Here is a 50,224-nt window from a genome sequence, read left to right as displayed (position 1 = left end):
TGCCCCCGATGGATGGATGACACCGGGTCGGCCGTTTCAACGCCGCCACGGCCACGCTGGGGGGCAGGAACGATCATTTCTGTTCGGCTCCGATCTCGCTTGGACGGGTAGCGACAGATGACGGGTCGGCCGGCTGCGGCCGGGCGTCGGGATTCCCGCCCCAGATCTGCTCCTGGCGTTTCTCGGGTCGCAGCCAGGGGCGGCAGACGGGGCAGCCGATGGGCTGGTCGTCGTCGAGGGTGTGGCCTCGGAGCCATCCGCCGGGGGCGCAGTCGATGCCGGGCACGTGCGGCTGGGGCGGCTCGGGGTCGCCGGTGCGGTCGAGGCGCGGTTCTTCGCGGGTCACGACGTCCACCGCCTCGGCGTTCCGGAGCCCGCGCACACGTTCCCCGCGGGGCCGATCAGCGTGCCGTCGGCTCGCCGCGCGTACTTGCGGTGCCGCTTGAGTTTCATCAGGCCGGGGCCGACGAGGGGGATGTCCCGGCCGCACTGGGGGCAGTTGGTGAGCATGGTCGGCCTCCTCGACGGTGGCGGTGATGGCTTCGGGCAGGAATTCGAGGACGGGTTCGGTGTGGTCGCGTTTCCACTCGGCGAGCTGCTTGTCGATGAGGCCGCACAGCAGCGACGTGGCGTCGATGGGGATGGGTTCGCCACCGAGGACGAAGAACCCGGGTGGGAAGTGCGTGAGCTCGGCGAGCGCGAGGAGTTGTTCCCAGGTCGGGTAGAGCTGGCCGGCCTCCCACATGTCCACCGCAGGCTCGGTGACGCCACAGGCTTCGTCGACTTCGGGCCCGTACAGGTCGCGGAGGTCGAGGGCGGCGGTGATGCGCCACGGGGACACGCAGCCGGAGCGCCAGGCCCGGTAGGTCTCCCGCTGGGCGGCTTCGTCGGCTGCCTGGCGCTGATGCTGGCGCTGCCCGATGTTGGCGGCTTCCTGGGCGGTGAGGGGCACGCCTGCTTTGCCCCAGCGGCGGCGGGTCATGACGCTCTCCGGCTGCGCTGGTGTCCCGGCAGGCGCCGGTGGAGCACGTGGGCGGCGATACGGGTGGCTTGGTCGAGCACGGTGTCGCCGGGGAGGCCGTTGGAGACCGTGGTGTCGTGCCAGTTCTCGTGTGGGTCCCATTCGGCGGCGAGGGTTCCGGCGATTTCGGATGCGATGTCGCAGGCCGGGCAGTCGCGCTCGTGGACGGGTTCGGTGCGGCTGTCGGTATCGAGGATCGCGTCGACGAGGTTGTCGAGTGTGCGCTGTTCGGCGGGGGTCATGACGCGGTCCGTCGGTTGCGGAGCTTGTCTCCCCATCCGGCGCGGCGGAGGGTGACGGCGACGCTGTCGAGGACGGCGGTCACGTTGCGGGTCCACTGGTCGTCGCTGGTCACGGAGTTGATCAGGGCTTCGGCCTGGTCGTAGTCGTCGTTGATGCGGGCGACGATGAGCCGCCCGGCCCAGGCGACGGCGGGCGCAACGTCGTCGACGCTGGCGATGTCGCCGCTGTCGGCCTGCTCGAACGCGAGGCCGACGGGCTTCCCGCCGGTGGCGGGGCCAGCGTGCCTGAGCATGGTGTCGATCCAGGCGATGAGCACGTCGGGAATGACGTCGGGGCCGTGGTGGTCGACGAGGGCCTGGAGGGCGCAGGTGGTGGTGTCGGGCTGGTCGAGGATGGCGGCGGTGAGGGTGGCGCCGGCCAGAGGTGCCCATTCGGGGCGGGTGGTGGTCACGATGCCTCCTTGGCGGTGGGGGTGGCGCGGCGGCAGAAGACACACGAGGGTCGGCCGTCGTCCCGATTCACCAACTTGAATCCGTGTTCGCATTTGCCGTCGCGCGCGCTGGTGGTGGTTACGTCGGGAGTCGTTTGGTGTGGTCCTCTTTGGTGGTTGGTATTGAGTAGTGGTGGTGGCTCATCCTGGGTGAGCCCAGTTCGGTCGAAAATGAGCCCAGTTCGCTCGGAAATTGCCGTATTTGAGCCCAGTTCGGTGGGCGGGTCGGTGCTATCTGGGCTCATCTGAGTGAGCCCGGTTTCCGAGTTATCCACAGGGGTGTCGGTCGATTCTGAGCTCACCAGAGTGAGCCGTGTTTCGTTCGAACTGGGCTCATCTAAGTGAGCCTTGTTCGGGCGTCGTTTCCCGTCCGGATCGAGCAATTCCGCGCGCTCCAGAAGATCCTCCGGAACCACCAACCGGTACTCCGAAGCCCTCCCACGGCCCCCGTGGGAAACCTCCTCGATCAACCCGAGTTCGTCCCGCAGAACGCTCATGGCCCGCTTGAGCGTCGCCTTCGACTTCCCCACCATCGCCGTGAGCACGTCGCCCCCAGGGCGAATCCGACTCCCGTCGCCGTCCGCGAACGTGGCCAGCAGCAAGGCCAGGAATTTCACGCGCTCGGGCATGACGATCCGGCGCACGATCCGTTCCCATTCGAAGCGGCCGGCGGGCTGGGAGGACATCAGGCAGCGGCCTCTTTCCTTGCGTGGTGCGGCGCGAGTCCGAGGCGTGCCCGGATGCGCGCGGCCGTGTAGGTGGTCATGGAGGTGTGTGCGGCGATCTCTGTGTCGGTCCAGCCGTGGAGCCAGAGGTCGTAGACGAGGTGTTCGCGTGTGTTGGTGTCGAGGGCTTCGGCGGGGAGTTCGCCGCGCCAGCAGGCGTTGTAGAGCGCGTGTTGGGTGATGGGCCGGCCGCCGGGTGGTGGGGTTGCGTGCAGGTGGATCGCCACGGTCACCTCCTCTCGTGTGGTGTGGAAGTCCGGGCCGCCGCGGTGATCGGGACACTCGCGGCGGCCCGGCTGGTCAGGGGGTGGTGTCGGTCTCTTCGCGGCCGCCCCAGGAGAGGTGCCGTCGTTCGACGGTCAGCTCCTGGCTGTTGTCGAGCAGCACGATGTGGACGTGCTCGCCGCAGACTTCGCGGACGATTCCCGACTTCCACTCGTCTTCGGTGTAGTTCCATTCGACGTGCTGTCCGACGTAGGGGAACTGGCCGGTGAGGACAGCGAGCATGGCGCGGGCGCGCCTGCGTTCTTTCTCGGCGCGGAAGCCTTTCGGCGGCCAGGGGATGCCGGTGATGTAGCCGTCGGATGCCGCCCACGATGCCGCCGCGACGCGCTCGACGGTCTCGTCGTCGGTGGAGATCTCGATGCTGGTCATGTGCGTCTCCTGTGGTCAGTGGCTGGATGGTGTCGCTGTGCCCGCACGGGCGTGGCCTGCGGTGGCGGTGGTGCCGGGCGTGGTGCGGTGGGTCGCGGCGGGTTCGTCGCTGGTGATGGCGAGCCGGAGGTTGAGGGCGCGCAGGTAGCGGAGGAAGGTGCCGAGGGATGGGTTGCCGTGTCCTTTTTCGATGCGGGAGATGTGTGGGTTTTGGCAGCCGATGCGGTTGGCGATTTCGGCTTGGGTGATGCCGTTGTTGGTGCGGATGGCGCGGAGTGTGGCCATGACGGCTTTGACGTGTTCGGGTACGCGTTCGGGGGCGGTCACTGGCTGCCTCCGAGGAGTCCGCGGCGCCGTGCCTTCTTCGGCTGGGTGAGTCCGGCGCGTCGTAGGGCGCTGGTGAGGCCGCCGTAGGTGAGTCCGAGGCGTTCGGCGATTTCGGCGCGCGACAGGCCGCGGGTGGAGAGCTTTTGGTAGTTCTCGATGGTGTCGAGGTCGCGCCGGTAGGTGCGGGGGTAGCGCTCGTCGAGGGTGCCTTTGTTGCGGTGGTAGGCGTGGCAGGTGCGGCAGAGTCCGCGGGCGAGTGCGCGTACGCCGGAGTCGCTTGGCGGGCGGCCGCAGTCGGCGCATCTCTCGCCCTGGGTGTCGTTGTTGTTCTGGGCGGCTTGGTATTCGGGGTCGCGTGCCCGGAGGTCGGCGATGAGGGTGGGTGAGAGCGCGAGCCGGGCGGTCATGCGTGGCCGCCTTTCGCTCGCGTTTCGAGCACCTCGCAGGCGGCGTAGTACGCCTCGTTGCTGTGGTCGAGGGAGTCGGCGATCTGCCGGGCCCGGTAGGACACGGCGTCGAAGTCGGCTTCGGTGATTTCTTCTTCGAAGTCTTCGCGGGTGATGCGGCTTTGCTCGATGGCGTCGAAGATGGCGTTACGCGCGATACGGCCCGCGATGGTGTCGATGGCGGCCTTGAGCTTCTCGCGGTCGGTCATGACTCGCTCCCGACCGGCTCGGGCAGCTGCACGTCGACCACGGGGCGACCGTCGATCGTCTCCGGTGTCGCCGTCTCAGCGGGGGCTGTCGGCGTGGCCGGTACGGGCATCTCGGGCCGTTTTCCGGTGTCGTAGAACCGGATGCCCCAGACGATCGCGTGGCAGGCCCAGAGGTACCACCAGTGGTAGTCCTTGAGGTCCCATTCCCAGGTGTCGTGGAACTGGAAGTCGGGGGTCTTGCGGTAGTCGTAGCGGTCGTTCTCGTTGAGGTAGAACGAGAAATCGTCCACGAGCCGACGTGCCCAGCCTTCGTCGTCGTAGCCGATCTCCTCGGATTCGAGGATCTGCTCGCGGACGGCGTCTTCCAGGCCGGGCAGAGAGTCTTTGGCGTCCGCGATGTAGTCCGTGACGTAACTCTTGAAGATCTCTTCGTCGTATCGCTGTAGCCGTTCCCGGCCGTCGGTGACCTTCTCGGCCCAGTAGCTGGCGTTGATGTGGCCGGGTCGTCCTCGGAAGAACTCGAACATGTCGGTGAGGCGGGCGAAGGTGAAGCCTTCGCCGTCGCCCCGGAAGATGAGCACGCCGGGCACGGTGATCAGTTCGAACCACCCGCACCCGTTTTGCGGCTTCTGGAATCGGATGTGCCGGTAGAGCCCGTCGTCGTGGAGCACGGTCATTTCGTGGTTGGTGGTCTCTCTGGCGAACCGCTGGGCGATGTCGTTTTCGCTGGTCATCGGTAGTCCTTCGATGCGTGGGCGCGGTTGATGCCGCGCTGGGTGAGCCGGTTGGCGGCGCGGTTGAGCAGGCGGGCGAGGTCACGCAGGAGCGCGGCGGCGAGGACGGTCACGCGGCACGCTCCTTCGCCTTGTGGCGGTAGATCGCGCGCTCGTAGGCAGCGAGCGTCATGCCCATGCGCGTTGCGATCTGGGCATGCGTGAGGCATTCCCCGGCGAGACGTCGTGTGTCTTCGAAGACCTCGACAGCGGGCCGGCTGACGCGTTCGTAGTCGATCAGCTCATCGCGTCGTTTGGCTCGTACGTAGCAGGTGGTGCAGAGTCCGCGGCCCGAGTGACGAACCTTGGCTGCGCGGTCTTTATTCGACGCCATCGGCCCAGCCCCGCAGCAACGGCAGTAGGTCGGATTCAGGCGGACCTTCGTCGTAGTCACCGGCCCTCACCGCCCCGCTCCTCCAGGAGCACGGCGTATTCGTCGCCCATCCAGCCCTCAACCCGCTCGGGCCGGTCGTCGACGAGCCAGCCCCAGACGGCGCGGAGGGAACGCAGGAGGCGGCTCATGCGTCGGCCTCCCAGCACGCCCATTCCCACTCGTCGTTGTCGCGCACGGTCCAGGTCACTGACGAGCGGCGCGCGATGTATCGGGCCCAGTAGGCGACGGTTCGGCGCATGCGCAGGACGCGCGCACTGACGGTGTCCCGGACGTCGACGTACACGACCCGGGCGGTGCGGACCGGGATCACGAGGGCGCGGACGAGGTGCTTCATGCCCGCACCTCCTGGGGTTGCGGGTCGCGCCGGAGCACGTCCCAGCGGGCGACGTCCTGGTCGTGGAGCGACATGGTGGGCCAGTGGGAGCGGTGGCCGGCGGGGACGTAGACCACGACCCAGGGGCGGGTGTGGCCGCCGTAGAACCGTGTGTCCCGCACGGCGACGACGTCGTCGGGTGAGATGCGGATGTCGGTCACCGCGCACCTCCCAGGGCGCGCATCGCGCGGTCCCAGTCGATGCGCTCCGAGCCGAGTGGCACGAGGTCCTTGGTGGCGTCGAGGAACCTCCCCAGGTCTGGCGCGTGGAAGCGCAGGACGATGGCCCCGTTCGGGCTCCTGAGCGTGACGTCGATCGCGGCGTCGAGCGGAACGAACGCCACGTCACCGCCGGTCCGCGTGGTCTCGACCAGGCCCTGGGCGAGCAGTTCACGGGAGCAGGCCCACTCGTTGCCGTCGGGGAACTGCCACATCACCGCGTAGGGGTCGCTCGGGTCGTAGACCAGGGTGACCGGCTGCGATCCCCATGACCGGCCGTGCTGCCGGGCGGCGTACAGGCCGTGTTCGACGCGGTCCATCACACCCCGCCTTTCGGGGCGAAGGTGATCAGCCCGGTGGTGGCGATGGCGGCGCCGATTCCGGCGAGGACACGCAGCCCGACGGGGAGGTGTGGTCCCCAGTCCGCGGCGACCATTCCGGCGACCGTGCCCGCGATCACGACGACGGTGACCGCGGCGAGGTGGATCAGGCCGCCGTAGACGCGGTCACCGCGGACGTACCGCTGGGCGTCGGTGATCCGGGTGGCCATCAGACCGTCACCTCCTCGGTGACGGGCCGGAGCGGCCATTCCCGGGGGCAGTGCACGGCGTCGGCGGCTTCCTGGCCCTCGTAGCGGAGCTTGACGCCACGCAGGTAGGTCTCCAGTTCGGCGGCCTGCTCGGCGTACCAATCGATCTGGCGGGCGTGGAGTTCCGGCAGTCGCATGGCGCCGATCTCGGGGTGTCGTGTGGCGAGCACCCACGCGAGCCGGGCGGTGGCGAGGGCGTCGGCGGCGGCGCCGTGGGCGTCGATGGTGGAGAGGTCGATGCCGTAGATGCCGCACGCGGTGCCGAGCTGGTGGCCGCCTTTCATCTTGCGGGGCTGGACTTTGCGGTCGATGACCAGCGGGTCGACCACGGCGGCCGGGTTGAGCGGATAGCCGACGTGGCGCCGGAGTTCGCGGTCGAGCAGCGTGAGGTCGTACGGGGCGTTGTAGATGACCACGGGCTGCATCGCGCCCCATGCGACGTCCAGGGCTTGCGCGATCCCGTAGGCCACGTCAGCGGCCGGTTCACCGCGTTCCCGGGCGTATTCGGTGGTGATGCCGTGGATCTCGGTGGCCTCGGCCGGGATGTCGATACCGGGGTCAGCGAGCCACTCGCGCATGTCCTTCCTGCCGGTGGCCGGATCGACGGTGACCACGGCCGCAGAGACGATCCTGTCGGACTCCACATTGGTGCCAGTTGATTCAATATCAAAACTGACAAATGGTCTTTCGTGCCACTTCACGACTCCACCTCCAGTAGGCCGCGTCGAAAGGCGATTGCCACCGCGTGGGCAGCGGTTGCAGCGTTCAGTCGCCGGAACATTCGGTAGGCGCGCGTCCTGACAGCGCTTTCGGAGATGCCCAGCTCACGCCCGATCTCCACACAGGTCCGGCCGCCTGCGAGATAGCGCAGGATTTCCATCTGCTGCGGCGTCAGCAGCTCACGTGGTGGCCTTCGTGACGCCGCGTGGGCCTGCTTGCAGGTACGGCAGGCGCGCACGCCTCGCTTGTCCGTCTGGGTGTTTTCGGCCGTGAACTCGTGACCGCGACGGCAGTGCGTCGCGCGCCTCGCGTTGCGTGCCCGAAGTCCGGAATATGCGCTTTCGCGCCGGTTCTTCGCCTGCTCGCTAGCGGTGGCCCACCGGCAGTTCCCCGGCTCGTAGTGGCCGTCGTTGTCGACGCGGTCGATCGAGTGCCCTTCGGGCCGCTCACCCATGTCGGCTACGAAGTTCCAGAAGTCGGCACGCCACCGTTCGCACACCGTGATGCCGCGACCGCCGTAGCTGGTCCAGCGCTTGTGAGTCGGCCGCGAGCAGCGGCCGATCATGTCCATGTAGGTGTCGTAGAGCGGGTGCTTGGTCTTGCCTCCGCGCCAGTTCGAGTTCCGCGCGCCGAGCCGGATCGGGCGGCCGAGCTTGTCTTCCGCGATATGGGGCAGGGTCACGACACACCGCCCTCGTCCACGCTGGCCAGCGCGAAGTCCAGGGCCTTCTGCGGGTCGGCGTCCTTGAGGCAGCCGTCCAAGGTGTCGATGACGCGCCCGATCTCGTCCCGGTTCAGGTGCTTCGTCGTGGAGATCTCGCGGCGGGCCAGGGTGCCGACGATCTGGTGTTTCTCGCCGTCGCCGATGTCGAGCTTGGTCAGCACCGTGTGCAGCTTCGTGAGCTGCGCCTGGGTAGCGGGCTTGTAGACGGGGCCCGGCTCGGCCGCGGCCGGCTCGGGGGCCGGTTCCACGGTGCCGGACTCAGGGGCGAGCAGGGCCTCGACCATGTCGGCGAGCGGGCCCTGATCGGCGAGGTCTTCGAGCGCGCGGATCAGTTCCGAAGCCTCGGCCTCGGTGAGCTCTTTCGGCGAGGTGATCTCACGCTCGACCAACTGCGCCGTGATCCGCAGTTGCTTGTCGGCGTCGACCCCCTTGAAGAGCGCGCCGAGCGTCCGCCACTGCTCGGCGGTGATCGCGCTCTCGGCGGGGGCGAGCAGGGTCGCGGCGGTTTCGCGGCGCGGCTTGGCCGGGGGCGGGTTGTCGGCCTGGCCCATCTCGTCGTCGGTGTAGACGTCGGCGAGGTCCTGCGGGAACGCCATGCGCCACGCGGCGGCTTCGGCGCATTTGGCGATCTGCCCGGCGGGACGCTGCGTCCACATCGCGTTCAGGGAGCCGTCGCGCTTGGTCTGCTTGTATTCGTCGAAGTTCGCGATCGCCGTGAACGGTTGCCCGTCGCGGCGGATCGTGACGCGGGCGGCGAGCGGCAGACCCCACGCGGCGGACCACACGGGCACCCACGTCCCGTTGTCGCGGCACCATTCGGGGGCTTCCACGGAGATCGTCTCGCCGGTGCGGGCGGCGGCGCGGCGACCGATCAGCCGGTACCCGTCGATGCCGGTCTGAATGGTCTGCTTGGTGACCTTGACCCAGTTACCTGCCGCGTCCCTTTCGGAGGCCTGACGGCCGATCATGTAGATCTGGCGGGCGAACGGGTCGAGGCCGGTGCGCTTGACGACGTGGAAGAACACGGCCAGGTCGCCCTGTGAGGCGTTCTCGACGCCGATGTGGGTCAGGGCTTGCTGCTGCGCCTCGGTGAACTGGTGCTGCTCGTCGCCGATGGTGAGGGCCGTCTGCGCGGGCGGGGTGTAGGTGACCATCTCGGTCATGGGTCAGAACTCCATTTCGTCGAGGGTGTCGGCGCGGTACCAGGCCGGCGACTGGATGGGGTGGATGCCGTCGCCGTAGCCGGGCCAGCGGCCGGTGGCCTCGCAGTTGGCGTAGAGGTTGATCGCGTAGCGGACGCGGTCGTAGGCGACAGCCAGGAAGTCCGAGTCGAGTTCGACCACGGACACCAGGTGCGGCGGCTCTTTTTCCACGAGCACATGGATGAAGCGAGGCGCGGCGCGGCCGGTGAGGATCGCGGTCCCGGTCTGGTAGTGGGCGCCCTGTTCCGGGTAGCCGTACTCGACGGCGTGCCGGGCGAACCGTTGCGGGTCGGCGCTGCGCGCCGACTTCAAGTCGACGGCGACGCCCGCCCTCTCGTGCCAGTAGTCGAGGCGGCCGCGGCACCGGATGCCGGCGAGCGGGTCGTCCCACAGGATCGACACCTCGGGTTGTGCGCCGGTCAGTAGCGGTCCGGCGTCGGGGTGGCTGAGCACGGCGTCGGCCATCGCCGCGACCTCGGCGTATTCCTCGGCCTTGAGCACGGTCTTGCCTTCGGCACGCGCCTCGGCGATGAATGCCTTGGCCGCCTTGGTGGAGGTGGCCCCGTTCGCGGCGAGCAGGTCTTCGGGGATCACGGCGACGGGCAGGCCGACGCCGAGGACGCGGGCGTGCACGGCGTGCCCGAAGTCGAACGTCTTCTTGGGCGGCGCGGGGTGGTCGGCGTGCCACCGGTACACGGCGGGCGCCTGCAACATCCGCTTGATGCCGGTGGAGGACAGGCCGGGCAGTGCGTGGTAGACCTCGTCCGGGATGCCGTCGTAGACGCCGGGTTCGGTGATCTGGAGGCGTTCAGCGGTCGCGGTCATCGTCGCCCCCGTCCTGCTTGGCCTCCCGCGCGATGCGTTCGGCGATCCGGTCGGCGGCGTCTTCGCAGGCGTGCACGTCGCCGTGTGTCTCGATCCACCTGGCGTCGCCGATGGTCACCGCGGGCCTCCCGTCGCCTCGATGCGGGCGCGTGCTTCGGCGTCGGCACGTGCGGCGGCCTGGTCGACCCCGCGGAAGAACTCCTCGCTGTCGCGGGCGGCGTTCTCGCCGATGACGTCGATGAGCGTGCGGTTGCCGACCGGCTGGAGCGGGCGCCTCACTGGTCACCGCCCGTCTTGCCGCCGTCCTGGCGCTGCTCGTTGAGGTTGGCGATGTCGCGGTCGATCTCGGCCCGGGTGCGCTCCTCGGGTCCGGCGATGGCGTCGGCGAGGCGGTCGATGAGGCTCACCGGGCACCGCCTTTCGGCGTCAACCACGCCTCGGCCTCGGTGAGGAACCCGGCTGACGTGTCGCCCTGGTGGTGGTAGCGCTCACCGTCGAACGTGGGCTTGCACCAGCAGTCGAAGGACAGGACGTGCTTGCGAGGGGCCGTGGCCTTCGCCCGGTGCTCTTCCAGTAGCGCCGGAAGGCACCGGCAGTCATCGGTGTTGTCGTGGTGGAAACCGATGCACCGGTCGTCGAAGCATCCGCAGGCGTCGCCGTACCACTTGCCGTCCGGGCAGCCGTTCAGCCGCGCCCATTCGGCCTGGCTGATCCCGGCCGCCTGCAAGGTTTCGCGGGCTTGCGCGTTGAGCTTCACGCGGTCACCGCCTGGGGTTCGCGCACGAACTCGGCGAGCTGGTCGAGGGTGAGGATGGTCCAGGCGTTGCCGCGCTCGTCGACTCGCTGGTACAGCGGGCGCAGGGCGCCGTCGTCGACGCTCCACACGGTCACGGTCAGCTCGTCGATGTCGCCGGTGGCCTTGACCTGGATGCGGCGGTCGTCCGGTTCCTGACTCTGGGGGCGGATGCGGATCGTGGGCTCAGCCAGGGTCTTCGCCCACGCCAGGACCGGGGCCGCGCCGTAGGTGTTGCCGCTGACCTGGAGGCGGACGGCGCCGTCGTGGGCCTCGTACGGGCCGGTCAGGTTGGTCTGCGGGAGGTCCGGGAAGAAGCTGAGGTGGTCGGCCAGGACGCGGAAGAGAATGGCCTGGGTACGCGCCGGGGTTTCGGTGGTGGTCACTGCTTGCTCGCTTCCCCGCCCTGGGGCGTGGTGGTCTGGGTGGCCTTGGTGTCGAACTGTTCCCAGGTGCGGCCGTGCTTGCCGCCGGTTTCGTGCCACAGCTCGGTGAGGAGGCACTTGAGTTCGATCACGGCGCCTGTGGCCATGCCGAGTGCGAGCCGGTCCCCATCGGGTCCGGCGGCCTCGTGCTTGGCCTCTTCCTGGCGTGCCTTGTCCAGGCGGGCCAACAGGTGCCGCTCGAAGTCGGCGAGGGTGTAGGTCACAGCGCGACCGCCTGACGTCGGGCGATCTCGACGACGATGTCGGTGTCGCTGGTCTCGTCCTGGTGGTGCACCCATGCGAGCGCGGCGTGGAAGCACTCGGGAGTGATGCAGCACTCGGTGTGGGCGTTGTCGCCGGTGATGCGCACGGAGGTCGGCTGGATGAGCCGGTGCGCGGGGGCTTCGGTCTCGCACCACTCGCAGTCCTGCGGGGAGTGGTCGGTGATCTCCCGTTCGTCCAGGCCCCGCCCGCCGAGGATCTCGAACACGGTCGCCGCGTCCCCGCAGCGCAGCAGCGGCGCGGTGCGCTCGGACGCGCGAGGCTTGGGCAGGCGGATGATGCGGGTGGTTTCGGCGGCGTGCTCGCTGTCGACGCGGGCGCGGAGCATGGCGACGGTGACGCGGTCGGGGCCGACACGGTGGGCGTGTCTCGGGACGTCCGGGCGGGGCCGGAGCAGGCGGGCGAGGTTCACGCCTTGCCTCCCCTGCTGCGGGTGGCGGCGCACTGGCGTTCGAGGGTGGCGCGGTCGTTCTCGGCCTGCTGGTGGGCGAGCCGTTGCGGCGGGATGCGGTCGACGTGGCCGAAGCCGTGCCGCTCGTCGAGGCACACACGCACTCTTTTCGAGGTGGTGGGCTTGTCGGTATTGTTGGTTCTCACCGGTGACTCCTTGCATGTGTTTTCCGGTGGTTGAGACCCGTCTCGTCTGTCCCGTCGAGGCGGGTTTCCCCTTGTCAGGGGAAGATCAGGAGGCGGCGGGAAGCTTGGCCAGCCGCTTGCGGATCAGCTCGATCCCCCGCGCAGTGATCCGCAGCGTGTAGTGGCTGCACGTGCCCCACGTGTGCTCGATGACCGTTTCCTTCGCGACGAAGTGGTGCGCGAACTCCGCGTAGAAGTCGTAGGAGACGGCGCCACACGGGGCGTGCTTCGGAAAGATCAGGTGCTCGTCAAGGAGGAACCGGCGCAGCTCCCCCTCGCGCATCCCCAGCAGCTTCGCGGCCTCACGCACCAAGCGGCTGCTGCCGTCCGCGATGAGGAAGGTCTCGGCGAGGTCGGCCTTCGGCTCCAGCTCGGCGACCTTCGCTTCGGCGGTTTCCAGCTGGCGGGCCTGCTTCGCGGCGAGCTCCAGCGCTTCGGCGAAGGTGTGCGGGATCTGGAACACGGATGCGGCCTCGTAGCCGTCCTGCACCGCGTCCCGCACGGCCCGGGCGATCGGCGAGTCACGCAGCAGCAGACCGACCCGGACCACTGCGCGACGGTTGAACACGGCGAGCCGGGGCGCGCGGGCACCGACCTGACTGACTTCCTTCAAGGAAGCCAGTTCTTTGCCCTCGATCACGCGGTAGCCGTTGGCGTTCATCTCGTCGCGGTTGTCGAACACGAGCGACGAGATCGCTGTCGTCCCAACCTCGTAGTAGTTCGCGACCATCTCGGTCGTCACGTGCACGCCGTCCGGCAGGAGCCGGAGCGCCTTGACCTTGTCGAGCACGTCGACGCGGTCGCCGTAGCGGTCCCGCTCGGCGCGCGGCATCGGCTCCAGGTCGGTGGCCGAGGTCAGTTCGGACATGTCATCCCTTCGGATCGGGGCGTTTTTCGTGGTGTTGCAGTAGTGCTCCACCGCCGTGCTCACGCCGCCTTGGTCCCCGCTCGGCGTGCCCTGGCGGCCCGGAAACCGGGGGCGAGGAGCGCGGCGATGCGCGCGAGGACTTCGGGCGGAGGCGGCGGTAGTTGGGCCAGTTCGGCCGCTCGACGGCGGGCGGCGGCGCGGATCTGTTCCCGCTGCTGCGGGGTCACGCCGCGTCCTTCAAGAGACGAGTCACGGGGACGCGCAGCACCTTCGCCATCGCCTTGAGTGCTGCTGGGCGGGGCTGATGCTTGCCGTTTTCGTAGCGCGAGACCTGCGACGGGGCGATGCCGTGTCCGGCCTCCTTGCATTCCTCGCTGAACGCCTTGAGCGACAAGCCGGCGCTCTCGCGGAGTGCGCGAAGGCTCTTGCTGTCGACGCGGTAGCTCGGTCGTCCATGGGCCATGCGGTCACAGTAATCCCGATCGGTTGCTGTCGCAACAGATTGCAACCGATCACTAGGTCTCAGACAGGTAACGACCTGCGATTACGTAGTTACTTCCTCACGCATGACTAGTGCTCTGTTGTGATCTGTTCTAATCTGCTGCCATGGACCGTCGGGAGGGCCCTGTGATGACGCATGAGGACGTACGGGCTCAACTCACCGAGGCGATGGAACGGCGACGAGTCGAACTCGGCCTGACCTGGCGACAGATAGCCGCGAAGTCGGGTCTGTCCATCGAGGCGCTGCGTTCCGTACGCAAGGAGCGCCGTGAGATCACGCCACCGACCCGGCGGGCGCTAGAGATCGGACTTGAGTGGCCGCGCGGCCACGTCACGGCCATCCTCGAAAGCAAGCTTGCATCCGACGAAGCCGAGCCGGAGCTCCGCGACGACGTCGAACGTCAGCTCTGGGCGATCAAGGAACTGGGCCGGGATAAGCGACTGGACTGGATCAGGCTGTACCGGCAACAGCTGGCGCAGGAAGACGCAGGGTAGAGCAAGACCCTTAAGTGGTTAGTTATCACTACGCCAAGAGCCTTATTCTTTGCCGCTAGGTAACGAATCGGACCAATTGGGCTAACACGCTCCCCCACAAAGCTGAGTATCACAATGTGACGCTCATCGTGTTTGCACTGTCGGTAATCGTTTTCGCGTTGCTCGTCTACGCCGTTCGAGCACACCGCCAAGCCCGCCGCGAGCGCTGTCGCATCGCCGGCCAGCTCGACGAACTCCTCCAAGCCGTGCGCGGCCACGAGCACGCCCAAGATCTCGTCATGTCCGTCATCAATGGCGAGCCGCGCGTGCAGCGGCGCCTCAGATCTGTTCCCTGCGAAATAGACAAATCATTGATTATCAAAGCTCGCAGCGTCGGCTTCGTCGCTATTGCGGCCCTATGCATCACCAGCATTCCCGCCGCACTGTTCACCAGCGACCGCGGAAACATCGCACTCCCTGCACCACAAACCCCGCCACCCGCCCCGGCCCAGACCATCACCACCTCGCTGACCGACAGCGCCGAGCCATTACTCACCACCACACCCGCCACACGCCAGGCCCCGCAACCCACCGCCTACACCACTCCGACAACCTCGGCGCCGACCACCCCGCCACCACCGCCACCGGCCGACACCTCAACAGCGGCCACGACACCCAGCATCACCCCGCCGTCGACATCGCTGACCTCCACAACCATCCCCACGTCAATCGTGCCCAGCCTGACCAGTGTCAAGCGTCCACGTCTGCGTGATCCGAACTGATCTACCCGAGGCCATAACCCGGCTTCGGTTCGATCAGAATCGAGTCCGGATCGAAGTACAGTCCGCCCTTCTTTCGGCCAGGCCGTGCACCGATCAGCGTCACCGCGACCGCCATGTCGAGGATCGCCCGCCGAGAACCCAGGGGCAGACCACCCCAGGCCTCCTCGATATCGGGCGCGTCCATCAAGACCGCCAGCGGTGTCGCCGTCAACCGGGCCCGCAGTCGCTCCTCGGTCTCCTCGAGTTCGGCGCTCCACTGGGCGCTGGTCGTGGAGAAGGTACGTAAGTCGATCTCGCGTTTGCCGAGCGCGGTGCGCAGCTGCTCCAGCTCGATCCGGATGGACTGCACCTTCGCCTGGAGCTCCGCGGTGGTCTCGTCATCGGGCCTTTCCGGCTGCCAGCCCTTCGCGCGCAAGGCGTCCAGGTAGGTGACGAACGTGATCTCGACGTACTCGTCGACCGGCTCGGCCGTGCGGTGCAGGTGCTTTTCGGTTCGGCACCGATAGGCGGATGCCGGCCTCTGGCCGCCGGTGGTGCCGACGCGCACGGTTGTTCCGTCGTCGCAGATGCCGCACAGGTACAGGCCACTGCCCAGCCACACCCGCGAGCGGGTACCGGGGTAGGTGTTGCGGGCCGGGTCGAGCAGGATGATCCGGACCGCGCGCCATTCGTGCTCGGACACGATGGCCGGCCATTGGGCGGGGCCGACGATCTCGCCCTTGTGCTCGATGAGCCCAGCGTTGCGGGCGCGGGTGAGTACGGACCGGATAGCCGGGCGGGCCCAGGTTCCGCCTTTGCTGGTGGGCACGCCGCGGTCGATCCAATCCCGCATGATCGTGCCGAGCGACTCCCCTTCGAGGACGCGGCGGGTGGCGTCGCGGATCTCTTTCGCCTCGGCCTCGCGGATGGTCATCCCGTCGCGCTCGTAGCCGAAGGGGCGCGACGAGCCGCGGTACACGCCTCGTGCCGCCGCGTCGGCTTTCGCGAGCCGCATGCGTTCCTGGCCGTGCTCGATCTCGTGCTCGTTCACCGCGGCGACGACGCGCGCCATCATGCGGCCGGAGGCGGTGGAGAGGTCGATGTCGCCGGAGGTGACAGTGCGGATCTCGATCTTGTGTTCGTTCGCGATGTCGATGAGTTGCGCGAGATCGCGGGACCGGCGGTAGAGCCGGTCGGTGTGCCAGGCGACGATGGCGTCGGCCTGGTCGGTGCGGATCATCTCGATGAGGCGTTCGTAGGCGGGGCGTTTCTTTCCGCTGGCTGCGGAAATGTCGTTGTCGACGAGGATTTCGGCGACGTCCCAGCCGTTGCGTTCGACGAGTTCGCGGCATTCGCCCTCTTGGCGCTGGACGCCCGCGGCGCGGCCGGTGGGGTCGGAGGAGATGCGGCAGTAGATGAGGGCGCGCGTCATGCCCCCGAGTATAGGTTTAAACCGCCTCTACTTGACTTTTGACCATTCGCTTTGCAGAGCCGTGACCGGATGCACGGCGTGCGCGCGACGGATGGTCGCGGCGGAGGCTTCCGAAATCCCGAGACGGCGCACCTTGCCCTCGGCCACCAGTTCGGCGAGCGTGCCCCAGGTCTCCTCGACGCGTTCGGGGTCGACCCGATGCTGGTAGTACAGATCGATGTGGTCGACATCGAGGCGGCGCAACGACTCCTCGCAGCACTGCCTGACGTAGGCCGCGTCCCCGCGGACCGACGTGCCGCTCCCGTCGTGGACGATCCCGAACTTGGTGGCCAGTACCGCCTTTTCGCGGCGGGACGGGTCCTTCAGGGCCCGGCCGACGAGCTCTTCGTTGGCGCCCCTGCCGTAGACGTTCGCGGTGTCGATCAGGGTCACGCCCAGTTCGAGCGCCCGGTGAATGGTGGCGACGGATTCCCCGTCGTCGTCATGGACGCCGTAGGCGTGACTCATGCCCATGCAGCCGAGCCCCTGGGCGCCGACTTCGAGGTCACCGATCTTCCGGTTGGCGATCACGCGGAGATTTCCTCCCTCGTCGCGCCGGTGACGAACCGGCACACGGTCTCGTACTTGTCGATCTTGTAGTCCAGAACGTCCAAACAGGACTGGAGTTCGGCGATCCGTTCGCGTACCGAGCGCCGCTGCTCGACCAGGATCGCCATCCGCCGGGGTGCCGCGGCGTCGCCCTGCCACCGGAGCTGGGCGTATTCGCGCATCATCTTGATGGGCATGCCGGTGGTGCGCAGCTTCGTCAGGAACCCCAGCCACTCCAGGTCCTCGTCCGAGTACGCCCGGCGGCCGGCCGCGTCGCGCGCCGGCGGCTCCAAGAGCTTCATGCGCTCGTAGTAACGGAGAGTGTCGATGGACAGGCCACTCCGCCGTGCGGCTTCCGCTATCGAGTAGCTCATGGAGCGACACTACGACCTGGAGTGCACTCCAGGTCAAACCTCACCGTCACCGTTGTTCAGATCGCGCCGTACTGACGATCTCCCGCGTCACCGAGGCCGGGCACGATGAAACCCGAGTCGTTGAGCCGCTCGTCGACGCTCGCCGTGACCACCCGTACGGGCAGGCCGGAGTCCTCGAGGCGGTTGATTCCCTCCGGGGCGGCGAGCGCGCAGATCGCGGTGACGTCGGTGGCGCCCCGGTCGGTGAGCAGGCCGATCGTGTAGGCCATCGAGCCGCCGGTGGCGAGCATCGGGTCGAGGACGAACACCGGACGGTCGGCCAGGTTCTCCGGAAGCGACTCCATGTACGGGGTGGGTTTGAGGGTGTCCTCGTCGCGGGCGAGGCCGACGAATCCCATCTGCGCCGCCGGGATCAGCTTGTGGGCCTGGTCGGCCATGCCGAGGCCGGCGCGCAGGACCGGGACCAGCAGGGGCGGGCTCGCCAGGCGGTAGGCGTTCGCGCGCGCGACCGGAGTGTGGATGCGCTCCGAGACCACCGGCGCGTCCCGGGTGGCTTCGTAGATCAGCATGACGGTCAGCTCGTGCAGCGCGGCGCGGAAGGCGGCGCTGTCCGTGCGGGCGTCACGCATGGTCGACAGCCTGTCCTTGGCCAGCGGGTGATCGACGACCAGCACGTCCATGAGGCGTCACGTTACCAATCCAGCCAAAAAGTAGGCGGAGACGGTTCGTAACCGAAACGCTTGCGGGAACCGTTTCCGCCGTGGCTGTGGTCGGATTGGTAACGATCGACAAAGTAACAGCCGGGCGTTCGTTTTCTCAGTCGTCGCGGCCGATGGTCGTTTTCGCACCGGTCCCACCGCTCCGGCGATACCCTCACAGAGTGACCGACCAGTCCCCACCGCCTGAGCCGCCGCCGATGCGGGCTTCCCATGCCGACCGGGAACGCGTCGCGCAGATCCTGCACACCGCGTTGTCCGAGGGCCGGATTACCGTGCAGGAACTGGAAGAGCGGCTGGACACCGTCTATCAGGCGAAGACCCTCGCCGAGCTGGAACCGCCGGTCGCCGACCTGCCGAAGGTGCCGACGGGAACGCTGGAGCCCGTGACGTCACGTGATCCGGTGCTGGACCGGAGGATCGGCGGCACTCCCGGATCGGCGGCCTCGGTCGCGGTCATGTCGGGCGCGAGCCGTAAGGGTGCCTGGGTGGTGCCGGGGCAGCACACCAGCTTCGCGTTCTGGGGCGGCATCGAGATCGACCTGCGGGACGCCCGGTTCGCCGAACGGACTTCGACCATCACCGCGGTGGCCATCATGGGTGGCATCGAGATCGTGGTGCCTCCCGACGTCACCGTCGAGGTCGGCGGTTTCGGCTTCATGGGCGCCTTCGAAACCGAGGATCGCGAGAATCCCACCGGCACTCCGCCGCCCGGTGCCCCCGTGGTCCGGATCAACGGCTTCGCCTTCTGGGGCGCGGTCACGGTGATCCGGAAGCCGCGCAAGCAGCTCACGTGAGGCGCTTCACCTCGACATTCCTCAACTAGACTCGCCGGTATGACGACACTCGTGGCCGACGCGACCCGCGACGAGGCGAGTCTGCGGCGGTTCCTGCGTGGCCTGCCCGGTGTCGACCAGGTGGGCCTCGAAGCCAGGGCCGCGTCGCTGGCCACGCGGAGCATCAAGAAGGCGGCCAAACTCTGGGCGATCGACACCGCGATTTCGATGGTCGACCTGACCACGCTGGAGGGCGCCGACACCCACGGCAAGGTGGCCGCCCTGGCCGCCAAGGCGAGGCGGCCCGACCCGGAACGCCCGGACACGCCCCGGGTCGCGGCGGTCTGCGTCTACCCGGACCTGGCGGCGACCGCGGTGGAAAGCCTCAAGGGCACCGGAATCGGGGTCGCCAGCGTCGCCACGGCCTTTCCGTCCGGACGGTCGAGCCGTGCGGTGAAACTCGCCGACGTCGCGCTCGCGGTCGACTCCGGCGCGAGCGAAGTCGACATGGTGATCGACCGCGGCGCCTTCCTCGAAGGCCGCTACGGGCAGGTGTTCGAGGAGATCCAAGCGGTCAGGCAAGCCTGTGGCGAGGCCCACCTGAAGGTCATCCTGGAAACGGGTGAACTGGCCACCTACGACAACGTTCGCCGTGCGGCCTGGCTGGCGTTGCTGGCGGGCGGGGACTTCATCAAGACCTCGACCGGGAAGGTGTCGCCGGCCGCCACCCTGCCCGTGACGCACGTGATGTTGCAGGCGGTCCGGGACTGGTACAAGGTCACCGGAGAGCGGCGCGGCGTGAAACCCGCGGGCGGCATCCGGACCACCAAGGACGCGATCCGTTACCTGGTCGCGGTGCACGAGGTCGCGGGCGAAGAATGGCTCACCCCGGAGAAGTTCCGGTTCGGCGCGTCCAGCCTGCTCAACGACCTTGTGCTGCAACGCCGGACGCAGCTCGGCGGGCACTACAGCGGCCCCGACTACGTGACCGTGGACTAAAGCTGGGGGAACAAGACACATGGCCCTGTTCGACTACGCACCCGCGCCGGAATCCCGGGACATCGCCAATCTCAAACCGGCCTACCGCCCGTTCGTCGACGGTGAGTTCACCGATGGGGCGGGAGAACCGCTGAAGACGATCAATCCGGCCACCGGCGAGGTGCTCGCCGAGGTGGGCACCGCGGCACCGTCCGATGTGGACAAGGCGGTGAAGGCCGCCCGGCGTGCCTTCGAAAAGACCTGGGGCCCGATGCCGGGGAGCGAGCGGGCCAAGTACCTGTTCCGGATCGCGCGGTTGATCCAGGAACGTTCGCGCGAACTCGCGGTGCTGGAGACGCTCGACAACGGCAAGCCGATCAAGGAATCACGGGACACGGACCTGCCCGCCGTCGCCGCGCATTTCTTCTACCACGCGGGCTGGGCGGACAAGCTGGCCTACGCCGGGTACGGTCCCGATCCGAAGCCTCTGGGCGTGGCGGGCCAGATCATCCCGTGGAACTTCCCGCTTCTCATGCTCGCCTGGAAGATCGCGCCCGCGCTGGCCACGGGCAACACGGTCGTGCTCAAGCCCGCCGAAACCACCCCGTTGACCGCGCTGGTATTCGCCGACATCTGCCGGCAGGCGGGGCTGCCACCGGGAGTGGTGAACATCCTGCCCGGCGCCGGTCACGTCGGCGCCGAGATCGTCCGCCATCCCGACGTGAACAAGATCGCGTTCACCGGCTCCACCGATGTCGGCAAGCTGATCCAGCGCGAGGTCGCGGGCACGCCGAAACGGCTCACCCTGGAACTCGGCGGAAAGGCGGCGAACATCGTCTTCGACGACGCGCCGCTCGACCAGGCCGTCGAAGGCATCGTCAACGGGATCTTCTTCAACCAGGGCCACGTGTGCTGCGCCGGTTCCCGGCTGCTCGCCCAGGAATCCATTGTGGACGAACTGACCGACCGGCTGCGCGAGCGCGTCTCGACCCTGCGACTCGGCGACCCGCTGGACAAGAACACCGACATCGGTGCCATCAACTCGGCGGAGCAACTGGCCAAGATCCGCGAGCTGACCGAGGCCGGTGAGGCCGAGGGCGCGCAACGGTGGACCAGTCCGTGCCCGGTGCCCGATCGCGGTTTCTTCTTCGCGCCCACCGTGTTTTCCGGCGTGCACCAGTCGATGCGGATCGCCAGGGAGGAGATCTTCGGACCGGTGCTGTCCGTGCTCACCTTCCGCACGCCCGACGAGGCGGTCGCCAAGGCCAACAACACGCCCTACGGGCTTTCCGCCGGAATCTGGACGGAGAAGGGGTCTCGCATCCTCGCGATCGCGGGCCGTCTTCGCGCCGGAGTGGTGTGGGCGAACACGTTCAACCGCTTCGACCCGACGGCGCCTTTCGGTGGCTACCGGGAATCGGGGTTCGGCCGCGAGGGCGGCCAGGCGGGTCTGGAGGGTTATCTCGATGCGTGATCGGGTCACGGTCTCGAAGACCTACAAGCTGTTCATCGGCGGGAAGTTCCCCCGGTCGGAGTCGGGCCGGGTGTATCCGGTCCACGACGGCAAGGGCGCGTTCCTCGCCAACGCCGCGCACGCCTCGCGCAAGGACCTCCGTGACGCGGTTTCCGCTGCCCGGAAGGCTTTCGCCGGCTGGTCCGGCGCGACCGCCTACAACCGCGGCCAGGTGCTCTACCGGGTGGCGGAGATGCTGGAGGGACGCCGGGACCAGTTCGTGAGCGAGGTTTCGGCCTCGGAGAAGGTCTCCGCCCGCCAAGCAGAGTCCATTGTGGACGCTTCGGTGGACAGGTGGGTCTGGTACGCGGGGTGGACCGACAAGATCGCCAGCGTGCTCGGGGCCGCCAATCCCGTGGCCGGACCGTACTTCTCGTTCACCGTTCCCGAGCCGACCGGGGTGGCCGGCGTGCTCGCGCCCCAGCGGTCCAGCCTGCTCGGCCTGGTCAGCGTGCTGGCTCCGGTACTGGCGACCGGATGCACCGCAGTCGTGGTGAGCAGCGCCGACCGGCCCCTGCCCGCGATCACTCTTTCGGAGGTGCTGGCGACCTCGGACGTGCCGGGCGGGGTCGTGAACATCCTGACCGGGCAGGCGGCCGAACTGGGACCGTGGCTTGCGTCCCACGGCGATGTCGACGCCCTGGACACGACCGGCGTCGAAGGGGAACTGCGCACCGAACTGGTACGCGCGGCCGCCGGAACCGTCAAACGGGTGCTGTCCCCGCCCGCCGGCGAACCCGACTGGACCTCCGCGCCCGGTATCACCCGCCTCCGCCACTACCTGGAGCCCAAGACGGTCTGGCACCCCGCCGGGCTCTGACGGGTTGTGGAGGAAGGAGCGTTTACTACGGATGACCCGTGTCGATCGGCGGCCGGACGTAAAGCGTGTCCGGCCGCGTGCAGCGGCCTCCGGCGGAAAATTCTTGCTGTGGACGCTCGCCGCTGCCGCCTCCGGCCGAGCAAACGCTCCTTCCTCCAGTTCAGGGCTCCAGTTCAGCGCTTGCGCAGGTCGTCGCCGGTGACGGGGCGGCCTGGCAGCGGTGAGGTACCGCCGGCCCGCAGGCCGTCGACGATGACTCCCAGCGCCCGGTCGAGCACGGTTTCCGACCACTTCTCGTCGGAACCGAACCGGTTGGGGCGCAGCAACATCGAGCACAGGAGGGCGACATCCCCGGCGGCCACGTCGTCGCGCATCGAGCCGTCGGCCTGGGCGGCCTGGATCAGTTCGTCGAGCACGGCCATGATCCCGTCGCGGAACTCCTGGGTCTTCTCGTCGTTCCTGATGATCGCCCAGGCCAGCGGTGAGACGACCGCGAGGTGCACGCTGAGCTTCAGGTCGAGCGAGCGGGTGAGCAACCGGACGATCGCCTGCCAGGCGCTCGGTTCCTCGGCGGCCACCGCCCGGGCCTCGGCGAGGACGACCTCGAAGTTGTCACGTGCCACCGCGCGGATCAGCGCCTCGCGGTCGGGAAACCGCCGGTAGAGGGTGCCGACCCCGACACCGGCCCCGCGAGCGATGTCCTCCATCGGGACGTCGGGACCGAACTCGAGGAACATCTTCTTGGCCGCGGCGATGATCTGCTCGCGGTTGCGGCGCGCGTCGGCCCGCAGCGTCTCGGGTTCGGCCGTCATTCCCGGATTGTCTCATCCGGGAAAGACGCTGGGGTGACAATCCGGCCAGGTCATCCCGTTGCCATCCGCGTCCGGATCACCACGAGGAGTACCCGTCGGGGCAATAGTTGACCATATGACAACAGAGGACGTTGGACGGACACCTGAGATTTCGGTACCGTGGGAACTGACAAGCGGAGGTTTTCCTTCCGCATTACTCCGTTCGGATCGGGACCGAGGAGATCCGTCGTCGTGGACCTGGCCGTCACCCGTACTTGCCCGCACTCACCCCACCCCCAGCACCTTGAGTTGCGTGAGAGGGGACCGATCTCCCGCGTCACGCTGCCCAACGGAGTGACCACGTGGGTGCTCACGCGCCACGAGGACATCCGCGTCGCACTGTCCGACCCGAGGTTGAGCGCCGACCGCTCCCGTCCGGGATTTCCCATGCCGGTGGTCACCCCCAGGCGAGGCGCTCAGCCCTTCGGGAAGTTGCTCACTTCGATGGATTCGCCTGAGCACGGGTCCGCCCGCCGCGCTGTGGTCGGCGAATTCACCGTCAAGCAGATCGCCCACCTCAGGCCTCGCATCCAGCAGATCGTCGACGAGCACATCGACGCCATGCTCGCCGGAGAACGGCCCACCGACCTCGTCAAAGCGCTGTCGCTACCCGTGCCGTCCCTGGTCATCTGCGAGCTGCTCGGCGTCCCGTACGCCGACCACGAGTTCTTCCAACACCACAGCTCCATGCTCCTGCGCCACGAAATCTCCGACGACGAGCGAGGAAAGGCGCTACGGGAACTGCGATCCTACTTCGACGACCTGGTCACCGCGAAGGAAGCCGACGAGCCGGACGACCTGCTCGGCCGCCAGATCCGCAAACAACGCGAAGACGGCGAAATCGACCACGAAGGCCTCGTCAGCCTCGCCTTCCTCCTCCTGCTCGCCGGGCACGAAACCACCGCCAACATGATCTCGCTCGGCACCCTCGCACTCCTCCAAAACCCCAGCCAACTGGCCGCCATCAAGAACGACCCCACCAAAACCCCCGCAGCCGTCGAGGAACTCCTCCGCTACTACACGATCATCGACTTCGCCGTCGCGAGGATCGCGGTGGCGGAGATGGAAATCAGCGGCGTGCGGATCAACGCCGGTGAAGGCGTGGTCGCCCTGACGCATCTGGCCGACCACGATAATGCGCTCTTCGCCGATCCTCAGCGTCTCGACATCGACCGGGGAGCCCGGCACCATCTGGCGTTCGGTTTCGGGCCTCACCAGTGCCTTGGCCAGAATCTCGCCCGGGTGGAACTCCAAATCGTCTTCGACACCCTCTTCGCCCGCCTTCCCGGCCTCAGACTCGCCGAACCGGCGGACACCTTGCCGTTCAAGGACGACGCCAAGGTCTACGGCCTCTACAAACTGCCCGTCACGTGGTGAGGAGATTCGAATGACCCGTCTCTCCGCTCCCGTCCAGCCATCCCTCTCGCATCCGGAACACGTCCGATCGCATTTGAGTCCTATTTGGACAGAAGGGGGCTCGTCCTCATGAAGTTGGCCGTCACCCGCACCTGCCCGCACGCGCCTCATCCGGAAAATGTCCGGCTGAGCCAGGAGGAACCGATCCCCCGCGTCACGCTGCCCAGCGGAATGGAAGCGTGGTTGCTGACGCGACACGAACATGTCCGGGCCGCGCTGACCGATCCACGGTTGAGCTCCGACCGGACCCGTCCCGGATTTCCCTTCCTGATCAGCGGCCAGGTCCCCGTGAGCGTCTTCAAACCGTCGCTGCTCACCATGGATCCACCGGAGCACGGGCCCGCCCGCCGCGCCGTGGTCGGCGAGTTCACCGTCAGGCGCATGGCCGCACTCCGGCCCCGCATTCAGCAGATCGTCGACGAGCACATCGACGCCATGCTCGCCGGGCCACGCCCCGTCGACCTCGTCAAGGCCCTGTCGCTGCCTGTTCCTTCCCTGGTCATCTGCGAACTGCTCGGCGTCCCGTACGCCGACCACGATTTCTTCCAGGGCCACACCACCCGGCTCCTGCGCCGGGAAACCCCGACGGACGAGCGGCGGGAGAAGGTGCTGGAACTGAGGTCCTACCTGGACAAGCTGGTCACCGCGAAGGAAGCCGACGAGCCGGACGACCTGCTCGGCCGCCAGATCCGCAAACAACGCGAAGACGGCGAAATCGACCACGAAGGCCTCGTCAGCCTCGCCTTCCTCCTCCTGCTCGCCGGGCACGAAACCACCGCCAACATGATCTCGCTCGGCACCCTCGCACTCCTCCAAAACCCCAGCCAACTGGCCGCCATCAAGAACGACCCCACCAAAACCCCCGCAGCCGTCGAGGAACTCCTCCGCTACTACACGATCGCCGGCCTTTCCGTGGTCAGGGCCGCCGTGGAGGACGTCGAAATCGGCGGTGTGGTGATCAAGGCGGGCGAGGGCGTGGTCGTCCAGATCCACCATGCCGACCATGACCCCGAAGTCTTCCGCGACCCCGCCGCCCTGGACTTCGACCGGGGCGCCCGCAATCACGTCGCGTTCGGTTTCGGTGCCCACCAGTGCCTTGGCCAGAACCTCGCGCGGATGGAACTCCAGATCGTTTTCGACACCCTCTTCGCCCGCATTCCGGACCTCAGGCTCGCGGTCGAAGAAAACCAGTTGCCGTTCAAGGACGACGCGAACATCTACGGCCTCTACGAGTTGCCCGTCACCTGGTAAGGAGATCCAAAAATGACCCTTCCCATCAAGCGCGTCTGCCCGCATCTCCCCAATCCCGAGCACGTCCGGTTGCGCGACGAGGAATCCGAGCGCCTTCCGCGGGTCATCATGCCCAGCGGCGTCCCGGCATGGGCGTTGACCCGGCACGAGGACATCCGCGCCATGCTGACCGACCCGCGGTTCAGTTCGGACCGGACCGACCCCGGCTTCCCCACGACGGTCAAGAACGCGCAACAAAGCGTCGGCATCCTGAAGAAGATGATGATCTCGATGGATTCGCCGGAACACGGACCCGCCCGCCGCGCCGTGATCAGCGAATTCACCGTCAAACGGATGGCCTCCCTCAAGCCTCGCATCCAGCAGATCGTCGACGAGCACATCGACGCCATGCTCGCCGGGCCACGCCCCGTCGACCTCGTCCAGGCTCTCTCCCTCCCGGTCCCCTCCCTCGTCATCTGCGAACTCCTCGGCGTCCCCTACGCCGACCACGAATTCTTCCAGGAACGCACGAAGGTCATGGTCAACCGGGAGAGTTCGGGCGAACGGCGGCGGACGGCGATCCAAGAGCTCGCGTCCTATTTGCACGATCTCGTGACCGAGAAGGAGCGGGACGAGCCCGACGACCTACTCGGCCGCCAGATCCGCAAACAACGCGAAGACGGCGAAGTCGACCACGAAGACCTGGTGAGCCTGGCCTTCCTGCTCCTGCTCGCCGGGCATGAGACCACCGCCAACATGATCTCGCTCGGCACCTACTCGCTGCTCGAAAACCCGGAGCAGCTCGCTTCGATCAAGGCCGACCCCACCAAGACTCCCGACGCCGTCGAGGAGCTCCTGCGTTACTTCACCATTGTCGATTTCGCGCTTTCCCGGGTAGCCCGCGAGGACGCCGAAATCGCCGGTGTCAAGATCAAGGCGGGCGAGGGCGTGGTGGCGCTGAGCCACACTGCAAACCATGATCCCGAAGTGTTCGACGACCCCGACACGCTGAACCTCGAACGAGGCGCGCGGCACCATGTCGCCTTCGGCTTCGGGCCCCACCAATGTCTCGGCCAGAACCTCGCCCGGATGGAACTCCAAATCGTCTTCGACACCCTCTTCGCCCGCATTCCCGGCCTCAAGCTCGCCGAACCAGCGGACAAGTTGCCGTTCAAGGACGACGCTAACATCTACGGGCTCTACCAATTGCCGGTCACCTGGTAAGGAACCACCACCATGTCCTTCCCGATCACCCGCGCCTGTCCGCACATGCCGAATCCCGAGCACGTCCGGCTCCGCGAGCAGGGTGGAATTTCGCGCGTCATGATGCCCAACGGTGTCCACGCCTGGGCACTGACCCGGCACGAAGACGTGCGCACCATACTGTCCGACCCTCGGTTCAGTTCCGACCGCAGCCATCCTGGTTTCCCTTCCCCGCTCAAGGACGGGCAGAAAACCATAGGTGGCCTGCCGCGGATGCTCCTTTCCATGGATCCGCCGGATCACGGGCCGGCCCGCCGGGCCGTGATCGACGAATTCACCGTCAAACGCGTCGCCGGGCTCAGACCCCGTATCCAGCGGATCGTCGACGAGCACATCGACGCCATGCTCGCCGGGCCACGCCCCGTCGACCTCGTCCAAGCCCTGTCACTGCCGATCCCGTCCCTGGTGATCTGCGACCTTCTCGGTGTGCCCTACGCCGATCAGCAGTTCTTCCAGGAACGCACGAAGACGATGGTCAGCCGGGAAGCCAGTCCGGAGGAGCGCAAAAAGGCCGTCGGCGACTTCGTGTCCTATCTGGGCGAACTGGTCGCCGCCAAGGCCGCCGCGGAACCCGACGACCTGCTCGGCCGCCAGATCCGCAAACAGCGCGAAGACGGCGAAGTCGACCATGAAGGCCTGGTGAGCCTGGCGTTCCTGCTCCTGGTCGCCGGGCACGAGACCACCGCCAACATGATCTCGCTCGGCACCCTTGCCCTGCTTGAACATCCGGACCAGTTGGCCGTGCTCAAGGCTGATCCGGCCAAGACACCCGCCGCGGTCGAAGAACTCCTGCGTTACTTCACCATCATCGATTTCACGCTTTCCCGGGTAGCCCGCGAGGACGCCGAAATCGCCGGTGCCAGGATCAAGGCGGGCGAAGGCGTGGTGGTCCTGAGTCTTCTGGCCAACCACGACCCCGACGTCTTCGACGACCCGGGCACGCTGAATCTCGAACGCAGCGCGCGCAATCACATCACCTTCGGCTTCGGCGGCCATCAGTGTCTCGGCCAGAACCTCGCCAGGTTGGAGCTCCAAATCGTCTTCGACACCCTCTTCGCCCGCATTCCCGGCCTGAGGCTCGCCGAGCCGGCGGATAAGCTGCCATTCAAGGACGACGCGAACATCTACGGCCTTTACCGGCTTCCGGTCACCTGGTAAGTGGTCGTGGCCGTTAGGGTTTGACTTCGCGCGCGAACGAGGTCAAGTACAGGGAGAAGGGATTTCCATGCGGATCGTGGCGGACAAGGATCTCTGCGTCGGTGCGGGCCAGTGCGTGCTCACCGACCCTCAGGTCTTCGACCAGAGCGACGAGGACGGCACCGTGGTGGTGCTGGTGGAGCGTCCGACGGACCTCGAGAAGGCGCGGGAAGCGGTGCACATCTGCCCCAGCGGCGCCCTTTCGCTCGTCGAAGAGTGACCTGGTGGTGTGGGGGCCTGGGGGGCTTGTCCCCAGACCCCCACACCACGCTCAGAGCAGCACGGGAAGCGAGTCCAGGCCGTAGACGATGGACGTCTGACGGAATTTCAGGTCTTCGGGCGCGACGGCCAGCCGCATCTCCGGGAACCGCCGCACCAGCGCCGGATACGCGGCGCGTAGTTCCATGCGGCCGAGTTCGGCCCCCACGCACCGGTGCGCGCCCCAGCCGAACGCCAGGTGTGACGACGCGCCGCGGGCCGGATCGAAACGCTCCGGGTCCTCTCCCAGTGCCGGATCCCGGTTGGCACCGCTCAACGAGACGAAGACGACGTCCCCCGCCTCGATCTTCGCGTCACCGATTTCGACGCTCTGCCGGGCGAAGCGCGGGAACGCGACCTGCACCACGGTGAGATACCGCAGCAGTTCCTCGACGAAATCGTCGATCGCGTCGTCCCGGTCGCGGATCAGCTCGAAATGCTCGCGATCGCGCAGCAGCACGATCGCGCCGAGCGCCAGCATGCTCGCCGTCGTCTCGAAACCGCCGGTCAGCACCCCATCGGCGAGGCCGGCGAGCTCACGGTCGCCGATCTCGTCACCGTGCTCCTTGATGAGCATGCCGAGCAGGCCGTCGCCCGGCGACTCACGCTGTTTGGCGACCACCCCCAGCAGGTAGGACAGCGACTCCGACATCGCGCCGAAGGACGCGGTCACCCCGCCGAACAGATCGAACCGGGCCATACTCAGCCGCTGGAAGCCGGCCCTGTCCTCGTAGGAGACGCCGAGCAGTTCGCAGATCACCAGTGAGGGGATGGGGAGCGCGAAGTCACGCATCAGGTCGACCGGCTCGTCCGAGGCCGCCATCGCGTCCAGTCGCTCGTTGACGACCTCGTGGATACGCGGGGTGAGACGGGACAGCCTGCGCATCGTGAACTCGGGCGCCAGCAGTTTGCGCAACCGGGTGTGGTCCGGCGGGTCGGCGAACCCGAGGCCTCCCGGGTTCTCTTCGGCCGATGTCCCCGTCGTGCCCATCAGGTTCGTGTAGTCGTTGCTGAACTTGCCGGTGGCCACCAGCACCTGCTTGGCCTCTTCGTACCCGGTGACCAGCCAGGCACGCAGGCCGAAGGGCAGCTTCAACCGGCCGATCGGCTCGGTTTCCCGGCGTTGCCCCAACTCGGGGACCGGGTCCAAACCGGAACGGCGAAGCGGCATCAGCGTGGCGTCGGGAAGCAACGAAAGCAGGTCAACGCCCTTTTTCTGCTTTCTTTCAAGGTATTTACGCCCAAGCCACGAAACGACGCGCGAGCGAAGGTCGGCCATATCCGGATGTTACAGGCACGACGGAGGTGAACCGGGTCCTCGGGAGTGCCCGTTCGGTCACAGTGCTCCGCCGCGAGCTTGCGCGCCCCGCGATCGTGTCGACAGGGCACTCCTTGTAAACGTGCCTCACGCTGAGCAGTTGGGTGCCCTGCCGCCCCGGTGAGGGGGTCTGGGGGCTTGCCCCCAGCGGGGATATGGGGGACCGCGTCCCCCATAAAACACCGGAAAGGACTGGCGCGCGCTGTGGTCACCTTGACTGCCGCGGTCAGAGCTGATCGACCGCGGTGACCTGGAGCACGGCGGAGCCCGCTTCGTCCGAGGCCGCGAGATCGACTTCGGCACTGATGCCCCAGTCGTGATGCCCCGCCGGATCGTCGAAGATCTGGCGGACGCGCCAGAGTCCGGTCTCCTTCTCGATGATCAGCAAGGCCGGTCCGCGCGCGTCCGGACCGGTGCCGAGATCGGCGTGCTCGGCGAAATACTCGTCCAGCGCGGCCTCCCATTCGACCGCGTCCCAGCCGGAACCGGCGTCGAGCGCGCCCAGTTCCTCGTAGGCACGCCGCGCTGCCAGCTCGACCCGCCGGAACAGCTCGTTGCGCACCATGACCCGGAAGGCCCGCTCGTTCGCGGTGATCGGCGCGACCCGGTCGGGCAGCGGCACGGCGGGTCCGGCCTCGCCGGGATGCCGCAGCGATTCCCACTCGTCGAGCAGGCTGGAGTCGACCTGCCGCACCAGTTCGCCGAGCCACGCGATGAGGTCCTGCAACGGTTCGGTCTTCGCCTCCTCCGGCACCGTGTGCCGGAGCGCGTCGTAACAGTCCGCTAGATACCGCAGGACCAGTCCCTCCGAGCGGGCCAGGGAGTAGAAGTTGACGTACTCCACGAAGTTCATCGCGCGCTCGTACATGTCGCGCACGACCGATTTCGGGGACAGGGCGTAGTCGTCCACCCACGGATGACCCTGGCGGTACCGGGAATAGGCCGCGTCGAGCAGCTCTTCCAGCGGCTTGGGATGGGTGACCTCGTCGAGCAGCGCCATCCGCTCGTCGTACTCCATGCCCTCGGCCTTCATCGCGGCGACCGCCTCGCCGCGCGCCTTGAACTTCTGCTGCGAAAGCACCGGACGCGGATCGTCCACAGTGGATTCGATGATGGACACCACGTCGAGCGGATAGGCGGCGTCCTCGGGATCGAGCAGTTCGATCGCGGCCAGGGCGAACGGGGAAAGCGGCTGGTTCAGCGCGAAATCGAACTGGAGGTCCACGGTGAGCCGGACGATCCGGCCCTCCTCGTCCGGGGCGGGAAGCCGCTCGACGACACCCGCGGCGAGCAGGGCGCGGAAGATCGCGAACGCGCGCAGGATGTGTTTCCGCTGCGCCGGGCGGTCCTCGTGGTTGTCCTCCAGCAGATGCCGCATGTGCGCGAAAGCGTTGCCCGGCCGCGAAATGACGTTCAGCAGCATCGAATGGCTGACCTGGAAGCTCGACGTCAACGGCTCCGGCGGCGACGCGATGAGCCGCTCGAAGGTGCTCTCGGTCCAGTTGACGAATCCCTCGGGCGCCTTCTTGCGCACGATCTTGCGCTTCTTCTTCGGGTCGTCGCCGGCCTTTTCCAGTGCCTTGGCGTTCTCGACCACGTGGTCGGGCGCCTGCACCACCACGTAACCGTCGGTGTCGTATCCGGCGCGCCCGGCGCGACCCGCGATCTGGTGGAACTCACGGGCCTTGAGATGCCGCTGGCGGACACCGTCGTACTTGGTCAGCGCGGAGAACACCACCGTGCGGATCGGCACGTTGATGCCCACGCCGAGGGTGTCGGTGCCGCAGATGACCTTCAGCAGGCCGGCCTGTGCCAACTGCTCGACCAGCCTGCGGTACTTCGGCAGCATCCCGGCGTGGTGCACACCGATCCCGTGGCGAACCAGGCGGGAAAGCGTCTTGCCGAAGCCCGCCGCGAACCGGAACTCGCCGATCATCTCGGCGATCGCGTCCTTCTCGGCGCGGGTGGACACGTTGATGCTCATCAAGGCCTGCGCGCGCTCCACGGCGGCGGCCTGGGAGAAATGCACCACGTACACCGGTGCCTGCCCGCCGTTCAACAGCTCCGACATCGTTTCGTGCAACGGGGTCAGCGCGTAGCGGTAGGTCAGCGGAACGGGCCGCTGCGCCGAGGTGACGACCGCGGTGGGCCGCCCCGTGCGGCGGGTGAGGTCCTTTTCGAAGAACGTGACATCGCCGAGCGTGGCCGACATGAGCACGAACTGTGCCTTCGGCAGTTCCAGCAGCGGGACCTGCCAGGCCCAGCCGCGGTCGGGCTCGGAGTAGAAATGGAACTCGTCGGCCACCACCTGGCCCACCGGCGCGTCCGCACCGAATCGCAACGCGATGTTCGCCAGAATTTCGGCCGTGCAGCAGATGATCGGCGCGTCCGGGTTGACGTTGGAGTCGCCGGTCATCATCCCGACGTTGTCCGCGCCGAAAATCTCGATCAGCGCGAAGAACTTTTCCGACACCAGCGCCTTGATCGGCGCGGTGTAGAAACTGCGCATGCCCTGGGCCAACGCGGCGAAGTGCGCACCCACCGCGACCAGGCTTTTTCCCGAGCCGGTCGGGGTGGACAGGATCACGTTGGCGCCCGACACGACCTCGATCAGCGCCTCTTCCTGCGCCGGGTACAAGGTGAGGCCACGCTCGGCCGACCACTGGGTGAACGCCTCGAAGAGCGTGTCGGCGTCGGGATCCGCTGGTAGAAGGTCTGTGAGTGCCATTATGTCTCCATCGTGCCATCCATGTGGGGGCCGTCGCGGGCGCGCCCGCTAACCCGTAGGCTTCGCACACACAGGTGGTAATCCGGAGGGTTGTAATGGCACAGGACATCGTCCCGATTGAACTGGGACTGCCGCAGGGGGATCTGGTCACCCTCTGGGCCCCCCGCTGGCGGGAGGACGGTGAGGAGTGGGAGGCCTTCCTCGGCGACGAAGAGGACCTCTACGCCTTCCCCGACGCCGCACATCTGGCCGCCTTCATCCGGACGGCCGAGCAGCACGATCTCATCGACCACCCGGCCTGGCACGCGGTGCCCGCGCTGAACGTGCCCGAACTGATCCCGGACGACGACCATTCCTATGACCTGGTCGGCGTGCCGGAACTGGTCGCCGAGGACCCGGACACCTGGACGATCAGCGAGCTCGCCGAGATCATCGGCATCGTGCGTTCGCTGGCCGACGTGTGCGAACTCGACGACGTGCACGAGATCCTCGACGCCACCGAGGCCTTCTCCCTGCTCGATCAGGGCCGCCTGCCGTTCACCGGCCGTGAAGGCGAGCGGCTGTGGGCGGAGTTGTCCGAGGCGGTCTCCGAAAAGTGGGACTCGGTCCTCGACGTGATCGACGGGCTGGTCAAGGTTCCCGACGTGGACGCCGCGGTGCTGGAGCAGACGGCCGAGGAGCTGGCCGCCTTCCTGGAGGAGTCGGCCGAGGCGGAGGCCGGCGTCGAAGCCGGTGAGGACGACGACCTCGACGAGGACCTCGAAGCTTCGGACCAGGCCGAGGGAGCCGAAGACGAAGACGAGGCGCCGGCCGGTTTCTGGGCCGAGGTCGGCATCGACCCGATCAAGATCATCACGGTCGAGCAGGAGTACTACACGCTGCGCTGTTACCTCGACGACGAGCCGGTCTTCCTCGGCAACGAAGGCAAGATCGACGTCTTCACCTCCTCGAAGGCACTCGCCCGCAAGCTGGCCGACGCCAACGAGTTCCACGGCACCGACCTGGCGAGCGTGTCCACCTGGGAGGAGGTCCTGACCAAGGCCACCGCCGGGGAACTGGACCTCGAAGTCGACACCGAGAACACCTACGTGCTGGCGGGCCTGGCCGAGGACCTCGGCGAGGGCACGGACGCCATCGACCCGACCCAGCTCGAACTGGCCGTCGAACTGCTCACCGACGCGGCCGACTGGGCCGGTGACGACAGCGTGAACTCCGCACTGTCCTCTTCGGAGAGTCTGGGCTGGCTGGTGTCCTTCGTGCTCCGGCCGGATCCGAACCGCCTGGCGCCGAGCCCGCCGTTCGACACCGAACAGAGCGAGTGGCGCAAACTGGTCGAGACCTTCGAAAACCGCCTGCGCGTGCACTAGCGCACCCTCGACGCGGGAACCCCGGGGCACGCCTGCGCCCCGGGGTTCCCGCGTTCCCACGTGTTGTGAAGCAAGGAGCGTTTACTACGGACTATCCGTAGTAAACGCTCCTTCCTCCAGTTCAGAGGCCGCTCGCGAGGGCGTGTTGTCAGTTGGTCAAGTGGGCGTAGCCGGGCTTGATCACGTTGTTGATCAGGTCCAGCCTGCGGTCGAAGTCGAGGAACGCGGACTTCATCGCGTTGAGCGTGAACCACCGGACGTCGTCCCAGCCGTAGCCGAACTCCCGGGCGAGCGCGGCGAACTCGCTGGACACCGTGCATCCGCTCATCAACCGGTTGTCCGTGTTGACGGTGACCCTGAAGCGCAGCCGCGCCAGTAACCCGATCGGATGCTCGGCGATGGACCGCACGGCGCCGGTCTGCACATTGGACGACGGGCACATCTCCAGCGGGATGCGCCGGTCCCGGACGTAGGCGGCGAGGCGGCCGAGGTGCACCGTGCCGTCCGCATCGGACTTGATGTCGTCCACGATGCTCACCCCGTGCCCGAGCCGTTCGGCGCCACAGTGCTGAATGGCTTCCCAAATGGACGGGAGTCCGAATGCCTCTCCGGCGTGAATGGTGAAATGCGCGTTGTTCGTCCGCAAATACTCGAATGCGTCGAGATTGCGGGTGGGCGGAAATCCCGCTTCCGGGCCGGCGATGTCGAAACCGGCCACTCCGGCGTCGCGGTAGCGCACGGCCACGTCGGCGATTTCGGTCGCTCTGGCGTGCTGACGCATCGCACACAGCAACGTGCCGATCCGGATGTTCCGCCCGCGCTCCGCGACGCGGCGCGTCCCCTCGTCGAAGCCGGCCTGAACGGCTTCCACCACGGCGTCCAGCGTGAGCCCGCGCTCGACGAACAACTCCGGGGCGTAACGGACTTCGGCGTAGACGACACCGTCCGCGGCGAGGTCCTCCGCGCATTCGGCGGCGACCCGGACCAGCGCCTCTTCGGTCTGCATCACTCCGCAGGTGTGGGCGAAGGTCTCCAGGTACGACTCGAGTGATCCCGAGTCCGCCGCTTCACGGAACCACCGGCTGAGCTCCGGGACGTCGGTGGTGGGGAGATTCCGGTAGCCGATCGCGTCGGCGAGTTCCACCACGGTGTCGGGCCGGAGGCCGCCGTCGAGGTGGTCATGCAGCAGAACCTTCGGCACCTCACGGATGTTTTCCAAGGTCAACGGTGGGTTATCGGGCATGTCACCACGGTACCGGTCTGCCGTACCGCGGCGACTCGAACGCGGACCGTCGCACTACGGTACCGGCGTTACCCGAATGGCCGAGCGCAGACGCCCGTTACGGGGGCGATACCAACAGAATTTCCGCAATGGCTAAGCTTCGCCCTACGTCCCTTCCTTCCCCGCCGACGAAGGACATCGCAGTGACCACAGACAACCACGTTGGAGCTCCGTCCTTCGACCGGATGCGCAACATGCTGGTGCGCGCGGCCGAAGTGCGTGAGAGCGAGCAGCAGCAGATCTTCGACGCGCTCGACGACATCTATGCCCGTCTGGCACCCGTGGACTCACTCGGCGCGGTACGCAAGCGGCTTTCGGAGCTGCCGGACCGGACCGAGGTCAGTGTCCTCGCCGAGCGCCTCGACGAGGCCATGTCGAAGCTGGAGGCGCAGGACAACGCCCTCGCCGGCCTGGCTCGTGCGGTGGAAAGCATCGTCGACAAGCTGGCCAAGCCGTTCGCGCAACTCGACGGCAGGCTCGACGGTGTCGCGGCCCGCTTCGAAGGCGTCGCCGGGCGCATGGACGGTCTCGAGGACAAGCTGGAGAGCATCCACCGCAGGCTGGACGAGCTCAACGGTCACCTGGACAAGCAGGACAGCAAGCTCGACGCGCTGCCCGCGGCCGTGCACGGCCCGGTCAAGGAGCGCGTGGAGATGGCCGAGTCCGCGCTGCGTGAGCGGGTCGAGTCCGGGGACGCCGGGCTGAAGTCGCGGATCGAGGCGCTGGAGACCTCCACCCGGGAGCGGATCGACGCGACCGGTCAGGCGCTGCGCACCGCGCTGGAGGAGACCGGTGAGATGGTCGACTCCTCCCAGCGTCTCGACGGACTGTCCACGCGCCTCGACCAGATCAACAGCGGCCTCGAGTCCATGACCGCCCGGATCGACAAGGTCGAGAACACGGTCACCGCGCACTTCGGTGACCTGGGCGGCACCGTGAAAAGCGCTTTCTCGCGGGTCGAGGACACGCTCTCGACCCAGCCCGACACCGACTCGGTCAGCACGGTCGTGCGCAAGCACAACGAGGAGTCCGAGCGGCGGATCGGCGGTCAGCTGGACGAGGCGATGGCGACCTTCGCGGAGCTGATGCTCGGCGGTGGTCCGGCCGTCCCGCAGATCTCCGCGCCGGCTCCGGCCCAGCGCCAGCCGCGCCGCGCCCGCAACGGCCGGTCTCCGAAGCCCGCCGAGGCCAAGAAGTCCGAAGGCGCGGAAGAGTCGTCCGAGTCCTGAGTCCCGCCAGAAGTTCGGGGGATCGTCGCTAGGCTGTGCTTTCAAGGGCGCGCGATCGGATTTTCGGCACTCGCGCGCACCTCCTCGCCTCGTGCGCCAACACGGACTTGTGAGACACGCACTGGGCGATCCCCCGAACTCGCGGTCAGGACCGCTGAGGGTCGACGTGAAAGGCCGCGGCCACGTCGTCGAGGACGAGGTGCGCGGCTTGGACTCCGATGCCCGACATCCACACCTCGTCGGCCACCTCGAAGGTCCGGCCGCCACGGACCGCGGTCAAGTTGGTCCACAATGGACTGCTCTGCACCGCTTGTTTCTGGGTTTTCTCCGGCGAGGTCGCGGTCGTGACGAACAGGACATCGGCATCGGCCCGGTCGACGAGTTCGGGACTGATCTCGTTGTCGAACTTGTCCGCGTTCTGCGATGGCGGGCGGGCCATGCCCAGGTCGGCGAGGATCACGCCGGAGAAGTTCGCCTTCTGGTACAGGCGGATCTTGCCGGCCATGAACCGGGTCACCGACACGGTCGGGGCTTTTCCCCCGTTGGCCGCGATGATCTCCGCGCCGATCTTCCGGGCCCGGGCTTCGTAACCTGCCAGCGCGGCCTCGGCTTCTTTTTCCTTGCCAAGGGCTTTCGCGTGGAGGGCGAGGTTGGCCTTCCAGGGGAAACCCGTGGTCTCGGTGAGCACTGTGGGCGCGATCTTCGAGAGCCGGTCGTAGATCTTTTCGTGGCGCACCTTGTTGCTCAGGATGAGGTCGGGCCGCAACGAGGCGATCAGGTCGAGTTTGGGTTCGGCGGAGGTGCCGACCTCGACGGTGCCGCGCAGTTTTTCCTTGAGATAGCTGGGAAACGCCTCGGCGTCCGACAGGTGCGGCGGAATCGCTCCGACGGGGGTGATGCCGAGCAGGGTGACCGAGTCGAGTTCGGCGGTGTCGAGCACGACCACCCGCTCGGGCCGCTTCGGAATGGTCACGTCACCTTCGGCTGTGGCGACGGTGCGTGGATAGCCCGGATCTTCGCCGTGACCGGTCGCGGAGTGCGTACCGCCGCCGCAAGCGGTGAGTACCGTCATTCCGGCGGCGAGGAGCAACCCGCCAAGGTGATGGAGGCGTCGGGTCATCGGTTTTCCTTTTCTCGAGCGCGGATTTTTTGCGGCGTGGCGGGCAACGGAAGCACCAGCGGGCTGCCGCTGACGGGGTCGGGAACGACACGGCAATCGACCTCGAACACCGTTGTGACCAGCTCTTCGGTGAGCACCTCGGCCGGTGGGCCATCCGCGGCGATGCCACCGTCGGCGACGACGACGAGGTGGTGCGCGTAGCGCGCGGCCTGAGCGAGGTCGTGCAGTACGAGCACCACCGTGGCGTCGTCGACGGCATTGAGCTCGGTCACGAGTGCGAGCAGATCGAGTTGATGCCGCAGGTCGAGAAACGTGGTGGGCTCGTCCAGGAGGAGATGGTCGGTGCGTTGCGCGAGGGCGAGGGCGACCCACGCGCGCTGCCGCTGGCCTCCGGACAGGCGTTCCAACGGACGTGCGCGCAGGTTTTCCAGACCGGTGCGGCAAAGTGCGGCATCCACGGCCTCCTGGTCGCCGGCCGACCAGGGCGTGAGCCACCGTTGGTGCGGATGCCTGCCCCGCCGTACCAGCGCTTCCACCGAGATCCCGGCGGGAACCGGTGGGGACTGGGGCAGCAGCGCGATCCGGCGCGCGAGCCGTTTGGGCGCGATATCGGCGAGCGGAATGCCGTCGAGCCGGATTTCCCCGGCCGCGGGACGTGCGATACCGGCCAGGGCGCGCAAGAGCGTCGACTTGCCACAGGCGTTGGGGCCGACCACTGCCGTGATGCGGCCGCTCGGTATTTCGAGGTCGATGTCGGCCAGCACGGTCCGGCCGGGGTAGCCGACGGCGAGCCGCCGCGCGGTCAGGGTCATGATCGCCTCCGTTCGACGGCCGGACGTTCGGCGCGGGCGCCGCGGACCAGCACCCAGCAGAACCAGGGGGCGCCAAGAGTCGCGGTGACCACGCCGACGGGCACGGGACGAGCCATCGCCGAACCGGCGATGAGGTCCGCATACACCACCAGTGCCGCCCCGACGAGCGAGCAGAGCAGCAGCGTTCCGGCCGTGGGGGCGGTCGGCCTCGGCGGGCCGGCGAGCGCCCGCGCGAGGTGGGGCACGCCCAACGCGACGAACGTGATCGGACCGCCGAGTGCGACCGCGCTACCCGCCAGCCCGACGGCGGTGGCCAGGAGGCCGAGGCGGGCTTTTCCGGCGGGGAGGCCGAGCCCGTGGGCGAGGTCGTCACCGAGTTCCAGCACGGCCAGGCGGCTCGACTGGGCCATGGCCACGGGCAACAGGACCACCGCGCCGAGCCCGGCCCAGCCCACTTCCTCCCAGGTGCGGCCGAACAGGGAACCGATGGTCCACAACAACGCCTGTTGCGCGACGGTGACCGGGAAGGCCACCACCGCCCAGGTCACGACGGCGGTGAGGACGGCCGAAAGACCGATGCCGATCAACACGATCCGCTCACCGGCGAGCCCGCCCCGCCAGCCGAGCACGACCAGCGCACCCGCGGCCAGCGCGGCCCCGGCGAGTGCGCCCAGGGGCACCATCGTCGCCGGGATACCGGCGGCCAGCGACAGCACCGCCCCGGCCGATGCGCCATGGGACACACCGACCACGTCGGGAGAGGCCAACGGGTTGCGCAGCACGGATTGCAGCAGCGTTCCGGCGGCGGCCAGACAGGCCCCTGCAAGAACCCCGGCGAGCACGCGCGGCAGCCGGAATTCGGTGACGATCAAGGTGGTGGCTCCGTCGGCGGTACCGGTGAGCGCCGCGAGCACCTCTCCGGGAGCGAGCACCACTTCGCCCAGACACAACGCGGTGACCACACCGGCGGTCAGGATGAGCGACATCGAGACGCACAAGGCCATCACGCGGACCGGGCGGGGCATCCCCGGTACCGCGTAACGGCGCACGGTGGCGGGACGGTCTAGTGCGGTGGTCACCGGAGCACCTCCGCGTCGCGCATACGCAAGGAAAGTCCAATGAGGACCGGTGCGCCGATGGCGGCGGTGACCACCCCGACCTCCAGTTCGGCGGGTTGCGCGACGAGCCTGGCGAACACGTCCGCGGTGAGCAGCAGGATCGGTCCGGCCAGGGCACAGGCGGGGAGAAGGCGCGCGTGCCCGCCTCCGACGACGAGTCTGGCCGCGTGCGGCACGACCAGCCCCACGAACGCGATCGGTCCCGCCGCGGCCACGGCCGCGCCGGCGAGCAACACCACGGCCATGGCCCCGGCCAGCCGGATCCGGCCAGGGCGCCGGCCGAGTGCCGCGGCCTGTTCGTCCCCGAGAACCAGTGCGTCCAGTCCTCTGACCAGCACGAAGGAAACCAGCAGGCCCAGACCGATCAACGGGGCGACGACCGCGGGCACGCCGGTTCCGCGAGCGACCAGTGATCCGGCCAGCCAATGTCGTGCTTCCTCCAGGGTGCGGCCGGAGAGCACCAGTGTCGTGGTGGTCCAGGCGGCGAGCATGGTGGCGACCACCGCACCGGCCAGTGCCAGCCGGACCGGGCTCGCCGTCCCCGCCGTGGCCAACGCGTAGGCGAGACCCGCGGTCAATGCCGCGCCGAGCAGAGCGAACGCGACGTACCCGAGGGCGGACGCGACGCCGAGCACGTGCACCGCGAGGACGACGGCGAACGACGCTCCCGCATTGATTCCCAGCACGCTGGGTGAAGCGATCGGGTTCCGCGTAATGCCTTGCATCACCGCGCCTGCCACCGCCAGACCGGCACCCGCCAGCAGTCCGAGGAGTGTCCGGGGCACCCGTAACTCGGTGACCACCAGCATCGCCGTGGTGTCGCCATGGCCGGTCAGCCCACGCCACACCTCCAGCGGTGAGAGCGCCCGGGCGCCGAGGAACAGGCTGGCTCCCACCGTCAGGACGAGTGCCATCGTCGCGCCGGTCCAGACCATTGCAGGGCGAAAAGCTTGGGGCACAACGACTCCCGGTCGACGGAGGTGGATGTCCCGGCATCGTAGTTAGGTTAGGCTCACTTAATCAAGACCCCACCGCAGTGGTCCATCCCACCGGACAGTCCGCTTGACCGACCTCCGGGGGAGCCAGTTAGGTAAAGCTCACCTAATCTTGCTGACCTGGGCAAGGCTTGGCAAACCCTTAGTCGTCGAGGTAACGGAGCCCGGCTGTGTGCCTGTATCTCACCGCCCTGACCCCGACCGATGCCGTGACCCACGGCCTGATCCCCGCCGCGGCGCGTCTCGGGCTTCCTTTGGTGGTCCTCACCGACCGGCCGGAGGAGCATCGCGCCGCGTACGCCGGGAGCGAGCATCCACCGCAAGCGATCGAACCGGTGGAGGTGCGCGAGCCCGGTGCCATCGCCGCACGCACGCTGGCGCTGGCCTCCCGCCATGGAAAACCGGCGGCCCTGTTCAGCAACAGCGATCACCTCCAGACGCCCACCGCCCTCGCCGCGGAACTGCTCGGACTACCCGGCAAGGACTGGCGCGCCACGTTGCGCGGCAAGAACAAGTTCCTCACCCGGGCCGCACTGGCCGACGCCGGTCTGGACACCGTGCTCAGCCTCGACCTGAGCCCGGCGGACGACCTGCCCGCCGCCGCCGAGGCATTGCCTTTCCCCGTCGTGCTCAAGCCCCGTGAAGGTGTCGCGAGCGAAGACGTCGTGCTGGTCCGCGATCCCGGCGAACTGGCGACGGAGGCAGCGCGGATCTGGGCGGCGCGCGGTCCGTGCGCGTTGGTCGCCGAGGAATACCTGACCGGCGAACTGCGCACCTACGAAACCCTCGGCGACGGACGCCGTCTGCACCACTTCGGCTCGTGGCGCACCACCCTCGGCCCCGGCCCGTTCTTCACCGAATCGGCCCGTGATTGGGCCCCGCGCCTGCCTGAACCGGTGGAACGTCACCTGCGGGCCCAACTGGACGCGCTCGGGGTAGGCCTCGGCGCCTGTCACACCGAATTCGTCATCGACGGCGACCGCGCCCGCGTCATCGAGGTGAACTACCGGCTCATCGGCGACACCATGGACCTGATCTGCGCGGAACTGCTGGACTTCGACCTGTTCGCCGAACTGATCCGGCTGCATCTCGGCCTGCCCTTGGCGGCGGCGCTGCCCAGTCCATCCACAATGGACACCTATGCCCGGGTTCGTTATGTCACCGCCGGACAGGCCGGATCACTCGTGGACGCGCCAGCGGACACCGCCGCCGAACTGCCGGGCGGTCTTCGGCTCCGGCATCGCCGGCTCCGGCAGATCGGCGTGACCGCGCCGCTTCACGGCACGAACCGCGACTACCTTTCGGTGGTCCATGCCATCGGCCCGACATCCACTGCGGTGACCGAGGCCGTCGACGATTTCGTGGCCACCCATCGTTGGGTGGTGACGGCATGACCCCGCACACCGAAGCCGGGTTTGTCCGTCGCGTGCTCGACACGCTCCTCCGGGAAGACCACCTCGGGATGCTCACCCACGGAAGACTCGACACCGCACCGGTTTCCCCGTTGCCACAGGCAAGTTGGTGGGCCGCGCCGCTCCCCCGGGGCCGCAAGGTATACCTGCCGGTGCGACGGGACGGCTTTCTCTCCGAGCACGCGGTGTGCTCCGGGCGTCTGGTGGTCACCGGGGCCGACGGGACCGTGCGCACCGAGTCCAGTGTGGACACCGTGCTGGCCGCGCTCACGCCCGTTGACGACCCTCAGGCGCAGGAAGGCTGGGCCGCGTTCACCATCGAATGCCGACAGACCCTGGAAGTCCTTCGGCTGCACGAATCCGTCGCACCTCGGCTGCGTTCCCGGCTCCGCTCAAGTGTCCACAAGGGATACTCCGGACTCATGCGCTACGAGGCGCTGGCGGCGTTACGTGACCATCCGGTGCACCCGACCGGACGGTACCGGTGGTCGATGTCGTCGGAGGACTTGCGCCGCTACGCGCCCGAATTCCTACCGAGCTTTCCGCTGCGCTGGACCGCCGTCCCGCTCGAAAACGTGCACCTGTCCAAGGCCCTGACGGCCGGGTTGCCGGCCTGGTGGCCCACTCCGTCCGAGGCAGGGCTGTCTTCCGCGCGCGACCGTGACCACCTGGTGCTTCCCGTGCACCCGCTGACCGTGGCACGAGGGGAGGTCCAGGCCGTAGGCGGGCCCGGCCCGGGTGTCCTGCCCACGCTGTCCACTCGCACGGTCGCGCTGGCGACCGATCCCCGGGTGCACCTGAAACTTCCGCTTCCCACCGCCACCCTCGGACAGCGCAACAGGCGCACCATCAAGCCCGGCACCCTTGCCTGCGGCGAAGCCGTGCAGCACTTGCTGGCCGGCGTGCTCCGCCGTGAACCGGGGCTGGCCGCGCGAATCCTGCTCGCGGACGAGACCCGATGGGCGGACAGCGACAGCGAACTCCTCGCCGTGCTGGTCCGGCAGTATCCACGCGAAGTCGCGAACGACGTCCTCGTGCCGCTGGCCGCCTTGCTCGCCGCCGACCCCGCGCATCCGGACGCCCGAGTGCTCGACCGGTTGGCCGGTGAGAACGTGCTGGACTGGTTCGACGACTACCTGTCCACGCTGCTGGACTGGCATGTCGCGCTTTGGCTGCGCTACGGCATCGCGCTGGAGGCACACCAGCAGAACATCACCGTCGCCGCCGGGCCATCGTCACGGTTGATCTACAAGGACAACGACAGCGCCCGCGTCGACTGCGCCCACGCCTCCTCGGCGCTGGGCAAGCCGGTCCGGCCGGAGGATTTTCCCGACCCTCGCCTCGCCTGCGACGACCCCGGTGAACTGGCCGACCTGGTCACCACGATCACGCTGCACTTGTGCGTCGGCGCGCTGATCGTGGAAGAAGCGGGCGAAGATCGCGTGCGACGGGCGGAGCTGTTCGACCTCGCGCGCACCCGCCTGGAGGAAGCGGCGGAGCGATGGTGCGACGTCTCCGATTCCCGGTCGCGCGCCGCCGCCAGGCTCCTGCGCACCCGAATCCTCGACGCCGACCGCCTACCGGTCAAGGCGATGGTCACCGCGGGCACCCTGCTGCCGAAGGAACGGCTGGGCTGCGCCGATGTCAACAAGTACTACCTGCGCACCGGACCCAACTATCTGCGGACCGCCCGGTGATCGGCTCCGACGACCCCAAGGAGTTCGCTGTGCCCCTTACCGGTAACACGATCATCGCTGTCGACACCGCCCAGGCCGACGTGGTCTCCGCGCACACGCTGCTGAGTTGCCTGATCCGCGAAGTAGCCGGGCCGGATCGCCAGGTCGTCATCGATTCCGGCCATCTCCTCGTGCGGTTGCCGCACATCGACCGGTTGCTGCGGGTCCGGCTGCGCCGGGTTTCCGCCGTCGGGGCACACCGGTTCACCGGCCCGGTGCAGTGCCACGGCGGCGGTGACACCGAATGGACCGATACCGGGCTCGACGATCTCGCCGACCTGATCGACGCCGAACTGACGGCACGCACTGGCGTGCGCAACGAGGAATTCGCCAACCAGGTGCGGGCAAGCCGCGACACGCTCGCCGCCATGCTGGCCGCCCGCCCGAGCGCTCCGGCGCACCGGCCGTCGGCGGACTATGTCGAGTCCGAACAGGCCTTGCTCGCCGGTCACCCCCGTCATCCAGCACCGAAGTGGCGTTCCGGAGACACCGCACAGTGGCGGCGCTACTCACCGGAAACGCGCAGCGCGTTCCGGATGCGCTGGCTCGCGGTGCCGGAAGAGCTGATTCACGACCATGCCGTGCACGGTGACTTCGACACCCACGCCGTCACCGCCGAACTTCTCGGTCCGGCAAGGGATCGAGTGCCCGAGGGCTGTCGCGTCCTCCCGGTGCACCCCTGGCAGTTCGCCCTGTTGTCCGATGATCGAAACCTCGGTCCCGTTCTCACCGAGGCACTCGCCGCCGGTGCGCTCCACGACCTCGGCCAGGCGGGACTGGAGTTCCACCCGACGGCCAGCGTGCGGACGCTCTATCAACCGGCGACCGACCTCTTCCTCAAGACCAGTCTGCATGTGCGGATCACCAATTGCCTGCGCAAGAACGCTTCGTACGAACTGATCGGCGCCGTCGAACTGACCCGGGTGCTCGGCGAGGTCTTCGCCGAGGTCTCGGCCCGCCATCCCGGTTTCACCGTCCTGCCCGAGCCCGCCGCCCGTAGCGTCCGCCTCCCCAGCCGCTACGGAACTTCCGGACAACGGCACGAACTCCTGGAAGGCCTGGGCACCATCGTCCGCACCGGGATCGGCGGGCTGCTCGGCCCGGGCCGCCGCGCGCACCTCGCGGCCACCCTCGCCGAACCGCACCCCGACCCGGCAGGCACGCGGACGCGTCTGGCCGACCTCGCGCCGGGCGACCGGCTGGTCCCCTGGGCACGGCGCTGGTGGCGCGATTACGTTCGGCTGCTGGTCCCCCCGGTGTTACGGCTGTGGACCGAGCACGGCGTCGTGCTCGAACCCCACCTCCAGAACATCGTCGTCGTCCTCGACTCCGACGGCCTGCCCGTCCGGTTGCTGGCGCGCGATCTCGAAGGCACCAAGTTGTTGGCGCACCAGCGCTCCGGCACGCTCGCGATGCTTCCCGCGGACGTGGCGCGCTCCGTCGTCTACGACGAGGAGCGTGGCTGGAATCGGGTGGCCTACTGCCTGTTCGTCAACCACCTCACCGAAATCGCCGGTGCACTGGCCGACATCGCGCCAGACGTTCCGCACTTCGAGGACGAACTGTGGGACTTCCTCACCGACCTGATCGCGAGCACGAGCACCGAACTGGGCCACCCGCCACGGCTCCGAGCGCTGCTGGCCGGGGTGCCGCTGCCCGCCAAGGCCAATCTGTTGCTGCGATGGCGCCGTCGTGCCGACCGCGAAGCCGCTTACCTGCCCTTCCCCAATCCGCTCGGGCGGAATTCCTTCGGAGACGGCCGGTGACCGCCAGGTTTCCCGACGACACTCCGCTCACGGAGGCGGTACTGGGAGCCGCGAGAGAACTCTCCGAACGCGACGCGCTGCCCGCCTACGTTTACGACCTCGGACATCTCGACGCCCACCTGGCGGCAATCCGCGCCGCGTGCCCGGAGATCGAGGTCCTGCACGCGATCAAGGCCAATCCGGAACCCGCCTTGCTCGCGGTCATCGCCAGACACGTCGACGGCCTCGAAGTGGCCAGCGGCGGTGAACTCGCGCACGTGCGCTCCCATTTGCCGGACATGCCCCTGGCCTTCGGCGGCCCCGGCAAGACCGATGCCGAACTCGCCGCCGCGCTGGGCGCCGATGTCCGGCGTTACCACGTGGAAAGCCTGCACGAACTGCGTCGGCTGGACGCCCTCGCCCGGGCACGCGGCCGCGTCGCCCCGGTTCTGTTGCGGGTCAACCTGCCCGCCGCACCGGCAAGCGGCACCGCACTCACCATGGGCGGCCTGCCCAGCCCGTTCGGCATGGACCCCACCGAGGCGGACACCGCCGCCGGCGAACTGAGCGGACTGTCCGGAGTCCGGTTCCTGGGCATCCACGCGCACCTCGCCTCCGGCCTGGACTCTGCCGACTGCGCGGCTGTCGCCGAAACAATCCTCGGCTGGGCGAACCGATACGCCCGCCGGCACAAACTGGAAATGCTCGAGGTCAACGTCGGCGGCGGAATGGCGGTGGACTACCGGTACCCCGGCCAGGTCTTCGACTGGGCCGACTACGGCAGGCGGATGGCGAACCTCACGCGGGCACACGCGCCGTTGACCGTGCGCATCGAACCTGGGCGCGCCGTCAGCGCCTACTCCGGCTGGTATGCCACCCGCGTGCTCGACCTCAAACGCAGCCACGGCGAGTGGTTCGCTGTATGCGCCGGTGGCACACACCATCTGCGCACCCCGGCGGCCAAGGGACACGACCAGCCCTTCGCCGTTCTGCCGTCTTCCCAATGGGCAAATTCCTGGCCGCGCCAGACGGTGACCAAAGAGGCGGTCACTCTCGTGGGACAGTTGTGCACCCCGAAAGACGTTCTCGCCCGGAGCGTTCCCGTTCCCCACCTTTCGGTCGGAGACGTCGTGCTTTTCGCGATGAGCGGCGCCTACGCCTACAACATCAGCCACCACGGCTTCCTCATGCACCCCACGCCGACTGTGGTGTTCGTACCGAGTTCGTGAACCGCGCAGAAGTTGGCTTCGGACGAAACACAGTCGACATTTCGGCGGTCGCGACGGTCCTCGCTACCGGCTGAGGACTGGTACCAACTCTTGTAGCAGCCTCGCACCGCACCAGCGCGACTCGACATCCCGGGGGTTGACCGCCTCGGACGCCATCGCCTTGGCGAGCCGCCGTGGACTCGGTGCGGACGCCGGGTCAAGAGCGATCTGCTGCCCTGTCTCCCAGTCAACCTGAAGCATGCGGGAAACGACGCTCGTAAGGCAGAGAAGGCGGACCTTTTCGTCGTCTCCGAGCACCCGAATCACCAGATCGATGGACTCTCGGTCCGCCTGCTTCGCCAGGATCGACAGAGCGTTGGCCCGAACAGTGGAAGTACGTCCATCGGTCACCCAGATTCTGAGGTTGGCCGCCGCAACGGGGGAAACCCGCTTACCGAGAGCCACATCCGACCAGTGGCCGGACGCGCCATACGTCAAAACGCTCACGTCGCCTTCGGCCAGCTTCCGAGCCGCATCGTCGAGCGCACGCGCTCCCGTGATCGCGTACAGCTTCGGGTGCTTGATCTCCTTGCGCCACATGTCGTCACCTTCCGGCACGAGGACAGGTCCACCCAACATGGTGAACCACGCGAGTCGGTGAAGTGTGTTGTCGGGCCTGCGGTTGCGGTTACCCTTGGTGGTGCCCCTCTTCGCCGAGAGTGAAAGTCCTTGATCGACAAATGGGGACGGCGAGAGGGATGACCTCGGCGAAGGGCGCTGCGATGGACTCGCATCCGGAAAACCTGCCGGTCGGCAGGCGCATCGAGCGTGAGCGTAAGCGCGCGGGAATGTCCCGCCCGGTACTGGCCGGGTTGGTCGGCCGGTCGGCGGAATGGCTCAAGGCGGTCGAGACGGGCCGTTTACAGGTTCCCCGCCTGGAAATGCTGCTCAAGATCGCTCAAGCGCTCGGCCTCGAAGACCTCGCGACGCTTACCGGAAACGGGTTCGCCGTACCGGTGCAGGTATTCGCCGGACCGCGGCACGCCGCGTTGTCGCAGGTGCAGGCAGCCCTCACCGAATACCGGGTGGCGTCGGCAGCGCCTCCTCCGAAAGTCGACCACCTCGCGATCCGGCTACGGCAGGCGTGGCACGTCCGGCACTCCACGCCGGACCACCGGACTCAGCTCGGTGCGCTCCTGCCCGGCTTGATCCGCGACGCCCAGCACGCCACCCGGCTCAACTCCGGCGACGACCGTCGGCAGGCCCGTCGCGTGCTCGCCGGGGTCTACCGGCTGGCCGACTTCTACGTCGCTTACCAGCCCGCGCCCGAGTTGGTCTGGATGGTCGCCGACCGAGCGTTGACCGAAGCCCAGGAAGCCGATGATCCGTACGCGGTTGCCGGTGGCGCGTGGGCCATGGTGGGGGCGCTCCGTGACACCGGCCGATGGGAAGAGGCGATCACCCTCGCTGGGGACGCGATTCGCGGACTCGAGCCGTATCTCGACCGTGCTCCGGACGACTGGAGCGGGATTTCCGGTGCGCTCGAAGCCGAGATCGCCTACGTCTACGCGCGCCGAGGCCGTCATGGCGATGCATGGACGCATTGGGAACGGGCCGACGCGATCGCGCGGCGGCTCGGCGACGAGTACCGGCACATCCAGACATCGTTCTCGACCGCGGTCATGAGCGCGCACGCGACCACACTCGGCGTCGAGTTACGACGTGCCGGTGAGGCATTGCGAGCTGCCGACACGCTCGAACCCAACACGATTCCATCACTGGCGCGTCGAAGCCGGCACCTGATCGAAGTTGCGCGAGCCCACCACCAACGCGGAGAGCTGCCTGCGGTGTGGGCGCTGCTGAACCAGTCGGAGCGGACCGCACCGGAAACCATTCGCTACAACGGGTTTGCCCGCGAAATGCTGCTCGGCCTGCGCAAGCGACCACCGGCCGGCATGCGGAACGACGTGCGGGATCTCTGCGAAAGGGTCGGACTCGCTACCGTGTAATCCGGTCGGGCAAAGGTACGAACTGTACCCTTTACTCTCTGCTCGCCTTCCTAAGGTGACCTCACGCACGAAGCGGGAGGAATCCGCATGAACTTTTCTCTAGAGACCGACGCTCCGTCCTACCTCTACGCAAAGATGGCCGATCACATCGCGGGCCGGATCGGGTCCGGGGAATTGAAACCGAATGATCCGTTGCCCGCCGAGAAGATCCTCGCCGACGACTACGGCGTTTCCCTCGGTACGGCACGGCGCGCGACCGGGTTGCTGCGCGAGCGCGGCTTGGTTATGACCTTACGCTCCAAGGGCACGTTCGTGACCGGGAAGCGAGAGCTGGATTTCTCGCGTGAACAGACGTTGTCCGAGGTGATCACCTGAACCGCTGGCCGTCGGAAAATTTCTCGTCGGGGTCAACCTCGTGCGCTCTCGCCAGTCAGTGGCAATGGCACTCAAGAGCGGGTATTGTCCCCTCTCACCAAAGAGCACCTTCGTGTTCGGTGGATCAATCCGATCGCGGGAGGGCCGATGCCGAACGGTGACGAAATCCGGAACGGTCAGCGAGAGACGTGGGCGGGACTTTCCACGAGTTGGGAAAAGTGGGACTCGATCATCATGGACCAGCTGCGCCCGGTCGGCGCGGCGATGATCGAGCGTCTCGGCATCGCCGACGATCAGCGGCATCTCGACATCGCCGCGGGCACGGGCGAGCCCGGGCTGACCGTCGCCACGCTCGCGCCGAGGGGGCACGTCGTTCTGACCGACCTTTCGGCCGAGATGCTGGATGTCGCGACGCGTAGGGGGAGCGCACAAGGGGTCACCAATTTCGAGACCAAGGTGTGCAGCGCCGACGATCTCCCTTTCGGTGACACGACCTTCGACAGTATCTCGGTACGGTTCGGCTACATGTTCTTTCCCGACCTCGTCAAAGCGACCGCCGAGTTCGCGCGCGTACTCAGGCCGGGTGGGCGTCTCTGCTCTTCGGTATGGGTCAAACCCGAGGAAAACTTATGGACGGCGATCGCCATGCAGGCGATCGGGACCGAGGTGGAGTTGCCGCCGCCCGACCCGGCCGGGCCGAACATGTTCAGGTGCGCCGCACCGGGATATGTCAGTGCCCTGTATGAGGCCGCGGGGTTCCACGACGTCGCCGAGTGGGATGTCGAGGTAGAACTCGTGACCCGGTCACCCGCGCAGTATTGGGAAATGCTCAGCGAGCACGTCTCGCTCGCCGCCGCGGCGCTTCAACAGGTCGGCGAAGCAGCGCGGGAGCGGATCGCGAAAGCTGTCATCGACAAGGTCAGCACCTACGAAGAAGACGGCCGGGTCAGGGTTCCCGGCATGGCCCGCTGCATCATCGGCACGAAATAACACCCCCGAAAGAGAGCTACCTGCCCCCCTCTCCTCCTGGCTCGAGGCCAGGCTCTAGGTTGATCGACGACGAAAGGGGACATAGTGCGGCAAAACGTGCATTTCATGACCTTCGCGACCGCCGATCTGGACGCCGCGCGTCGCTTCTATGCGGACGCGCTGGGCTGGCGTCCGCTGCTCGACGTACCGGGCGAGATCATCTTCTTCCAGGTAGCGCCGGGCGTGGTACTGGGTCTGTTCGATGCGGCGAGTTTCAACCGTGATCTTGCCGACGGTACCGACCATGCCACGGTCTCCGGTGTGACGGTCTCGCACAACGTCGACAGCCCTGAAGAGGTCCGGTCGGTTGTGGACACCATGGCCGCCGCCGGCGGGACCGTGCTGAAAGAGCCGCGGCCCAGCGAATTCGGCGGCATCTTCCACGCCCATGTCCGCGATCCGAACGGCATCGTCTGGGAGATCGCCCACAATCCCACCTGGCACATCTCCGAAGACGGCACGGTTTCACTGGGCTGACGACACCGGCGGGCTCACACGATTTCGATGACGACGCTTTCTCTCGGCACAGCGGAGTCGTCGTAGGAGAAAGCGCTTTCCAACGCCTCCAGCGCGAACGGAATCGCATCGGGGGTATCAGTGTGCAGTTCCAGCAACGGCTGCCCGGACACGACGGCATCGCCCGGCTTGGCGTGGCA

General features: G+C 67.7%; 66 protein-coding genes and 1 pseudogene (2 of these 67 cut by a window edge). 22 read left to right on the top strand and 45 right to left on the bottom strand.

From position 1 onward, the window contains the following. On the top strand, positions 1-20 hold the 3' end of the coding sequence (locus tag ACFSXZ_RS35415) for a hypothetical protein (RefSeq protein WP_378270328.1). The gene continues 190 nt to the left of window position 1, outside the view; 20 of the gene's 210 nt are visible here — the last part of the coding sequence; its start codon lies beyond the left edge, outside the window; its stop codon occupies positions 18-20. A 53-nt stretch (positions 21-73) separates the two neighbouring features. Here the strand turns inward: ACFSXZ_RS35415 and ACFSXZ_RS35410 are convergent, their stop codons facing one another. From ACFSXZ_RS35410 to ACFSXZ_RS35260, 31 genes are all read right to left on the bottom strand, one after another. Next, positions 74-982, bottom strand: a complete 909-nt coding sequence (locus ACFSXZ_RS35410; protein ID WP_378270326.1) for a hypothetical protein — start codon at positions 980-982, stop codon at positions 74-76. Continuing rightward, the gene (locus tag ACFSXZ_RS35405) at positions 979-1,263 is read right to left on the bottom strand and encodes a hypothetical protein (RefSeq protein ID WP_378270325.1); all 285 of its coding nucleotides are present in this window, start codon (positions 1,261-1,263) and stop codon (positions 979-981) included. The genes ACFSXZ_RS35410 and ACFSXZ_RS35405 overlap by 4 nt, the downstream gene beginning before the upstream one ends. Beyond that, entirely contained in the window at positions 1,260-1,715 is a 456-nt protein-coding gene (locus tag ACFSXZ_RS35400) for a hypothetical protein (RefSeq protein WP_378270323.1), read from the bottom strand. The genes ACFSXZ_RS35405 and ACFSXZ_RS35400 overlap by 4 nt, the downstream gene beginning before the upstream one ends. After that, positions 1,712-2,440, bottom strand: coding sequence for a hypothetical protein (locus tag ACFSXZ_RS35395; RefSeq protein WP_378270321.1), 729 nt, complete (start codon positions 2,438-2,440; stop codon positions 1,712-1,714). The genes ACFSXZ_RS35400 and ACFSXZ_RS35395 overlap by 4 nt, the downstream gene beginning before the upstream one ends. Continuing rightward, entirely contained in the window at positions 2,440-2,706 is a 267-nt protein-coding gene (locus ACFSXZ_RS35390) for a hypothetical protein (RefSeq protein ID WP_378270320.1), read from the bottom strand. Before ACFSXZ_RS35390 ends, ACFSXZ_RS35395 begins: the two co-directional genes overlap by 1 nt. 73 nt (positions 2,707-2,779) lie before the next feature. Further along, positions 2,780-3,133 (bottom strand): hypothetical protein, encoded by a 354-nt coding sequence (locus ACFSXZ_RS35385; protein ID WP_378270318.1) that lies wholly within the window; start codon positions 3,131-3,133, stop codon positions 2,780-2,782. 15 nt (positions 3,134-3,148) lie between these two features. Continuing rightward, entirely contained in the window at positions 3,149-3,460 is a 312-nt protein-coding gene (locus ACFSXZ_RS35380) for a helix-turn-helix domain-containing protein (RefSeq protein ID WP_378270317.1), read from the bottom strand. After that, positions 3,457-3,867 (bottom strand): hypothetical protein, encoded by a 411-nt coding sequence (locus ACFSXZ_RS35375; protein ID WP_378270316.1) that lies wholly within the window; start codon positions 3,865-3,867, stop codon positions 3,457-3,459. Before ACFSXZ_RS35375 ends, ACFSXZ_RS35380 begins: the two co-directional genes overlap by 4 nt. After that, on the bottom strand, positions 3,864-4,115 hold the full coding sequence (locus tag ACFSXZ_RS35370; RefSeq protein WP_378270314.1) for a hypothetical protein: 252 nt from the start codon (positions 4,113-4,115) through the stop codon (positions 3,864-3,866). The genes ACFSXZ_RS35375 and ACFSXZ_RS35370 overlap by 4 nt, the downstream gene beginning before the upstream one ends. Then, on the bottom strand, positions 4,112-4,849 hold the full coding sequence (locus tag ACFSXZ_RS35365) for a hypothetical protein (RefSeq protein ID WP_378270313.1): 738 nt from the start codon (positions 4,847-4,849) through the stop codon (positions 4,112-4,114). Before ACFSXZ_RS35365 ends, ACFSXZ_RS35370 begins: the two co-directional genes overlap by 4 nt. Before the next feature lie 109 nt (positions 4,850-4,958). Further along, the gene (locus ACFSXZ_RS35360; RefSeq protein WP_378270312.1) at positions 4,959-5,222 is read right to left on the bottom strand and encodes a hypothetical protein; all 264 of its coding nucleotides are present in this window, start codon (positions 5,220-5,222) and stop codon (positions 4,959-4,961) included. Positions 5,223-5,278: 56 nt separating this feature from the next. After that, positions 5,279-5,410, bottom strand: a complete 132-nt coding sequence (locus ACFSXZ_RS35355; protein ID WP_378270310.1) for a hypothetical protein — start codon at positions 5,408-5,410, stop codon at positions 5,279-5,281. Further along, positions 5,407-5,616, bottom strand: a complete 210-nt coding sequence (locus ACFSXZ_RS35350; protein ID WP_378270309.1) for a hypothetical protein — start codon at positions 5,614-5,616, stop codon at positions 5,407-5,409. Before ACFSXZ_RS35350 ends, ACFSXZ_RS35355 begins: the two co-directional genes overlap by 4 nt. After that, complete coding sequence (locus tag ACFSXZ_RS35345) at positions 5,613-5,816, bottom strand: hypothetical protein (RefSeq protein WP_378270308.1); 204 nt, start codon at positions 5,814-5,816, stop codon at positions 5,613-5,615. The genes ACFSXZ_RS35350 and ACFSXZ_RS35345 overlap by 4 nt, the downstream gene beginning before the upstream one ends. Next, positions 5,813-6,193 carry an SsgA family sporulation/cell division regulator gene (locus ACFSXZ_RS35340; RefSeq protein WP_378270307.1) on the bottom strand — a complete coding sequence of 127 codons (381 nt, stop codon included), beginning with the start codon at positions 6,191-6,193 and terminating at the stop codon, positions 5,813-5,815. Before ACFSXZ_RS35340 ends, ACFSXZ_RS35345 begins: the two co-directional genes overlap by 4 nt. Next, positions 6,193-6,423, bottom strand: coding sequence for a hypothetical protein (locus ACFSXZ_RS35335; protein ID WP_378270306.1), 231 nt, complete (start codon positions 6,421-6,423; stop codon positions 6,193-6,195). Before ACFSXZ_RS35335 ends, ACFSXZ_RS35340 begins: the two co-directional genes overlap by 1 nt. Then, complete coding sequence (locus ACFSXZ_RS35330) at positions 6,423-7,163, bottom strand: exonuclease domain-containing protein (protein WP_378270304.1); 741 nt, start codon at positions 7,161-7,163, stop codon at positions 6,423-6,425. Before ACFSXZ_RS35330 ends, ACFSXZ_RS35335 begins: the two co-directional genes overlap by 1 nt. Continuing rightward, positions 7,160-7,864: a helix-turn-helix transcriptional regulator gene (locus ACFSXZ_RS35325; protein ID WP_378270302.1), complete on the bottom strand. Its 705-nt coding sequence runs from the start codon at positions 7,862-7,864 to the stop codon at positions 7,160-7,162. The genes ACFSXZ_RS35330 and ACFSXZ_RS35325 overlap by 4 nt, the downstream gene beginning before the upstream one ends. Then, positions 7,861-9,069 carry a phage recombination protein Bet gene (bet, locus tag ACFSXZ_RS35320; protein WP_378270300.1) on the bottom strand — a complete coding sequence of 403 codons (1,209 nt, stop codon included), beginning with the start codon at positions 9,067-9,069 and terminating at the stop codon, positions 7,861-7,863. The genes ACFSXZ_RS35325 and bet overlap by 4 nt, the downstream gene beginning before the upstream one ends. 3 nt (positions 9,070-9,072) lie before the next feature. Continuing rightward, positions 9,073-9,933, bottom strand: coding sequence for a PD-(D/E)XK nuclease-like domain-containing protein (locus ACFSXZ_RS35315; RefSeq protein ID WP_378270298.1), 861 nt, complete (start codon positions 9,931-9,933; stop codon positions 9,073-9,075). Next, positions 9,917-10,051, bottom strand: coding sequence for a hypothetical protein (locus ACFSXZ_RS35310; protein ID WP_378270297.1), 135 nt, complete (start codon positions 10,049-10,051; stop codon positions 9,917-9,919). The genes ACFSXZ_RS35315 and ACFSXZ_RS35310 overlap by 17 nt, the downstream gene beginning before the upstream one ends. Further along, a complete protein-coding gene (locus ACFSXZ_RS35305) occupies positions 10,048-10,212 on the bottom strand; it encodes a hypothetical protein (protein ID WP_378270296.1) in 165 nt (54 codons plus the stop codon). Before ACFSXZ_RS35305 ends, ACFSXZ_RS35310 begins: the two co-directional genes overlap by 4 nt. Next, positions 10,209-10,340, bottom strand: a complete 132-nt coding sequence (locus ACFSXZ_RS35300) for a hypothetical protein (RefSeq protein WP_378270294.1) — start codon at positions 10,338-10,340, stop codon at positions 10,209-10,211. The genes ACFSXZ_RS35305 and ACFSXZ_RS35300 overlap by 4 nt, the downstream gene beginning before the upstream one ends. After that, a complete protein-coding gene (locus tag ACFSXZ_RS35295; RefSeq protein ID WP_378270292.1) occupies positions 10,337-10,690 on the bottom strand; it encodes a hypothetical protein in 354 nt (117 codons plus the stop codon). The genes ACFSXZ_RS35300 and ACFSXZ_RS35295 overlap by 4 nt, the downstream gene beginning before the upstream one ends. Then, positions 10,687-11,112 (bottom strand): hypothetical protein, encoded by a 426-nt coding sequence (locus tag ACFSXZ_RS35290; protein ID WP_378270290.1) that lies wholly within the window; start codon positions 11,110-11,112, stop codon positions 10,687-10,689. The genes ACFSXZ_RS35295 and ACFSXZ_RS35290 overlap by 4 nt, the downstream gene beginning before the upstream one ends. Beyond that, a complete protein-coding gene (locus ACFSXZ_RS35285) occupies positions 11,109-11,375 on the bottom strand; it encodes a hypothetical protein (RefSeq protein ID WP_378270289.1) in 267 nt (88 codons plus the stop codon). The genes ACFSXZ_RS35290 and ACFSXZ_RS35285 overlap by 4 nt, the downstream gene beginning before the upstream one ends. Beyond that, positions 11,372-11,845: a hypothetical protein gene (locus ACFSXZ_RS35280; RefSeq protein WP_378270288.1), complete on the bottom strand. Its 474-nt coding sequence runs from the start codon at positions 11,843-11,845 to the stop codon at positions 11,372-11,374. The genes ACFSXZ_RS35285 and ACFSXZ_RS35280 overlap by 4 nt, the downstream gene beginning before the upstream one ends. Then, positions 11,842-12,030: a hypothetical protein gene (locus tag ACFSXZ_RS35275; protein ID WP_378270286.1), complete on the bottom strand. Its 189-nt coding sequence runs from the start codon at positions 12,028-12,030 to the stop codon at positions 11,842-11,844. The genes ACFSXZ_RS35280 and ACFSXZ_RS35275 overlap by 4 nt, the downstream gene beginning before the upstream one ends. Positions 12,031-12,115: 85 nt before the next feature. After that, a complete protein-coding gene (locus tag ACFSXZ_RS35270; RefSeq protein ID WP_378270285.1) occupies positions 12,116-13,000 on the bottom strand; it encodes a phage antirepressor KilAC domain-containing protein in 885 nt (294 codons plus the stop codon). Beyond that, complete coding sequence (locus ACFSXZ_RS35265) at positions 12,997-13,164, bottom strand: hypothetical protein (RefSeq protein WP_378270284.1); 168 nt, start codon at positions 13,162-13,164, stop codon at positions 12,997-12,999. The genes ACFSXZ_RS35270 and ACFSXZ_RS35265 overlap by 4 nt, the downstream gene beginning before the upstream one ends. After that, the gene (locus tag ACFSXZ_RS35260; protein WP_378270283.1) at positions 13,161-13,400 is read right to left on the bottom strand and encodes a helix-turn-helix domain-containing protein; all 240 of its coding nucleotides are present in this window, start codon (positions 13,398-13,400) and stop codon (positions 13,161-13,163) included. Before ACFSXZ_RS35260 ends, ACFSXZ_RS35265 begins: the two co-directional genes overlap by 4 nt. Before the next feature lie 167 nt (positions 13,401-13,567). On the opposite strand from ACFSXZ_RS35260, the gene ACFSXZ_RS35255 reads away from it, so the two are divergent. Both ACFSXZ_RS35255 and ACFSXZ_RS35250 read left to right on the top strand, forming a co-directional pair. Further along, positions 13,568-13,933, top strand: coding sequence for a hypothetical protein (locus tag ACFSXZ_RS35255; RefSeq protein ID WP_378270281.1), 366 nt, complete (start codon positions 13,568-13,570; stop codon positions 13,931-13,933). A 116-nt stretch (positions 13,934-14,049) separates the two neighbouring features. Continuing rightward, positions 14,050-14,694, top strand: a complete 645-nt coding sequence (locus tag ACFSXZ_RS35250) for a hypothetical protein (protein ID WP_378270279.1) — start codon at positions 14,050-14,052, stop codon at positions 14,692-14,694. Position 14,695: 1 nt separating this feature from the next. Here ACFSXZ_RS35250 and ACFSXZ_RS35245 read toward each other — a convergent pair whose 3' ends face one another. The 4 genes and pseudogenes from ACFSXZ_RS35245 to upp form a co-directional block, all read right to left on the bottom strand. Further along, complete coding sequence (locus ACFSXZ_RS35245; RefSeq protein WP_378270277.1) at positions 14,696-16,105, bottom strand: recombinase family protein; 1,410 nt, start codon at positions 16,103-16,105, stop codon at positions 14,696-14,698. A 39-nt stretch (positions 16,106-16,144) separates the two neighbouring features. Next, positions 16,145-16,618: pseudogene (locus ACFSXZ_RS35240) on the bottom strand (aldo/keto reductase); the annotation flags it as partial. Between the two features lie 53 nt (positions 16,619-16,671). Beyond that, positions 16,672-17,067: a MerR family transcriptional regulator gene (locus ACFSXZ_RS35235; RefSeq protein WP_378270275.1), complete on the bottom strand. Its 396-nt coding sequence runs from the start codon at positions 17,065-17,067 to the stop codon at positions 16,672-16,674. Between the two features lie 56 nt (positions 17,068-17,123). Further along, positions 17,124-17,747, bottom strand: coding sequence for a uracil phosphoribosyltransferase (gene upp, locus ACFSXZ_RS35230; RefSeq protein ID WP_378270274.1), 624 nt, complete (start codon positions 17,745-17,747; stop codon positions 17,124-17,126). 236 nt (positions 17,748-17,983) lie between these two features. On the opposite strand from upp, the gene ACFSXZ_RS35225 reads away from it, so the two are divergent. The 4 genes from ACFSXZ_RS35225 to ACFSXZ_RS35210 are packed head-to-tail and all read left to right on the top strand — an operon-like array spanning position 17,984 to position 21,870. Continuing rightward, positions 17,984-18,580 carry a DUF1707 SHOCT-like domain-containing protein gene (locus ACFSXZ_RS35225; protein ID WP_378270451.1) on the top strand — a complete coding sequence of 199 codons (597 nt, stop codon included), beginning with the start codon at positions 17,984-17,986 and terminating at the stop codon, positions 18,578-18,580. 39 nt (positions 18,581-18,619) lie between these two features. Further along, positions 18,620-19,558 (top strand): deoxyribose-phosphate aldolase, encoded by a 939-nt coding sequence (deoC, locus tag ACFSXZ_RS35220; RefSeq protein WP_378270272.1) that lies wholly within the window; start codon positions 18,620-18,622, stop codon positions 19,556-19,558. A gap of 19 nt (positions 19,559-19,577) precedes the next feature. Next, positions 19,578-21,011, top strand: coding sequence for an aldehyde dehydrogenase family protein (locus ACFSXZ_RS35215; RefSeq protein ID WP_378270270.1), 1,434 nt, complete (start codon positions 19,578-19,580; stop codon positions 21,009-21,011). Then, positions 21,004-21,870 (top strand): aldehyde dehydrogenase family protein, encoded by an 867-nt coding sequence (locus ACFSXZ_RS35210; RefSeq protein ID WP_378270269.1) that lies wholly within the window; start codon positions 21,004-21,006, stop codon positions 21,868-21,870. The genes ACFSXZ_RS35215 and ACFSXZ_RS35210 overlap by 8 nt, the downstream gene beginning before the upstream one ends. Positions 21,871-22,043: 173 nt before the next feature. Here ACFSXZ_RS35210 and ACFSXZ_RS35205 read toward each other — a convergent pair whose 3' ends face one another. Further along, positions 22,044-22,682, bottom strand: coding sequence for a TetR/AcrR family transcriptional regulator (locus ACFSXZ_RS35205; RefSeq protein WP_378270267.1), 639 nt, complete (start codon positions 22,680-22,682; stop codon positions 22,044-22,046). A 288-nt stretch (positions 22,683-22,970) separates the two neighbouring features. Here ACFSXZ_RS35205 and ACFSXZ_RS35200 point away from each other — a divergent pair, with 288 nt between their 5' ends. The 5 genes from ACFSXZ_RS35200 (at position 22,971) to ACFSXZ_RS35180 (ending at position 28,047) form a co-directional block, all read left to right on the top strand. Continuing rightward, entirely contained in the window at positions 22,971-24,098 is a 1,128-nt protein-coding gene (locus ACFSXZ_RS35200; RefSeq protein WP_378270265.1) for a cytochrome P450, read from the top strand. Positions 24,099-24,206: 108 nt separating this feature from the next. Continuing rightward, positions 24,207-25,388, top strand: coding sequence for a cytochrome P450 (locus ACFSXZ_RS35195; RefSeq protein ID WP_378270263.1), 1,182 nt, complete (start codon positions 24,207-24,209; stop codon positions 25,386-25,388). A 12-nt stretch (positions 25,389-25,400) separates the two neighbouring features. Next, entirely contained in the window at positions 25,401-26,591 is a 1,191-nt protein-coding gene (locus ACFSXZ_RS35190) for a cytochrome P450 (protein ID WP_378270261.1), read from the top strand. Between the two features lie 12 nt (positions 26,592-26,603). Then, on the top strand, positions 26,604-27,788 hold the full coding sequence (locus ACFSXZ_RS35185) for a cytochrome P450 (protein ID WP_378270260.1): 1,185 nt from the start codon (positions 26,604-26,606) through the stop codon (positions 27,786-27,788). A 67-nt stretch (positions 27,789-27,855) separates the two neighbouring features. Then, positions 27,856-28,047, top strand: coding sequence for a ferredoxin (locus ACFSXZ_RS35180; RefSeq protein WP_378270258.1), 192 nt, complete (start codon positions 27,856-27,858; stop codon positions 28,045-28,047). A 51-nt stretch (positions 28,048-28,098) separates the two neighbouring features. On the opposite strand, the gene ACFSXZ_RS35175 is transcribed toward ACFSXZ_RS35180, so the two are convergent. Both ACFSXZ_RS35175 and ACFSXZ_RS35170 read right to left on the bottom strand, forming a co-directional pair. Next, positions 28,099-29,364 (bottom strand): cytochrome P450, encoded by a 1,266-nt coding sequence (locus tag ACFSXZ_RS35175; RefSeq protein ID WP_378270256.1) that lies wholly within the window; start codon positions 29,362-29,364, stop codon positions 28,099-28,101. A gap of 265 nt (positions 29,365-29,629) precedes the next feature. Further along, positions 29,630-32,131: a DEAD/DEAH box helicase gene (locus ACFSXZ_RS35170; protein WP_378270254.1), complete on the bottom strand. Its 2,502-nt coding sequence runs from the start codon at positions 32,129-32,131 to the stop codon at positions 29,630-29,632. A 95-nt stretch (positions 32,132-32,226) separates the two neighbouring features. On the opposite strand from ACFSXZ_RS35170, the gene ACFSXZ_RS35165 reads away from it, so the two are divergent. Then, the gene (locus tag ACFSXZ_RS35165) at positions 32,227-33,498 is read left to right on the top strand and encodes a primosomal protein (protein WP_378270253.1); all 1,272 of its coding nucleotides are present in this window, start codon (positions 32,227-32,229) and stop codon (positions 33,496-33,498) included. A 148-nt stretch (positions 33,499-33,646) separates the two neighbouring features. Here ACFSXZ_RS35165 and ACFSXZ_RS35160 read toward each other — a convergent pair whose 3' ends face one another. Next, on the bottom strand, positions 33,647-34,741 hold the full coding sequence (locus ACFSXZ_RS35160; RefSeq protein WP_378270252.1) for an adenosine deaminase: 1,095 nt from the start codon (positions 34,739-34,741) through the stop codon (positions 33,647-33,649). A 182-nt stretch (positions 34,742-34,923) separates the two neighbouring features. Here ACFSXZ_RS35160 and ACFSXZ_RS35155 point away from each other — a divergent pair, with 182 nt between their 5' ends. Further along, on the top strand, positions 34,924-36,009 hold the full coding sequence (locus ACFSXZ_RS35155; RefSeq protein WP_378270250.1) for a PA containing protein: 1,086 nt from the start codon (positions 34,924-34,926) through the stop codon (positions 36,007-36,009). A 145-nt stretch (positions 36,010-36,154) separates the two neighbouring features. Here the strand turns inward: ACFSXZ_RS35155 and ACFSXZ_RS35150 are convergent, their stop codons facing one another. Genes ACFSXZ_RS35150 through ACFSXZ_RS35135 form a run of 4 tightly spaced genes read right to left on the bottom strand, consistent with a single transcriptional unit; the run spans position 36,155 to position 40,018 of the window. After that, entirely contained in the window at positions 36,155-37,129 is a 975-nt protein-coding gene (locus ACFSXZ_RS35150) for an ABC transporter substrate-binding protein (RefSeq protein WP_378270248.1), read from the bottom strand. Continuing rightward, on the bottom strand, positions 37,126-37,941 hold the full coding sequence (locus ACFSXZ_RS35145) for an ABC transporter ATP-binding protein (protein WP_378270247.1): 816 nt from the start codon (positions 37,939-37,941) through the stop codon (positions 37,126-37,128). Before ACFSXZ_RS35145 ends, ACFSXZ_RS35150 begins: the two co-directional genes overlap by 4 nt. Next, on the bottom strand, positions 37,938-39,020 hold the full coding sequence (locus tag ACFSXZ_RS35140; protein WP_378270245.1) for a FecCD family ABC transporter permease: 1,083 nt from the start codon (positions 39,018-39,020) through the stop codon (positions 37,938-37,940). Before ACFSXZ_RS35140 ends, ACFSXZ_RS35145 begins: the two co-directional genes overlap by 4 nt. After that, entirely contained in the window at positions 39,017-40,018 is a 1,002-nt protein-coding gene (locus ACFSXZ_RS35135) for a FecCD family ABC transporter permease (RefSeq protein WP_378270243.1), read from the bottom strand. Before ACFSXZ_RS35135 ends, ACFSXZ_RS35140 begins: the two co-directional genes overlap by 4 nt. Before the next feature lie 206 nt (positions 40,019-40,224). Between ACFSXZ_RS35135 and ACFSXZ_RS35130 the strand changes: the two genes are divergently transcribed. The 4 genes from ACFSXZ_RS35130 to ACFSXZ_RS35115 are packed head-to-tail and all read left to right on the top strand — an operon-like array spanning position 40,225 to position 46,176. Continuing rightward, entirely contained in the window at positions 40,225-41,448 is a 1,224-nt protein-coding gene (locus ACFSXZ_RS35130; RefSeq protein WP_378270241.1) for an ATP-grasp domain-containing protein, read from the top strand. Then, a complete protein-coding gene (locus tag ACFSXZ_RS35125; protein ID WP_378270239.1) occupies positions 41,445-43,163 on the top strand; it encodes an IucA/IucC family protein in 1,719 nt (572 codons plus the stop codon). The genes ACFSXZ_RS35130 and ACFSXZ_RS35125 overlap by 4 nt, the downstream gene beginning before the upstream one ends. A 29-nt stretch (positions 43,164-43,192) precedes the next feature. Next, positions 43,193-44,968, top strand: a complete 1,776-nt coding sequence (locus ACFSXZ_RS35120; RefSeq protein WP_378270238.1) for an IucA/IucC family protein — start codon at positions 43,193-43,195, stop codon at positions 44,966-44,968. Further along, positions 44,965-46,176, top strand: a complete 1,212-nt coding sequence (locus ACFSXZ_RS35115; RefSeq protein ID WP_378270236.1) for a type III PLP-dependent enzyme — start codon at positions 44,965-44,967, stop codon at positions 46,174-46,176. The genes ACFSXZ_RS35120 and ACFSXZ_RS35115 overlap by 4 nt, the downstream gene beginning before the upstream one ends. A 63-nt stretch (positions 46,177-46,239) precedes the next feature. Here the strand turns inward: ACFSXZ_RS35115 and ACFSXZ_RS35110 are convergent, their stop codons facing one another. After that, positions 46,240-46,755 carry an XRE family transcriptional regulator gene (locus ACFSXZ_RS35110; RefSeq protein ID WP_378270235.1) on the bottom strand — a complete coding sequence of 172 codons (516 nt, stop codon included), beginning with the start codon at positions 46,753-46,755 and terminating at the stop codon, positions 46,240-46,242. Between the two features lie 140 nt (positions 46,756-46,895). Between ACFSXZ_RS35110 and ACFSXZ_RS35105 the strand changes: the two genes are divergently transcribed. The 4 genes from ACFSXZ_RS35105 (at position 46,896) to ACFSXZ_RS35090 (ending at position 50,045) form a co-directional block, all read left to right on the top strand. Beyond that, the gene (locus tag ACFSXZ_RS35105) at positions 46,896-48,164 is read left to right on the top strand and encodes a helix-turn-helix domain-containing protein (RefSeq protein WP_378270233.1); all 1,269 of its coding nucleotides are present in this window, start codon (positions 46,896-46,898) and stop codon (positions 48,162-48,164) included. An 87-nt stretch (positions 48,165-48,251) separates the two neighbouring features. After that, positions 48,252-48,539 carry a GntR family transcriptional regulator gene (locus ACFSXZ_RS35100; protein ID WP_378270231.1) on the top strand — a complete coding sequence of 96 codons (288 nt, stop codon included), beginning with the start codon at positions 48,252-48,254 and terminating at the stop codon, positions 48,537-48,539. Positions 48,540-48,686: 147 nt separating this feature from the next. Continuing rightward, positions 48,687-49,529: a class I SAM-dependent methyltransferase gene (locus tag ACFSXZ_RS35095; RefSeq protein WP_378270229.1), complete on the top strand. Its 843-nt coding sequence runs from the start codon at positions 48,687-48,689 to the stop codon at positions 49,527-49,529. A gap of 105 nt (positions 49,530-49,634) precedes the next feature. Continuing rightward, positions 49,635-50,045 (top strand): VOC family protein, encoded by a 411-nt coding sequence (locus ACFSXZ_RS35090; protein ID WP_378270227.1) that lies wholly within the window; start codon positions 49,635-49,637, stop codon positions 50,043-50,045. Between the two features lie 14 nt (positions 50,046-50,059). Here ACFSXZ_RS35090 and ACFSXZ_RS35085 read toward each other — a convergent pair whose 3' ends face one another. Continuing rightward, positions 50,060-50,224: the end of a thymidine phosphorylase gene (locus ACFSXZ_RS35085; protein WP_378270225.1), read on the bottom strand. It continues 1,107 nt past the right edge of the window; 165 of the gene's 1,272 nt are visible here — the last part of the coding sequence; its start codon lies beyond the right edge, outside the window — the gene reads right to left on this strand; its stop codon occupies positions 50,060-50,062.

The organism is Amycolatopsis pigmentata (genome assembly GCF_042684065.1).
Taxonomy (GTDB): Bacteria; Actinomycetota; Actinomycetes; order Mycobacteriales; family Pseudonocardiaceae; genus Amycolatopsis_E; species Amycolatopsis_E pigmentata.
This window is presented reverse-complemented; position numbering and strand designations above follow the sequence as displayed.

What these genes read in the sequence shown, in the direction of transcription:
- ACFSXZ_RS35410 (WP_378270326.1), bottom strand. Translation starts at nt 982, where the DNA reads ATGACCCGCCGCCGCTGGGGCAAAGCAGGCGTGCCCCTCACCGCCCAG.
- ACFSXZ_RS35405 (WP_378270325.1), bottom strand. Translation starts at nt 1,263, where the DNA reads ATGACCCCCGCCGAACAGCGCACACTCGACAACCTCGTCGACGCGATC.
- ACFSXZ_RS35395 (WP_378270321.1), bottom strand. Translation starts at nt 2,440, where the DNA reads ATGTCCTCCCAGCCCGCCGGCCGCTTCGAATGGGAACGGATCGTGCGC.
- ACFSXZ_RS35385 (WP_378270318.1), bottom strand. Translation starts at nt 3,133, where the DNA reads ATGACCAGCATCGAGATCTCCACCGACGACGAGACCGTCGAGCGCGTC.
- ACFSXZ_RS35375 (WP_378270316.1), bottom strand. Translation starts at nt 3,867, where the DNA reads ATGACCGCCCGGCTCGCGCTCTCACCCACCCTCATCGCCGACCTCCGG.
- ACFSXZ_RS35370 (WP_378270314.1), bottom strand. Translation starts at nt 4,115, where the DNA reads ATGACCGACCGCGAGAAGCTCAAGGCCGCCATCGACACCATCGCGGGC.
- ACFSXZ_RS35365 (WP_378270313.1), bottom strand. Translation starts at nt 4,849, where the DNA reads ATGACCAGCGAAAACGACATCGCCCAGCGGTTCGCCAGAGAGACCACC.
- ACFSXZ_RS35360 (WP_378270312.1), bottom strand. Translation starts at nt 5,222, where the DNA reads ATGGCGTCGAATAAAGACCGCGCAGCCAAGGTTCGTCACTCGGGCCGC.
- ACFSXZ_RS35355 (WP_378270310.1), bottom strand. Translation starts at nt 5,410, where the DNA reads ATGAGCCGCCTCCTGCGTTCCCTCCGCGCCGTCTGGGGCTGGCTCGTC.
- ACFSXZ_RS35350 (WP_378270309.1), bottom strand. Translation starts at nt 5,616, where the DNA reads ATGAAGCACCTCGTCCGCGCCCTCGTGATCCCGGTCCGCACCGCCCGG.
- ACFSXZ_RS35340 (WP_378270307.1), bottom strand. Translation starts at nt 6,193, where the DNA reads ATGGACCGCGTCGAACACGGCCTGTACGCCGCCCGGCAGCACGGCCGG.
- ACFSXZ_RS35335 (WP_378270306.1), bottom strand. Translation starts at nt 6,423, where the DNA reads ATGGCCACCCGGATCACCGACGCCCAGCGGTACGTCCGCGGTGACCGC.
- bet (WP_378270300.1), bottom strand. Translation starts at nt 9,069, where the DNA reads ATGACCGAGATGGTCACCTACACCCCGCCCGCGCAGACGGCCCTCACC.
- ACFSXZ_RS35315 (WP_378270298.1), bottom strand. Translation starts at nt 9,933, where the DNA reads ATGACCGCGACCGCTGAACGCCTCCAGATCACCGAACCCGGCGTCTAC.
- ACFSXZ_RS35260 (WP_378270283.1), bottom strand. Translation starts at nt 13,400, where the DNA reads ATGGCCCATGGACGACCGAGCTACCGCGTCGACAGCAAGAGCCTTCGC.
- ACFSXZ_RS35255 (WP_378270281.1), top strand. Translation starts at nt 13,568, where the DNA reads ATGACGCATGAGGACGTACGGGCTCAACTCACCGAGGCGATGGAACGG.
- ACFSXZ_RS35245 (WP_378270277.1), bottom strand. Translation starts at nt 16,105, where the DNA reads ATGACGCGCGCCCTCATCTACTGCCGCATCTCCTCCGACCCCACCGGC.
- ACFSXZ_RS35235 (WP_378270275.1), bottom strand. Translation starts at nt 17,067, where the DNA reads ATGAGCTACTCGATAGCGGAAGCCGCACGGCGGAGTGGCCTGTCCATC.
- upp (WP_378270274.1), bottom strand. Translation starts at nt 17,747, where the DNA reads ATGGACGTGCTGGTCGTCGATCACCCGCTGGCCAAGGACAGGCTGTCG.
- ACFSXZ_RS35225 (WP_378270451.1), top strand. Translation starts at nt 17,984, where the DNA reads ATGCGGGCTTCCCATGCCGACCGGGAACGCGTCGCGCAGATCCTGCAC.
- deoC (WP_378270272.1), top strand. Translation starts at nt 18,620, where the DNA reads ATGACGACACTCGTGGCCGACGCGACCCGCGACGAGGCGAGTCTGCGG.
- ACFSXZ_RS35215 (WP_378270270.1), top strand. Translation starts at nt 19,578, where the DNA reads ATGGCCCTGTTCGACTACGCACCCGCGCCGGAATCCCGGGACATCGCC.
- ACFSXZ_RS35210 (WP_378270269.1), top strand. Translation starts at nt 21,004, where the DNA reads ATGCGTGATCGGGTCACGGTCTCGAAGACCTACAAGCTGTTCATCGGC.
- ACFSXZ_RS35205 (WP_378270267.1), bottom strand. Translation starts at nt 22,682, where the DNA reads ATGACGGCCGAACCCGAGACGCTGCGGGCCGACGCGCGCCGCAACCGC.
- ACFSXZ_RS35195 (WP_378270263.1), top strand. Translation starts at nt 24,207, where the DNA reads ATGAAGTTGGCCGTCACCCGCACCTGCCCGCACGCGCCTCATCCGGAA.
- ACFSXZ_RS35190 (WP_378270261.1), top strand. Translation starts at nt 25,401, where the DNA reads ATGACCCTTCCCATCAAGCGCGTCTGCCCGCATCTCCCCAATCCCGAG.
- ACFSXZ_RS35185 (WP_378270260.1), top strand. Translation starts at nt 26,604, where the DNA reads ATGTCCTTCCCGATCACCCGCGCCTGTCCGCACATGCCGAATCCCGAG.
- ACFSXZ_RS35180 (WP_378270258.1), top strand. Translation starts at nt 27,856, where the DNA reads ATGCGGATCGTGGCGGACAAGGATCTCTGCGTCGGTGCGGGCCAGTGC.
- ACFSXZ_RS35175 (WP_378270256.1), bottom strand. Translation starts at nt 29,364, where the DNA reads ATGGCCGACCTTCGCTCGCGCGTCGTTTCGTGGCTTGGGCGTAAATAC.
- ACFSXZ_RS35170 (WP_378270254.1), bottom strand. Translation starts at nt 32,131, where the DNA reads ATGGCACTCACAGACCTTCTACCAGCGGATCCCGACGCCGACACGCTC.
- ACFSXZ_RS35165 (WP_378270253.1), top strand. Translation starts at nt 32,227, where the DNA reads ATGGCACAGGACATCGTCCCGATTGAACTGGGACTGCCGCAGGGGGAT.
- ACFSXZ_RS35160 (WP_378270252.1), bottom strand. Translation starts at nt 34,741, where the DNA reads ATGCCCGATAACCCACCGTTGACCTTGGAAAACATCCGTGAGGTGCCG.
- ACFSXZ_RS35150 (WP_378270248.1), bottom strand. Translation starts at nt 37,129, where the DNA reads ATGACCCGACGCCTCCATCACCTTGGCGGGTTGCTCCTCGCCGCCGGA.
- ACFSXZ_RS35145 (WP_378270247.1), bottom strand. Translation starts at nt 37,941, where the DNA reads ATGACCCTGACCGCGCGGCGGCTCGCCGTCGGCTACCCCGGCCGGACC.
- ACFSXZ_RS35125 (WP_378270239.1), top strand. Translation starts at nt 41,445, where the DNA reads ATGACCCCGCACACCGAAGCCGGGTTTGTCCGTCGCGTGCTCGACACG.
- ACFSXZ_RS35110 (WP_378270235.1), bottom strand. Translation starts at nt 46,755, where the DNA reads ATGTGGCGCAAGGAGATCAAGCACCCGAAGCTGTACGCGATCACGGGA.
- ACFSXZ_RS35105 (WP_378270233.1), top strand. Translation starts at nt 46,896, where the DNA reads ATGGGGACGGCGAGAGGGATGACCTCGGCGAAGGGCGCTGCGATGGAC.
- ACFSXZ_RS35100 (WP_378270231.1), top strand. Translation starts at nt 48,252, where the DNA reads ATGAACTTTTCTCTAGAGACCGACGCTCCGTCCTACCTCTACGCAAAG.
- ACFSXZ_RS35095 (WP_378270229.1), top strand. Translation starts at nt 48,687, where the DNA reads ATGCCGAACGGTGACGAAATCCGGAACGGTCAGCGAGAGACGTGGGCG.
- ACFSXZ_RS35090 (WP_378270227.1), top strand. Translation starts at nt 49,635, where the DNA reads ATGACCTTCGCGACCGCCGATCTGGACGCCGCGCGTCGCTTCTATGCG.